Genomic DNA, 55396 nt, shown 5'->3' on the forward strand with positions numbered 1-55396 from the left:
AAGTGGTGTCGATGCAGCGCGGTGGCGCGAGCAAAGACACCTGGGTGTTGGGCGATCGCCCGCCGAGCGGTGAACAATGGGAAACCCAGCGTACGATCGGTGTCCACGACCTGGTAAGACGTGATCCGTACCTGCCGTCGCGGGTGGTGGAAAACCTGTTCTGGTTCGGCCGTTACTGCGAACGCTGTGATGACAGCGCGCGGTTGCTGCGAATCATGCTGGCGCGTTATGTCGATGGCGATGACCCGCAAGCCCTTGAGGCGGCGGTCGATCTGGGTGAGCGGTTAATGTTGTTGCCCGATGAAGGCGAGTTGCCGGAGCGTTTGCTGGCGGCATTGCTCGGCGATGACTGGTCGTTCAGCCTGCGCTCCAACCTGCAACGTTTGCAGTGGGCTGCCTCGCAGGTGCGCGGCAAGCTCTCGCGGGAAAACTGGCAGGCGCTGGTGGAGTTGCAGCGCGAGGCCTTGGAGCTGGAAGCCGAAGAGCCGGATTTCGGCGAATTGCTGGATTTCCTCAACCGTTTGGTGATGTCCCTGGCGGCGTTATCCGGTTTCGCCCTCGACGACATGACCCGGGACGAAGGCTGGCGCTTCCTGATGATTGGCCGCCGGATCGAACGCCTGCAATTTCTCAGCGCCAGCCTGGCGGCATTTCTACGCGGTGCCGGTGCTTTCGATCAGGCCGGGCTGGAATGGCTGCTGGAGCTGGGCAACAGCAGCATCACTTACCGTTCGCGGTATCTGGCGGTGGCGCAATTGATTCCGGTGCTTGACCTGTTGCTGCTCGACGAGCAGAACCCTCACGCCGTGCTGTTTCAGTTGAAACTGGTGACTCGTACCTTGAAACGCTTGAATGACGACTTCGGCGTGCCTCGCGAAGCGGGGTTGCCGCCGTTGGTGGAACGCTTGGCACAGTTCGATCTGGGATGCCTGGAGAACTCGCTGTTTGGCGAAGCCAGCGTTCGGGCGGCCATTGAGGGGTTGGCCGACCTGTTGCAGGAGATCGCCGACGCCAGTGGGCAAGTGTCGGATCGTTTGGCCTTGCGCCATTTTGCCCACGTCGATGATGTCAGCCAGCGCACGGTGTCCGTCTGATGAGCGCCCATTACCAGATTCTCCACGACACCCATTATCACTACGACAGCCCGGTGTCCCTGGCTCAGCAACTCGCGCACCTGTGGCCGCGTGCATGTGACTGGCAGCGCTGCACCGAGCAGCAATTGCAGATCAGTCCCGATCCGACTTCGCGCCGCGATGAGCTGGATGTGTTCGGTAATCCGCTGACCCGGTTGGCGTTCGAGCGGCCCCACGATGAATTGCTGGTCAATGCCCGGCTCACTGTCGAAGTGCTGGCCCGGCCTGCGCTGGATTTCAATCAATCCCCCGCATGGGAGGAAACCCGCAACGCGCTGACCTACAGCAGTCAGCCGCTTTCCCCCGAATTGCTGGAAGCGTGTCGTTACCGGTTCGAATCGCCCTACGTGCACTTGAAACGCAACTTCGTCGAGTTTTCCGAAAGCTGTTTTCCATCGGGTCGTCCGCTGCTGTTGGGTGTTCAGGCGCTGATGGAGAAGATCTTCAGCGAGTTCACCTTCGATGCCGAGGCGACCCAAGTGGCGACGCCGCTCGTGGAAGTGCTGGAGCGCCGGCGCGGTGTTTGTCAGGACTTCGCTCACCTGATGCTCGCCTGCGTGCGCTCCCGTGGGTTGGCGGCGCGGTACATCAGTGGCTACCTGTTGACCCAGCCACCACCGGGCCAGCCGCGCCTGATCGGCGCTGATGCGTCACATGCCTGGGTTTCAGTGTTTTGCCCGGTGCTCGGCTGGGTGGATTTCGACCCGACCAACAACGTGCAGCCGGCGCTGGAACACATCACCTTGGCCTGGGGCCGGGATTTTTCCGATGTCTCGCCGTTGCGTGGAGTCATTCTTGGGGGCGGCAGTCATGATCCCGAGGTTCGGGTGACGGTGATGCCCTTGGAGTCATGCAGAATCAATGAGGGATGTGCAAATAGTATGTGGGCTGGGAGTATTCAGATTGACCTGTGAGGGTCAGCAACATCGTTGCTGACCCTGGACACAGATCCGGTGGGCCTGATCAGATCATCGGGCCCTGAGGGTCTCAGGCGTCGGGCGCCTGATCTTTCGGTGCTTCAATATCATCTTCTGCGGCCACTTCACCTTCTGCATCCGGGTTCAGTGCGGCGGCTTCTTCTTCAGCTGTAGCTTTCTTGCGCTGAAGCTTTTCCTCTTTCTTCTGCTCCTTGGCCAAGTCTCTCTGACGTTTGGCGAAGGAATAATTGGGTTTAGCCATGGGCGATCCTCTGGGGTCGAAGGTGAGGTTGAGCGGCGCGTATTCTGCCCTGTATCGATGCCCAGCCGTTAGCTGGGTTTTTGCTCGATCCACTTTGGCACCACTGTCGGCTGCCAGGCGTCCAATACATCGAGCAGCGATTGCGGCGATTCGCTCACTTGCAGCATGTCACGGTGCGGTTCGCGAACGAAGCCTTCGCCGACGATATGATCGAGAAAAGACGTCAATTTGCTGTAGAAACCGTTCACTTCCAGCAGCCCGAGCGGTTTGCCGTGGTAGCCGAGTTGGCCCCAGGTCCAGACTTCGAACAGCTCTTCCAGCGTGCCCAGGCCGCCGGGCAGGGCGATAAAGGCGTCACTGAGCTCGGCCATCCGCGCCTTGCGCGCATGCATGCCGTCGACCACTTCCAGGCGAGTCAGGCCGCTGTGACCGATTTCCTTGTCTTTGAGGCTTTGCGGGATGATCCCGATCACTTCTGCGCCGGCCGCCAGCGCAGCATCGGCGACGATGCCCATCAGCCCGACGGCACCGCCGCCATAGACCAGCGTCAGCTTACGCTCGGCCAATGCTCGCCCCAAGGCGACAGCCGCTTCACGATAAGCCGGGTTGGTGCCGGTGCTGGCACCGCAAAATACACAGACGGACGCTAAAGTCATGCCTTACTCCATGGTCAGGATGGCCACAGAGTAAAGGCAGGCACGCGGCGTTCCAAGGTCTACACTTCGCGTTCAGGTGTTTCACAGGTTCCGCTGGCGCCACAGGCGTAGGCGGCGAGCAAACTGCGCAACAGGCTGTTAAGAAACATGACTGACGCTCCAGATGGGTGAGGACGACCTGATGATAGGGCCGCCCCGGACGTCTGGCTGGTAGATTGTTTCGATAGGTGTCATAGCCCGAAAGTTGTATACAGTTTTTGATTCAGGTCATAGGAACTTGCGACGTTTTCAGGCAGTCTTCTGTCCATTCGCACGTTTGTTAACCCTGCCTTGGAGATTCACCATGTTTGCCAAACTTGTTGCAGTATCCCTGCTGACACTGGCCAGCAGCCAATTGATGGCTGCCGAGTGCAAGGTCACTGTCGACTCGACTGACCAGATGTCCTTCGATACCAAGGAAATCAGCATCGACAAGAGCTGCAAGACGTTCACCGTGGAGCTGAAACACTCCGGCAACCTGCCGAAAAATGTCATGGGCCATAACTGGGTGCTGAGCAAAGAGGCTGACATGCAGCCGATCGCCACCGCGGGCCTGGCCGCAGGCATCGAAAAGAACTACTTGCCGGAAGGTGACGCGCGCGTCATCGCCCACACCAAAATCATCGGTGCCAAGGAAACCGACTCGGTGACCTTCGACGTATCGAAGCTCGATGCTGCCGAGAAGTACGGTTTCTTCTGCTCGTTCCCTGGCCACATCTCGATGATGAAAGGCACTGTTGTCCTGAAGTAATCCAATCGTTCGCATAAAAAAAGCGTCCATCTGGACGCTTTTTTTGTGTCTGTCTGTTCGCTCAATCAAGGCGCGAACGGCATCACACGCTTGTGATGAGTCTTCTTATACGTGTCACAAATAATCTTGAACGCCTCATCACGCACCGGCTCGCCGTGCAGGAAGGCGTCGATCTCGGCGTAGGTCACGCCGTGGGACGCTTCATCCGGTTTGCCGGGCGACAGGTCTTCAAGGTCGGCCGTCGGGATTTTTTCCACCAGCGACTCCGGCGCGCCGAAGCTGCGGGCGATGTCCCGGACCTGATTTTTCACCAGGCCGCTCAGTGGCGCCACGTCGCACGCGCCATCACCGAATTTGGTAAAGAAGCCCATCACCGCTTCCGCCGCGTGGTCAGTGCCGATCACCAGGCCATGGGCCGCGCCGGCGATGGTGTATTGGGCGACCATGCGCATCCGCGCCTTGGTGTTGCCGAGCACGAAATCCACCGAGACTGCATGCTTGCCTTCAAAAGCCGCGACTTCACTGGCCAGGGCTTTGACCGCCGGGCCGATGTTCACGGTGTGGCGCTCGTCCGGGGCGATGAAATCGACCGAGGCCTGGGCGTCGTGTTCGTCGAACTGGGTTTCGTATGGCAGGCGCACAGCGATGAACTTGTAGCTGTTGTCGTCGGTGCGTGTGCGCAGTTCGCGCATGGCACGCTGGGCCAGCAGGCCGGCGGTCAGGGAATCGACGCCACCGCTGATGCCGAGCACCAGGGTCTTGAGCCCGGAATTGACCAGGCAATCCTGGATGAAGGTAATCCGCCGGGCGACTTCAGCCTCGAGGGCGGTCAGGTCGGCGAACGGCGGCTGGACCTTGAGCTGTTCAGCAATCTCACGCTGTTCGGCTTGCATGAATTCACTCCTTGCTAGATGTGCTTGATGTGCTGGAAAGGGCGACAGGTACTTTGAAAACGTGTCGCAAATAGGCGACGAAATTCGGGTCTTTGCAGTGAGTCTTGCCAGGCTCATCAGAAATCTTTGCGACGGGCTGGCCGTTGCAGGCGGCCATTTTAAGCACGATGCTCATCGGTTCAACACCCGGAATATCGCACGTCAGGTTGGTGCCGATGCCAAAGCTGACATTGATCCGGCCGCGCAGCGCTCGAAAAATCTCCAGGGAGTTGGGTAGCGTCAGGCTGTCGGAGAACACCAGCGTCTTGCTCATCGGGTCGATGCCGAGCTTGTGGTAATGGGCAATGGCCTTTTCCGCCCAGAGCAACGGATCACCGGAATCATGGCGCAGGCCGTCAAACAGCTTGGCGAAGTACAGGTCGAAATCGTTGAGAAAGGCATCCGTGGTGATGCAATCGGTGAGGGCGATCCCCAATAGGCCGCGGTACTCGCGGACCCAGCAGTCGAGTGCGGCAATCTGACTGTCGATCAGCCGGGGGCCGAGTTGCTGATGGGCCATGATCCATTCGTGGGCCATGGTGCCCAACGGCTTCATGTCCAGCTCCCGTGAAAGGTGCACGTTGCTGGTGCCGACAAAACGACCGGGGAAATCGTGCTTGAGCACGTTCACCACTTCTTCCTGCACGCGGTACGAGAAGCGACGACGAGTGCCGAAGTCGGCGACCTGCAATTCGGACAATTCCTCCGCGCTGGCGTTGGCGGTGAGCCAGTCGAACTTGCGGTAGAGCTGCTCACGCGCCTGTTCCAGGACAACTTCACGGTAGCGATAGCGGTTGCGCACTTCGCTGACGATGGACAGCAGCGGCACTTCGAACAGGATCACGTGCAGCCATGGCCCGCGCAGGCGGATGAACAGTTCGCCGTTTTCGATACCCGTGTGGACGTAGCGCAGATTGAAGCGGAACAACCCGAGAAAGCGCAGGAAATCCGGCTTCATGAAGCTGATGCGCTCCATGAAACTCAATTGATCGGCGCTCAGGCTCAACTCGGCAAGGCGCTCGATCTGGAAGCGGATTTCAGCCAGGTACGGGCGCAAATCTTCACTGTTACGGCAACGAAACTCCCATTCGACTTCCACATTCGGGTAGTTGTGCAGCACCGCCTGCATCATCGTCAGTTTGTAGAAGTCGGTGTCGAGCAGGTTCTGCACGATGCGATCGCCAAACACGCTCTCGCTCATAACGGGGTTCTCCAGGCTGGCCGCGGCCCGTGGCAGCGACGTTGCAGCTGTTTCAAGGAATGGGGTTAGTGGCGCATATCAGTGGTGGGGATTGCCAGCGATTTTTTTCGCAGGCGATCAGGCCGTGCGACTATCAATCTGCTCCAACATCCACTTCACAAAATCCCGCACTTTCGGCACTTCGGCTGAATGCTCCGGATACGCCAGGTAATAGGCATCGGTGCTGGGCATTGCGTGCTGCCAGGGTATGACCAGTTTGCCGTCGGCCAATTCCTCTTCCACTAGAAACCGCGGCAACAGCGCTACACCGCAGCCTACCTGGGCTGCGCGGATACACATGTAAAAGGTTTCGAAACGCGGGCCGTGGTAGCTGTGTTCGGTGTGGTAGCCCTGACTGTCAAACCAGTCGTGCCAGGCCTGGGGCCGGGAGGCGTTTTGCAGCAGGACCAGGTCGGTGAGTTGCGTAGGATCGGTGAGCGGCGTGTCCGGCTGACTGCCCGGTGCGCAGACGGGCACCAACTCTTCGCTGAACAGCTTCAGGCATTCAGCGCCGGGGCGTGAGCCCTGGCCGAAGTAGAACGCCAGGTCGCTGCGGCCTTGCAGCAGATCGTCGGCTTCCTGTTCACTGCACAGGTCCAGATGGATCGAGGGATGGCGCAGACGCCAGCCTTTCAGGCGGGGCACTAGCCAGCGAGCGCCGAAGGTCGGAGGCGTCGAGACGCGCAGGACTTCGGTTTCACCTCCGTAGGAGCGCAGGTAGTGGGTCGACATCTCGACCTGCGTGAGGATTTTTCTTACCTCCACCAGATACAAATCACCGGCCGGGGTCATTTGCAGGCGACGGCGTACCCGGCGGAACAACAGGTGCTGCAGCAATTCTTCGAGTTGCGCGACCTGTTTGCTGACAGCGCTCTGGGTCAGGTTCAGCTCTTCAGCCGCCCGGGTGAAGCTCAAATGCCGTGTTACGGCCTCAAAACACTGCAGCGCAGTGATCGACGGCAAGTAGCGTTTATTCAGCATGGGTTGTCCTTTTTCTTGTTTCTTTCTTACCAGCAATTCACAGCATGAATAAACGGAATGATATCTCTCTTAAAGGTCGTTTGTTGGGTAACGTCGGGAGCGCTAAAACTACAGGCCTCATCAGCCGAATGAATCCGGCTGCACGTTTTCTGTTTTTCGCTTGAGGAGTGACCCATGGTTGCCGCATTGCTTGATCGTCTTGGTGTTAACCCGGCCCTGTACCAGAACGGCAAAGTGCCGGTGCATTCGCCGATCGATGGCAGCCAGATCGCCGCAGTGAACTGGGAAGGCGCCGCTGAAGTCGAGCAGCACATCAGTCGTGCAGATCATGCGTTCGAATTGTGGCGCAAGGTCCCGGCGCCGCGCCGTGGTGAATTGGTGCGTCAATTGGGCGACATCTTGCGCGAATACAAGGCCGACCTCGGCGAACTGGTGTCCTGGGAAGCCGGCAAGATCACTCAGGAAGGTCTGGGTGAAGTTCAGGAAATGATCGACATCTGCGATTTCGCCGTCGGCCTGTCCCGTCAGTTGTACGGTCTGACCATCGCTTCCGAGCGTCCTGGCCACCACATGCGCGAAACCTGGCACCCGCTGGGCGTCGTTGGCGTCATCAGCGCGTTCAACTTCCCGGTTGCGGTCTGGGCCTGGAACACCGCGCTGGCATTGGTCTGCGGCAACCCGGTGATCTGGAAGCCATCGGAGAAAACCCCGCTGACCGCCCTGGCCTGCCAGGCGCTGTTCGACCGCGTACTGAAGAACTTCAGCGACGCGCCTGCGCACCTGAGCCAAGTCATCATTGGCGGTCGTGATGCCGGCGAAGCCCTGGTCGATGATCCGCGTGTCGCGCTGATTAGCGCTACCGGCAGCACCCGCATGGGTCGCGAAGTGGCGCCGAAAATCGCCGCACGCTTCGCTCGCAGCATTCTGGAACTGGGCGGCAACAACGCAATGATCCTCGGCCCAAGCGCCGACCTGGACATGGCCGTACGAGCAATCCTGTTCAGCGCCGTCGGCACTGCCGGTCAGCGTTGCACCACGCTGCGTCGCCTGATTGCCCATGAATCGGTGAAAGAAGAAATCGTCACCCGCCTGAAAGCGGCGTACTCCAAAGTGCGTATCGGCAACCCACTGGAAGGCAATCTGATTGGTCCACTGATCGACAAGCACAGCTTCGAAAACATGCAGGACGCGCTGGAGCAGGCCTTGAGCGAAGGCGGCCGGGTGTTCGGCGGCAAGCGTCAACTGGAAGACAAATTCCCTAATGCTTATTACGTCTCGCCGGCCATTGTTGAAATGCCGGAGCAGAGCGATGTGGTCTGCAGCGAAACCTTCGCGCCGATTCTGTACGTGGTGGGTTACAAGGCATTCGACGAAGCGCTGCGCCTGAACAACGCCGTGCCACAAGGCCTGTCGTCGTGCATCTTCACCACTGACGTGCGGGAAGCCGAGCAGTTCATGTCGGCGGTGGGCAGCGACTGCGGGATTGCCAACGTCAACATCGGCCCGAGCGGCGCGGAGATCGGCGGGGCGTTTGGCGGTGAGAAAGAAACGGGCGGCGGTCGTGAATCCGGCTCCGATGCATGGCGCGGCTACATGCGCCGTCAGACCAACACCGTGAACTATTCGCTGGAGTTGCCGTTGGCCCAGGGCATTACGTTCGATTAAACACAGTTCTTGAACCCATGAAGAACCCTGTGGGAGCAAGCTCGCTCCCACAATGAATGGTGTGTTGGTTAGGTTTCTGATTGGAGTCTGGCAATGCCGTTACGCGAAGAGTGTCTGTGGGAAAAACTGACGCCGCAAAGGCCTGACAATGCGGCGCTCAAGGGCGAGGTGACGGTGGATGTCTGCGTCATCGGCGCCGGTTTCACCGGTCTGTCAGCGGCGGTGCATCTGCTGGAAAAAGGCAAAAGTGTCTGTGTACTGGAAGCCCATCGCGCCGGTCATGGCGGTTCGGGGCGCAACGTCGGGCTGGTCAATGCCGGGATGTGGATTCCACCGGACGAGATCGAAGCCGGATTCGGCGAGGCGGTCGGCAGTCAGCTTAATCGCATGCTCGGTGCAGCACCGTCCCTGGTGTTCAGCCTTGTGGATAAGTACAACATCGATTGCCAGTTACGCCGTGAAGGCACGTTGCACATGGCGCACAACGCCCGTGGCGAAGCGGATTTGCGCAGTCGTGAAGAACAATGGAAACGTCGTGGCGCGCCGGTCGAACTGCTGACCGGCCAGGCCTGCGAACAAGCAACGGGCACCAAAAAGATTGCCGCTGCACTGCTTGATCGGCGTGCCGGCACGATCAACCCAATGGCCTACACGACGGGGCTGGCCAGCGCGGCCATCGGTCTCGGCGGTCAGTTGTTCGATCATTCCCCGGTGACCCGACTCGAACGTCAGGGTCAGCGCTGGTCGGTACACACCGCTCAGGGTTCGGTGCTTGCCGAGCAAGTCGTAATTGCCTCTAACGCCTACACCGAAGGTGACTGGACGCAATTGCGGCGCAACTTCTTCCCCGGTTATTACTATCAAGTGGCGTCGGTCCCGCTTACCGAAGAGGCTGCGCAGCAAATTCTCCCGGGTGGCCAGGGTTCATGGGACACCCGCCAGGTCCTCAGCAGTGTTCGTCGGGATAAGGACGGTCGTCTGCTGCTAGGCAGTCTCGGTAATGGCAATCAGAAACCGACCTGGTTCCTTAAAGCGTGGGCCGACCGGGTTCAGCAGCACTATTTTCCGTATCTCAAACCGGTGGAATGGGAGTGCACCTGGACCGGTTGCATTGCCTTCACCCCCGATCATTTGATGCGTTTGTTTGAGCCGGCGCCCGGTTTAGTGGCCGTCACCGGTTACAACGGCCGAGGGGTCACTACTGGCACTGTCGTCGGCAAAGCCTTTGCCGATTATCTGTGTGACGGAAATCCTCAAGCACTGCCGATTCCCTTTGCGCCCATGCAGCCATTGGCGGGCGTGGGGTTGCGCAGTTGTCTGTACGAGGCCGGATTTTCGCTGTATCACGCAGGCCAGTGCCTGCGGATCGTTATTTGATTGTTGAAATTTGTTGCTGAAAGCGGCGCTTTTTCGCGCAGCGACTAGCCTGTAAAAGGTGCGGGTTGTAGCAGTTTCGCACCAGCAGTGTGCACTTCGGTGACGCACGTTGTTACAGGCTGGTTGCACGTCGTTTGGCGCTGCGGTTGCAATGATGGCTCGCTCTGGTTGCGCCTTTAAAAATAAATGGTTTCACCTTCCGCGGTTTAGACGGTTGCACGCCCAATGAAAATGGGATCAAAACAGTCGAAATAACAATAAAGCAGCGACTTTTTTCAGAATAAAAAACCGATGGCACGGCCCTTGCTCTAAGCATTCAGGAAGTCGCAGTGCCAACTAAAAAAAACCTTGGAGCACCACCTCATGTCCCAGACGTTTTACAAGAAAGGCTTTCTGGCCCTCGCAGTGGCAACTGCGTTGGGTGTTTCTGCTTTTGCACACGCTGATGTGAAAATCGGTGTGGCGGGACCGATGACAGGCGCCAACGCGGCATTTGGCGAGCAGTACATGAAGGGGGCGCAGGCTGCGGCCGATGCGGTCAACGCAGCGGGCGGCGTAAACGGGGAAAAAATCATACTGGTCAAAGGCGATGACGCCTGCGAACCGAAACAGGCTGTAACGGTCGCCAAGGACCTGACCAACCAGAAAGTCGCTGGCGTAGTCGGTCACTTCTGTTCCTCCTCGACGATCCCGGCTTCGGAGATCTACGACGAAGCGGGCATCATCGCGATCACTCCAGGCTCCACCAACCCACAGGTTACCGAGCGCGGCCTGGCTGCCATGTTCCGTATGTGCGGTCGTGACGACCAGCAAGGCATTGTGGCCGGCGACTACATCGTCGACGTGCTCAAAGGCAAGAAAGTCGTGGTTCTGCACGACAAAGACACCTACGGCCAAGGTCTGGCGGACGCCACCAAGGCGCAACTGCTCAAGCGCGGCGTAACGCCGGTGCTGTACGAAGGCCTGACCCGCGGCGAAAAAGACTTCAGCGCCGTGGTGACCAAGATCCGTGCGGCCGGTGCCGACGTAGTCTACTTCGGCGGTTTGCACCCGGAAGCCGGCCCATTGGTTCGCCAACTGCGTGAACAGGGCCTCAAAGACGTCAAGTTCATGTCTGATGACGGCATCGTGACCGACGAACTGGTGACCACCGCCGGTGGCCCGCAGAACGTTGATGGCGTGTACATGACCTTCGGCGCCGACCCACGCCTGCTGCCCGACAGCAAGACGGTAGTGGATGAGTTCCGTAAAAATGGCACCGAGCCTGAAGGCTACACCCTGTACGCCTACGCTTCGGTCCAGGCTCTGGCAGCGGCCTTCAATGGCGCCAAGTCCAACAAGGGCGAGGAAGCTGCCAAATGGCTGAAAGCCAACAAGGTCCAAACCGTGATGGGCGAGAAGACCTGGGACGCCAAGGGCGACCTGAAAGTCTCCGACTACGTGGTTTACCAGTGGGACAAGGACGGCAAATACCACCAACTGGAAAAACAGAAGTGATATGAACTGCTGATTGCCCGGGGTTTCGTGCGCCGGGCACTCAATCAACATGTCCGTGCAGTACCTGTCTTTTCTCGTAGAGCTGCACACAACCGTGTTGCGCCGGCGGCTGAACCCCGGTCCGTCGTACACGGCTTTTGTGCAGTCTCTCAAATGCGTGAGATTGCGTTATGGATGGTATTTTCCTGCAGCAACTGGTCAACGGCCTGACCCTCGGGTCGGTCTATGGCCTGATCGCCATCGGCTACACAATGGTCTATGGCATCATCGGCATGATCAACTTCGCCCACGGCGAGGTTTACATGATTTCCGCTTACCTCGCGGCGATCAGTCTGGCTCTGCTGGCTTACTTCGGTATTGAATCCTTCCCTCTGCTGATGCTCGGCACATTGATCTTCACCATCATCGTCACGGCGGTGTATGGCTGGGTCATCGAGCGCGTTGCCTACAAACCGTTGCGCAACTCTACGCGACTGGCACCGCTGATCAGCGCCATCGGTATTTCGTTGATCCTGCAAAACTATGCACAGATCGCCCAGGGCGCCCGCCAACAGGGTGTACCCACATTGCTGACCGGTGCGTGGCGAGTTGACATCGGAACCGGCTTCGTCCAGCTCACCTACACCAAGATCTTCATTCTGGTCGCAGCGTTTGCCGGGATGGCCCTGCTGACCTACATCATCAAGTACACCAAGCTCGGCCGTATGTGCCGCGCCACCCAGCAAGACCGCAAGATGGCCTCGATCCTGGGGATCAACACCGACCGGGTGATTTCCTACGTGTTCATCATCGGTGCAGCGATGGCGGCCCTGGCCGGCGTGCTGATTACCATGAACTACGGCACGTTCGACTTCTACGCAGGCTTCATCATCGGGATCAAAGCGTTCACTGCCGCAGTACTCGGCGGGATCGGTTCGCTGCCGGGCGCCATGCTTGGCGGGATTATTCTGGGGATCTCCGAATCACTGTTCTCAGGTTTGGTGAACTCGGACTACAAAGACGTTTTCAGCTTCTCGCTGCTCGTTCTTGTTCTGGTCTTTCGGCCTCAAGGCCTGCTCGGCCGTCCTCTTGTGTCGAAGGTGTAAGCGATGTCTTCAACCACTAAAAAAACCATTGATCTCAAAAAAAGCCTGGTTGACGCGATTCTTGCGGGCCTTGTGGCCCTGATTGTGTTCGGCCCGATTGTCGGCGTGGTCCTCGACGGCTACGACTTCAACCTGGAAACGACCCGGGTGGCTTGGATTGTCGCCATCGTCATGGCCGGCCGCTTCGCCTTGAGCCTGTTCTTGCAAACCCCCAAGGGTCTGAAAATTCTTGAAGGCTTTGAAAGCACCAGCTCCGGGGTGCATGTTCTGCCGCCCGATTATAAAACCCGGTTGCGCTGGATCATCCCACTGGTGATCGTCATCGCCGTGGTGTTCCCGTTTTTCTCCAACTCGTACCTGCTGGGTGTGGTCATCCTCGGGCTGATCTATGTATTGCTGGGCCTGGGGCTGAACATCGTGGTCGGCCTGGCCGGCCTGCTCGACCTCGGCTACGTGGCGTTCTACGCCATCGGTGCCTATGGGCTCGCACTCGGTTATCAATACCTGGGGCTGGGTTTCTGGACGGTGCTGCCACTGGCGGCGATCACGGCGGGGCTGGCCGGTTGCATCCTCGGTTTTCCGGTGCTGCGTCTGCACGGCGACTACCTGGCGATCGTGACCCTGGGTTTCGGTGAAATCATCCGGTTGATCCTCAATAACTGGCTGTCCCTGACCGGCGGCCCGAATGGCATGGCCGCTCCGTTGCCAACGTTTTTCGGCATCGAATTCGGTAAAAGGGCGAAAGAGGGCGGGGTGCCGTTCCATGAGTACTTTGGCATCGCCTATAACCCGGACGTGAAGTACTACTTTATCTACGCGGTGTTGTTCCTGGTGGTATTGCTCGTATTGCATGTCAAGCACCGCTTGACTCGCATGCCGGTCGGTCGCGCCTGGGAGGCCTTGCGTGAAGATGAAATCGCTTGCCGCTCCATGGGCCTGAACCACGTACTGGTCAAGCTTTCGGCGTTCACCATCGGTGCATCGACGGCCGGTCTGGCCGGTGTGTTTTTCGCCACCTATCAAGGCTTCGTCAACCCGACCTCGTTCACCTTCTTCGAATCGGCATTGATCCTCGCCATCGTGGTACTCGGCGGTATGGGCTCGACCATCGGCGTGGTGATTGCGGCATTCGTGCTGACCGTCGCCCCGGAACTGCTGCGTGGCTTCGCGGAATATCGCGTGCTGCTGTTCGGCATCCTGATGGTGTTGATGATGATCTGGCGACCGCGCGGCCTGATTCGGGTCAGCCGTACCGGTGTGACCCCGCGCAAAGGAGTAGCGCCATGAGCGAAGTCGTACTCTCGGTAGAGAAGCTGATGATGCACTTCGGCGGCATCAAGGCGTTGAACGATGTCAGTCTGAAGGTCAAGCGCAACTCGATCTTCGCCCTGATCGGCCCCAATGGCGCCGGCAAGACCACCGTGTTCAACTGCCTGACCGGGTTCTACAAGGCCTCGGGCGGCAAGATCGAACTCAACGTGCGTGGTGAGCAAACCAACGTTATCAAGCTGTTGGGCGAATCGTTCAAACCAACCGATTTCGTCTCGCCGAAATCCTTTGTCAGTCGGATGTACTACAAGATGTTCGGCGGAACCCACCTGGTGAATCGTGCCGGCCTGGCGAGGACGTTCCAGAACATTCGCCTGTTCAAGGAAATGTCGGTGCTGGAAAACCTGCTGGTGGCCCAACACATGTGGATCAACCGCAGCATGCTGGCCGGGATCCTCAACACCAAGGGTTATCGCAAAGCCGAAAGCGATGCGCTGGACCACGCGTTCTACTGGCTGGAGGTGGTGGACCTGGTGGATTGCGCCAACCGTCTGGCCGGTGAACTGTCCTACGGCCAGCAACGTCGTCTGGAAATTGCCCGGGCCATGTGCACCCGGCCGCAGATCATTTGCCTCGACGAACCGGCCGCCGGCCTCAACCCTCAGGAAACCGAAGCGCTGAGCGCGATGATCCGGCTGCTGCGCGACGAGCACGATCTGACCGTGGTGCTGATCGAACACGACATGGGCATGGTAATGAGCATTTCCGACCACATCGTGGTGCTGGACCACGGCATCGTCATCGCCGAGGGCGGCCCTGACGCGATTCGTAACGATCCGAAAGTGATTGCGGCCTACCTGGGCGCCGATGAAGAGGAAGTGGTGCTATGAGCCAACCCATCCTCGAACTGAAGGAACTGGACGTGTTTTACGGGCCGATCCAGGCCCTGAAAAAAGTCTCGCTGCACATCAATGAAGGTGAAACGGTCAGCCTGATCGGTTCCAACGGCGCCGGTAAATCGACCCTGTTGATGTCGATCTTTGGCCAGCCACGGGCGGCTGACGGGCAGATCATTTATCAGGGTGTGAATATCACTCAAAAGTCGTCCCACTACATCGCGTCCCACGGCATCGCTCAATCGCCGGAAGGCCGGCGGGTGTTCCCCGACATGACTGTCGAGGAAAACCTGCTGATGGGCACCATCCCTATCGGTGACAAGTACGCCAAGGAAGACATGCAACGTATGTTTGAGTTGTTCCCGCGACTCGAAGAGCGGCGCAACCAGCGGGCGATGACCATGTCCGGCGGCGAGCAGCAAATGCTCGCCATCGCCCGTGCGTTGATGAGCCGGCCGAAACTGCTGTTGCTTGACGAGCCGAGCCTGGGCCTGGCACCGATTGTGGTGAAACAGATCTTCGCGACCCTGCGGGAACTGGCCAAGACCGGCATGACCATCTTCCTGGTAGAGCAGAACGCCAACCACGCCCTCAAACTGTCGGACCGGGCGTACGTGATGGTCAACGGCGAAATCCGCCTCACGGGCACCGGCAAGGAGCTGCTGGTTAACGAGGAAGTGCGTAACGCCTATCTCGGCGGCCACTAAACGGCTGAGCACATAAAAAACGCCCTGGCGCATTCACGTCAGGGCGTTTTTTTATGTCGGTCATAAAGATTTTTGAAATTGTGGAAAACAATATTCACAAGCTCTCAAACCGCGACATAAAGCCGCTGCAAATAGTTGTTTTGTCACGGTTTTGACTTGTCCCCGTTTGCTGTGGAACTGGCTGTGAATAACGTGGGAGTAGCTGGCTGAAAGCCTTTGAAACCGTGGCTTGCAGAGATGTGGTTGTTTTTTGATCAGGCGTTTTTGCAAGACTGCGAGCGGGCTTTGTCAACCTTTTTGTTGGTGACGAAAACGGACCGAAATGGAGTGCGGCGGCCTGTGGATAAGTCTGTGGTTAAACTCTGGAAAGACTCGGCTGAAGGCCGTAGTTACTGGCTTGGCGCCATCGTCGGTATGACCGGTCAATCGTGCAAAATGCCACGGGCTACACAGCCGGCGTTCCAGGGTCAAGCAAAAAAATTTCCAATTTGCCCGCAAAGCCTTGTGTGCAGCGGCTTGCAGCATTTCCACTTGCCCCCGGAAACTGTGGACCGGCCTGTGGATAAGGTGCGCGTACATAGCTGAAAGCCACGGATGGCAAGGCTTGGCAACGTTTGATCGTTTTTTGTACAGCTTCTGCGGTAGTTGCCGCTGTGGGCAAGGCCGGGCATGCTGCCTGCTGATTTTCTATTCCAGTGGCTGCCGATCAGCCGAAGCAAGGAGAACACGATGTCCAACACCCTGTTTATTACCGGCGCGACCTCCGGTTTTGGTGAAGCCTGCGCCCGTCGTTTTGCCGAAGCCGGCTGGAAACTGGTGCTGACCGGCCGTCGTGAAGAGCGCCTCAATGCGCTGTGCGCCGAGTTGTCGAAGCAGACCGAGGTCCATGGCCTGGTGCTCGATGTGCGTGATCGCAAGGCCATGGAAGAGGCGATTGCCAGCCTGCCGCCGTCTTTCGCCAAACTGCGCGGGCTGATCAACAATGCGGGGCTGGCGCTGGGGGCTGACCCGGCGCCCAAGTGTGACCTCGACGATTGGGACACCATGGTCGACACCAACATCAAAGGCCTGATGTACAGCACTCGTCTGTTGTTACCGCGTCTGATTGCTCACGGTCGTGGCGCCGGCATCGTCAACCTCGGCTCCATCGCCGGCAACTACCCGTACCCGGGCAGCCATGTGTATGGCGCGAGCAAGGCATTCGTTAAACAATTCTCCCTGAACCTGCGCTGCGACCTGCAAGGTACGGGCGTGCGGGTCAGCAATATCGAGCCGGGCCTGTGCGAAAGCGAGTTCTCACTGGTGCGTTTCGCCGGTGACCAGGAACGTTACAACGCGACCTACGCCGGTGCCGAGCCGATCCAGCCGCAAGACATCGCCGATACCATTTTCTGGGTGCTCAACGCGCCGGCGCACATCAACATCAACAGCCTGGAACTGATGCCGGTGAGCCAGACGTGGAGTGGGTTTGCAATTGAGCGTAAGGCTGGCGAGGTTTAAGTTCGCCAATCGGCCTGTCGCGAGCTTGCTCGCGATAGCGATCCATCAATCAGCGAAGATAGTCGGCTAATCCGCGGTAGCAGGTGGCCAAGTGATAAGGCGTGGTCGATGGCATGTCCCGGCGTGTCACGTCACCGTTCTCGTCCCGGCACTCATACCAGCCCCCTGCATGCAGAGAACGCTGCTGCAACGCCTGCAATTGGCGCAGCACCGCGGCCTCGCTGTCTGGCCGCAAGGTCAGGGCACGCAGGTATTCCGCCTGAGCCCAGATTCGCTGCGTAGCATCCCGAGGTGGGCCGTTCGGTTCCAGGTCAAGCATGGCCCGCACAGCACCGGTCTGTTGATCGACACCCAGCTGTTCGGTGAATGCAAAGGCGCGTTCCAGAGAAGCGTGGAGTGTCGAACCGCGCAGCAACGAAGACGACTCCAGCAAAAAGTACCATTCGAACTGATGCCCAGGTTCAAACCAGTTATCCACAGCTGCCAGCGGTTTTTCCATCAACACACCGTGTTGCGGGTCGATAAAACGCTTCTGCATCGCTGTGCATAACTCGATGAGCGCGTCTTGCACGGCGACGTCTTTGCTCACCGACAGCGTGGCGAGGAAGGCTTCGGCCAAGTGCATCAGGGGATTTTGCAGCGGGCCTGATTTGAGCGAAGACCAGTCACGGTCGAGGCTGGCTTCGTACAAGCCGTCGCCTGTGGCGAAGCGCTGCGCGAGCACTTTCAGTACGGCGTTGAGCACCGATTCCACCAGCGGTTCGCGAACCTTGTCCCAATAATGCGCGCAGGCGAACAGGATGAACGCGTGGGTGTAGAGGTCTTTGCGCTGATCCAGTGGCGCGCCCTGTGGGTCGACGCTGTAGAACCAGCCGCCATGCTCGGCATCGTGGAAATGCTGCTGCAAGGAACGGAACAGCGCTGCGGCGCGCTCTTCGGCGGCCGGTACCTGGCCGATCAGGCTGGAAAACAGGTAAAGCTGCCGCGCGCAGGCCATGGCCCGGTAGCGTTGGGGCGGCAGCGGTTGGTGCTCGGCGTCCAGCGCTTCATAGGGCAGCGCCATGTCGGCATTCCAGCCGGGCCCTTGCCAGAGCGGCACGATCACGTCCTGGAAGTGCTGTTGCACCGAAGCAAACAGAGCGGTCAATTCAGGCTGGGAGGCAGAGCGGGAAACAGGCGGCATTGGCTGGCGTCGTCACGGCAGGGTTGATTGCGCGACATGTTAGCAGAGTGAGCGCGCCGGGCTGCATTCCCACGCAGAGCCGCGGAACGTGGGAACGATCCTGGCTGACTTAGCCCGCCAACAACCACACGCCAGTCGCCGCCGAAGCCGCACCCGCCAGTCGAACCAACGGCGCCGCCGCTTGCGGCAACCCTCGCACTACGGCGTAACCCAATCCATGCAACGCCGCCGTCGCCGCTACAAAACCCGCCGCATACGCCCAGGGGCTGGACAGCTGCGGCACCTCCAGCCCGTGCGCCACCCCATGGAACAGCGCAAACAAAGCGGTTGCCGCAACGGCGAGGCCCAGTGGCGGTCGCACGGCCAAAGCCACCGCCAGACCCAGCGCCAGCACCGACGCCGCAATCGCGCTCTCCAGCGCCGGCAGGTTCAGCCCTTCAAACCCCAGCAATCCACCGATCAGCATGATGCCGACGAATGTGCACGGCAGCGCCCAGCGTGCAGCGCCTTTGTGCTGCGCCGCCCACAAACCGACCGCAACCATTGCCAGCAAGTGATCGAGTCCACCGACCGGGTGGCTGATGCCGGCGATCAAACCGTTGTCGCCATGCCCCGGGTGAGCGAAGGCAATGGACGGGGCCAGCAGCAGGGTCATGGCGCCCAGAATGCGTTTAAGTGTCATGGATAAGCTTCCTTGTTGATAAAAGTTGATCGTGTTCACGCCGCTGTCAGCAGGCCCTGGCGTTCAATGAACGCGATGATTTGTTCCAGGCCGAGTCCGGTTTTCTGGTTGCTGAAAACGAACGGCTTGCCGTTGCGCATGCGCCGGGTGTCGCTGTCCATCAGTTCCAGGGATGCACCCACCAGTGGCGCGAGGTCGATTTTGTTGATCACCAGCAAATCCGATTTGCAAATCCCCGGCCCACCCTTGCGCGGCAGCTTGTCGCCGGCCGAGACGTCGATCACGTAAATGGTCAGGTCGGACAGTTCCGGGCTGAAGGTGGCAGACAGGTTGTCGCCACCGGACTCCACGAGAATCAGGTCCAGCCCCGGAAAGCGGCGGTTCAGTTGGTCCACGGCCTCGAGGTTGATCGAGGCGTCTTCGCGAATTGCTGTGTGCGGGCAACCGCCGGTTTCCACCCCGATGATCCGCTCCGGCGCCAGGGCTTCGTTGCGCACCAGAAAGTCGGCGTCTTCGCGGGTATAGATGTCATTGGTGACCACTGCCAGGTTGTAGCGGTCGCGCAGAGCCAGGCACAGAGCCAGAGTCAGAGCGGTTTTGCCGGAACCGACCGGACCGCCGATGCCGACGCGCAGAGGTTGTGTGTTCATGTGATTCTCCAAATTAAAAGGCCCTAGGAACGGAACAGGCGGCTGTACTGACGCTCATGGGCCATGCACGCCAAGGACAGGCCGAAAGCAGTGCTGCCATAGTGTTCGGGGTTGATTCGGGTAGCGTTCTGCTGAGCCTCCTGCAGCAGCGGCAGCAGTTTGCTGGTCAGGCGTTGCGCGGCTTGCTGACCCAGCGGCAGGGTTTTCATCAGCACCGCCAGTTGGTTTTCCAGCCAACTCCAGAGCCACGCCGCCAGGGCGTCCTGCGGGCTGATACTCCAGGCGCGAGCGGCCAGCGCCCAGCCCAGGGCCAGGTGCGGCTCGGGACGTTGTTCAAGAAAGGCGCGGGCCGGCGCATCAAGCTCAGGCAAACCGTTGAGCAGTTGCTGCAACGAATAACCCATCTGCCGACTTTCCTGATGCAACTCGCGGGTTTCCCGGCTGGCGCGATGTTCTTCGCAGCGTTGCAGCAGTTCGGCCCAGTTTTCTTCTGCCGCTGCCACACAATGGGCGAGCAGCAATGGCGCTTCGAAACGAGCAAGGTTCAGCAGCAACTGATCACTAATCCAGCGCCGGGCGCTATTGGAGTCGTTGACGCGGCCGGTATCCACAGCCATTTCCAGACCTTGGGAATAGCTGTAACCGCCTATCGGCAACTGCGGACTGGCCAGGCGCAATAGCGCCCAGGCTGGGTTCATAGCCGCACGCCGAACTGGTGCAGTTTCGGCGGGTAGTTAAAGTCTTCGTCGCCGTGACGCGAATGGTGGTGGCCACCGCCGTAGGCGCCGTGTTCCGGCTGGAACGGCGCTTCGATGTGCTCGACCTTGGCATCAAGCTGTTCGAGCATGGCTTTAAGTACGTAGTCGTCGAGCAGGCGCAACCAGCCATCGCCAACTTGCAGGGCGACGTGGCGGTTGCCGAGGTGATAGGCGGCGCGAGTCAGCTCGAAAGCATTGGCGCAAATGACGTGCAGCAGTTGCTCGGCCCGGGCGCAGATGCGGACGATGCGTCCGTCTTCGGCTTGCAGGCACTCGCCGTCATACAGTGGTGGCTGACCGCGCTCCAAAAACAACCCGACGTCTTCACCCTCGGCACTGAAACAGCGCAAACGGCTTTTGCTTCGGGCTTCAAAGGTCAGGTGCAACTCGGCGGCCCAGACGGGTTGAGGGTCGATTCTGCGATGAATCACCAGCATCGGAAGGCTTCCAGCAATGGACAATGCTTAGGCTAGAGCAAGGGGCTTGCCAATCGGGTGATACGTAGGAAATGCCTGACGGAATGGAGGTGGATGATTCAGGAAGTTGCGGGCTTTGGCTGGGATTGGTGCGTGCGGGGAGGGTTGTGCGCAAAGTTGGTGCGCAGGCGGTGCTCCAGATCGTTCCCACGCTGCGTGGGAACGATCATCAGTGGCTACTCAGTGCTGCCGAGTCCCTGCCAATGTTTCAGGCCGATAAAGATAAAGCGCAACTGCTGGGTGATTTTCGCCTGCGGCGTCAGATGCTCGGGCAATGCCTGCGCCGGCGGATCAATGATGTCCGGCAAGGTCGCGAACACGCTTTTAACAATCAGATCAGCCATGACACTCAGGCCGGCAATCTCCAGGTGTTGCAGTTTCGGCATCAAGGACAAGTCGGCCGCCAGATCCGAACTGATGTTTTCACGCAAACGGCCGATGGCCAGCCGTACCGGCAGCGAGCCGCCGTACTGCTCGCGAGCGAGAAACAGGAACTGCGAGCGATTGGCCGTGACCACGTCGAGAAAGATCCGCACCGAGGCATCAATGATGCCGCCCATGACGAACTCGTTGTGGCGCACCAGGCGAATGGTTTCGCGAAAGGTCTGACCGACTTCACTCACCAGCACCAGGCCCAGTTCATCCATGTCGGCGAAATGCCGGTAGAAACCGGTGGGCACGATCCCGGCGGTTCTGGCGACTTCGCGCAGGCTCAGGCTGCCGAATCCTCGGCCGCATTCCATCAAGTGGCGGGCAGCGTCCATCAGGGCGTTGCGGGTCTGTTGTTTCTGTTCGGCGCGGGGCAGCATCGCAAGGGTGTTTTCTGGATAAGACAGCGGCGCACTCTAGCAAATCGGCTTTGCCGGCGTCGAACGACTATCGGGGGATCAAGCGGGGAAGTGATGCCTCTATAACGTCAAAAGCCCAATCCGCAGATTGGGCTTTTTTCAGGGCCACCATGGGCTCAGCTCAAAGCGCTGTTGCGTTCGATGACACGGTCACCACCACCTTCTGCCAGGGTTTGGCCTTGTGGCGTGCGGTCGGAACCGTCAGATGCCAGAGTTTGACCTTGTGGCGTGCGGTCGGAACCGTCAGCTGCCAGGGTTTGACCTTGTGGCGTGCGGTCGGAACCGTCAGCGGCCAGGGTTTGACCTTGTGGTGTGCGGTCGGAACCGTCAGCGGCCAGGGTTTGACCTTGTGGCGTGCGGTCGGAACCGTCAGCCGCCAGAGTTTGGCCTTGTGGCGTGCGGTCCGAGCCATCCTGGGTGATCAAGCCTTTTTCTTTCAGGCGATCATTGCCACCTTCGGCGACGGTTTGGCTGAACACCGAGTGGGCGGATTTGACTTGTGGGGTCGTCTGTTCAGCAGCTGGCAGGGCGAAAGCAGTGCTGGCCAGCATCGAGAGGGTGAGACTAAGCAGTAATTGGCGTTTCATGATGAGGTGCTCCGTAGGAGGGCGGTAAAGTGGGTACGAGGGCAATGCTACTCTCGATAAATCGATATAAAAGTTCATAAACGCAATGGTAATAATCAACGGAATTGATTGTTCCGTGAAACAGCTCTAAATCGGGCGTTTCCGGCGGATGTTTTTGCGCCGTGATGGGTATTTTCGACTCACTTGCGCTTTGTGAAAGTGCGGGTCCGGTAACGCCGGATTGAGGGTGCATCCTGTCGCCGGCCGATTATTTGAGCGTTAAGAGGTATTTCGGTTAAACCTGCGCGCCATTTCCCAGTCCTAGACTCCATGGCAGGCCGGTTCTGGCCTAACGTTTCAAACGTGCGTCGCAGTCAGGGCGCTCAGTCGTATCAGGAGCCCTGTGCAATGACGCGCACTCGTAAAGTTCTTACCTGGACCCTCGCCAGCCTTGCTGTCCTGCTGACCGTGCTGGTTCTGATCATCGTGTTCTTCGATTGGAACCGGCTCAAACCACCGCTGAATGCCAAAGTTTCCGAAGAACTGCACCGCCCATTCGCCATCAACGGCAACCTTGCTGTGGTCTGGCAGCGTGAACCCGACGAGGGCGGCTGGCGCGCGTGGGTGCCGTGGCCGCATGTTGTGGCGCAGGACTTGAGCCTGGGCAACCCGGACTGGTCGAAGAAGCCGCAGATGGTCACCCTCAAGCGCGTCGAGTTGCGCCTTTCGCCCCTGGCCTTGCTGGCGCAGCGCGTGGTGATTCCGCGCATCGACCTCACCGAACCGAATGCCGACCTCCAACGCTTGGCCGACGGCCGTGCAAACTGGACCTTCAAGTTCGCCCCCGAAGACCCGAATGCCGAGCCTTCAAACTGGGTGGTGGACATCGGTGCGATCGGCTTCGACAAAGGCCACGTCACCCTCGACGACCAGAACCTGAAGACGCAGCTTGAGTTGATCATCGACCCGCTGGGCAAACCGATTCCGTTCAGCGACATCGTCGGTGACAACGCGGCGAAAACCGCGTCGGAGAAGGGCGCTGCGCCGCAGGATTATGCGTTTGCGCTGAAGGTCAAAGGCCAATACCACGGCCAGAAACTCGCGGGGGAAGGCAAGATCGGCGGCTTGCTGGCGTTGCAGGACGCGGCTAGACCGTTCCCGCTTCAAGCAAAAGTGAAAATCGCCGACACCCGTGTCGAACTGGCCGGCACCCTCACCGATCCACTGAACCTCGGCGCCCTGGACTTGCGCCTGAAACTGGCCGGCACCAGCCTGGGCAATCTCTATCCGCTGACCGGCGTAACGCTGCCGGATACACCGCCGTACGAGACTGACGGGCACTTGATCGCCAAGCTGCATGAAGTGGACGGTGCCGTGTTCCGTTACGACGAATTCAACGGCAAGATCGGTCAGAGCGATGTCCATGGCAGCCTGGCTTATGTCGCCACTCAGCCGCGCCCGAAGCTGAGCGGTTCGCTGGTTTCCAATCAACTGCTGTTTGCCGACCTCGCTCCGCTGATCGGTGCCGATTCCAACACCCAACAAAAGGCCCGTGGCGGCGAAAGCAAGCAGCCGGCGGACAAGGTATTGCCGGTCGAAGAGTTTAAAACCGAGCGCTGGCACGATATGGACGCTGACGTCGAGTTCACTGGCAAGCGCATCGTCCATAACGAAAAACTGCCGCTCAAGGATCTCTACACCCACGTGATACTCACTGACGGCGTGCTCAGCCTTGAACCCCTGCGCTTCGGCGTGGCCGGTGGCAATCTGGATGCTCAAATTCGCCTCAATGGCCGAACCGAACCGTTGGAAGGCCGGGCCAAACTCACCGCACGCAAATTCAAGCTCCAGCAGTTGTTCCCGACCTTTGAGCCGATGAAAACCAGTTTCGGCGAGCTCAATGGTGATGCCGACATCACTGGCCGTGGCAACTCGGTGGCCAAGCTGCTGGGCAGCGCCAATGGCGATCTGAAAATGCTGATCAACGACGGCGCCATCAGCCGCGAGTTGATGGAGCTTGCCGGGCTCAACGTCGGCAACTATGTGATCGGCAGGATCTTTGGCGACAAGGAAGTGAAGATCAACTGCGCCGCTGCTGATTTCGACATCAAGACCGGGCTGGCGACCACGCGTCTGTTCGTCTTCGATACCGAAAACGCGATCATCTACATCGATGGCACGGCCAACATGGCGACGGAACAACTGGACCTGACCATCACCCCGGAATCCAAGGGCTGGCGATTGATTTCGCTGCGTTCGCCGTTGTATGTGCGGGGCAAGTTCATCAAACCTGATGCGGGTGTGAAGGCGGTTCCGCTGATTTTGCGTGGGGCGGGAATGGTGGCGTTGGGCGTGATTGCGGCGCCGGCGGCAGGGTTGCTGGCGCTGGTGGCGCCGAGCGGTGGCGAACCGAATCAGTGCGCGCCGTTGCTGCAGCAGATGAAGGCTGGCAAGGCGCCAGTCACCGTCAAACCCACCCAGTAGTTCGTTGGTACCAACGCCCTGTTAAATTGAGGCTGCCGGAGGCCGCGATCTTGGCATTAGTCCTGATAGCGCTGCTTCTTCCTGCAACCATGCAAAAAACGCCCGCACCGGCGGATGCCGTTCACGTCCTGGCACGCAGAGGGCGCTGTATCCGGCACCATTGACCTGGATTTCGCCCCTATACGCCACCAGCAAACCATTGGCCACGCTCTCGGACACCAGAATATTGCTCGCCAGCACCACGCCTTGCCCGGCAATCGCCGCTTGCAGGGCGTAATGCTCTTCGTCGTACTCACGAACCGCGGGTTGCCCCGCAAGCCAGTTCTCGCCGGATTGTGCGCACCAGGTCTCCCAGCCGTGGGCGTACAGTTTGGAGTTATGCCAGTGCACGCTGATCAGCGTCGGCGCTCGGCTGGCGGCCAGGGCGACTTGCTCGGGCGAACCATAGACACCGAAGGATTCGTCGAACAGACACAGGCCATAAAGGTTCGGGTAATCGCCGAGGCTATAGCGCAGGACCAGATCGACGCTGGCGTCCTGATGCAAATCGATGACTTCGCAATGGGTATCGAGCCGCAAGCTGATGTTCGGGTGTCGGGCGTAGAACCGGCCCAACCGCGGCACCAGCCACAACGCTGCGAAAGCGGCGGTGGTGGAGATCGTCAGGCTCGCGCCGCTGCGTTGCGGGCGCAAGGTATCGACACTTTGTGCCACTTCAAGTAACGCACCGTGCACGCTGCGGAACAGCCGTTCACCGCAGTCCGTCAGTCGAACTTGCCGTGGCAGTCGTTCGAACAACGGCACACCGAGCCAAGTCTCCAGGGAACGAATCTGATGGGAAACGGCTGTCGGCGTCACCGAGAGTTCTTCGGCGGCTGCCTTGAAGCTCAACAGGCGCGAGGCGGATTCAAAGGCGCGCAGGGCGGTCAGCGGCAGCGAGGCAAACATTGAAACTCCATGGATGAAACCAATTCATCCAGACTGATTTTTGCTCATTTGAAGAGGGGCGGCTACGCGCTTCAAGCTGCAAGCCACAAGCAGGTTGAGTTTAGCCCTACAGGAGATTCAGATGAGCACAATTCTTGCCGTACATGCCAGCCCCCGTGGCGACCGCTCTCACTCCCGGCGCTTGGCCGAGGTGTTTCTTTCAGCCTGGCAGGCGGCCAATCCTCAGTCGCCGCTGACCCGTCGCGAAGTCGGTCGGGCGTTGATTCCTCCGGTCAACGAGGCTTTTGTAGCCGCCGCGTTTTACCCCGAACCCGAGGCGCGACCGCTGTCGATGCAGGCTGACCTGGCGTTCAGCGATGAACTGGTGGGCGAGTTACTCGGTCACGATTTACTGGTGATTTCCACGCCGATGCACAATTTCAGCGTGCCCAGCGGCCTCAAGGCCTGGATCGATCAGATTGTGCGGTTGGGGTTGACCTTCAATCACACCCTGGACAATGGCGTTGCTCAATACGAGCCGCTGGTGCAGGGCAAGAAGGCGTTGATTGTCACCAGTCGCGGCGGGTTAGGTTTCGGGCCCGGTGGAGAGCTTGAGGCGATGAATCATGCCGATCCGTTGTTGCGAACGGCATTGGGATTCATCGGCATCACCGACATCACGGTCGTGGCCGCCGAAGGTGAAGAATCCGAGGCGCGCACCTTCCAGACTTCCGCCGCCGAGGCCGAGCAGCGTTTGCGGGCACTGGCCACGGCGTTCTAGATGGCCTGGCTGTTTTTACTGATCGCCGCCGGCTTGGTGTCGGTCGGATTGATCGTGGCGGGGGTGGTGGGGCTGAAGTAGGGCGGGATGTCATAGACTGGTCTTCGAGTTGTCATCTTCGATGCCGATGCTTGGCTGATAGCTTGCTTTTAGCCTGTCGTCATCTCACTGATCACCAGGACGTTCGCCCATGTCGCAAGGTTCCGCCACGCGTTATCCGTTGGTGTTGGTCCCGGGAATGCTCGGGTTTGTCCGTCTGCTGATTTATCCGTATTGGTACGGGATTATCTCGGCGTTGCGCCGGGGTGGGGCCACTGTGTTTGCGGTGCAGGTCTCGCCGCTCAATTCCAGCGAAATGCGTGGTGAGCAGTTGCTGGCGCGGATCGAGGAGATACTGCGGGAAACCGGGGCCGAGAAGGTCAACCTGATCGGCCATAGTCAGGGCTCGCTCACCGCCCGCTACGCCGCCGCCAAGCATCCGGAACTGGTGGCGTCGGTGACGTCGGTAGCAGGGCCCAATCACGGCTCGGAGCTGGCGGATTACCTGCACAAACACTATCCGGAAGACAGCGCCAAGGGGCGCTTGCTCAGCGTTTTACTGCGGTGGATCGGTGCGTTGATGAGCCTGCTGGAAACCGGTTATCGCGGGCCGAAATTGCCGGTGGATATCCATGCCTCCCATCATTCACTGACGACGGAAGGCGTGGCGCTGTTCAACCGGCGTTATCCACAGGGCTTGCCTGAAACCTGGGGCGGACATGGCCCGGAAGAGGTCAATGGCGTGCGGTATTACTCATGGTCCGGGACCTTGCAGCCGGGCAAGACCGATCGCGGGCGAAATCTGTTTGATGGGACCAACCGCAGTTGTCGGTTGTTTGCCCGAACCTTCGTTCGAGAAGTCGGGCATTGCGACGGGATGGTCGGGCGTTATAGCTCGCATCTGGGGACAGTGATCGGCGATGAGTATCCGATGGATCACTTCGACATCGTCAATCAGTCGTTGGGTTTGGTGGGCAAGGGCGCGGAGCCGGTCCGGTTGTTTGTCGAACATGCTGCCCGATTGAAAGCTGCCGGAGTTTAGACCGCGTTCCGAGGGGGTGTCAGATCAAACGACGCAAGTCTTACGGCCCAATACCGTGGTCCAGCGCTCCGACAAAATCACCCCACCCAACGTCAACATCCCGCCCACCAAGTGATACATCGCCAACTGCTCATGCAGCACCACCGCCGCAATCAGCGCCGTAATCAGCGGCAGCAAATTGAAAAACAACGTGGTTCGGCTCGGCCCCAGGCGGATCACAGCCTGCATCCACGCCAATGGCGCAAGCATCGAGGCCAGCAGGCAGGCGTAAAGCACCAGCGGAATGTTCTGCAGTGTCGGGCCGATCTTCGGTGAGGCGAGAAACAGCGGCAACAGCACCACCACCGCCACCCATACCTGTAAATACAGCAACACCAGCGGCGGCAAACGCAGCTGCCATTTTTTTAGCAGCGTGCTGTAAATCGCGTAGGCCAGGGTGGCGATCAGCATCATCGCGTCACCCAGGTTCACCCCGTGTTCGAGCAGTGCACCAAGGCTGCCGGATGAGACAACCACCAAAACCCCCGCGAGCGACAGCACCGCCCCGACCAGGGCCCCGATGGTCAGGCGCTGGCCGAGGCTAATGATCGCCATGGCCAGCGACATCAGTGGCATCAGCGACAGGATGATGCCCATGTTAGTGGCCGAGGTCAGGCTCGCAGCGAAGTACGCCAGGCTTTGGTAAACAGCCATGCCGAGCACACCGAGCACAAAGATCTTGCCCAGGTTCGGGCGGATCGCTGGCCAGTGGGCGATCACCGGTTTGAGCATGAAGGGGGTGAACAGCAGTCCGGCAAGCAGCCAGCGATAAAAACCGATCTCGGCAGGGAAAATCGCCCCGGCCGACATCTTGGTAATCACGGTGTTGCCAGCCCAAATGAAAATGGCCAGCAGGGGATAAGCGTATTGCATCAGAGAAAACCAGAACGTTAATGAAGAGTGATTATCGCCTGTCTGGATACAAGCCTATACTTCAATCCAGACAACCTGCTCCTGATGACGGACAGCATGAACAGTAAACACATCGATCTGCTCGATTTCAGCGAACTGCCTGCCCCGGTGTACTTCCGTTATGCCGACTTTGATGCCCATCGTTATGCCTCGGCGCACCGTCATCCATGGGGCACGCTGGAGTATTCGGCCCACGGCGTATTGCACATGGAAATCGGCGGCCGCCGCTTTATGTCGCCGCCGCAATATGCGGTCTGGGTGCCGCCGCAGACCGAGCACAGCTTCTACAGCCATCAGCCGATCAACTATCGCGCGGTCTGCCTGGCTCCGACGATGTGCCACGACCTGCCACAACAGGCTTGCACCCTGGCCATCAGCGACATCCTCAAAGCGATCCTCAAAGACTTCGCCGCCCGGGATGTGAAGATTGCGCAGTACGACGCCGACAAACGCCTCGCTCAGGTGTTGGTGGATCAACTGCAACAGGCACCGGTGCATGAGTGTTACTTGCCCTACGCTAGCAGCCCCGGCCTGCTCGGGATTCTGGACGCCTTGCAGGCCGAGCCCGGTGATAACCGGTCCTTGGCGGAGTGGGCCGCGCAGATCCATGTCAGCGAACGCACCCTGGCGCGGCGGTTCGTGCGTGAGTTGGGCATGAGTTTTGGTGAGTGGCGCCAGCGGTTGCGGTTTCTGGCCGCGATCGACGCGCTGGACAGCCAGCGCAGCATTCAGGAAATCGCCTTCGATATGGGTTACAGCACCGGCTCAGCGTTTATTGCGATGTTTCAACGCCAGGCCGAGTGCACGCCGGAACAGTATCGACGCAGTCACCTTCAGACCCGGAGGGTGTAACAGGTGTTGTCTACACTCCAGAGCGAGGCCGTGCTTGTCGGTGCGGCAACAAGGAGAAAACTCCATGAAGATGTTACGTGTCCCTTTGTTGATGATCGGTTTGCTGCTTTGCGCTCAGGGCTTTGCCGCCACCGAGCAACAGAACAAGATGACCACTTGCAATGCTGACGCTACCGCGAAAACCCTCAAGGGAGACGAACGCAAAAACTTCATGAGCACGTGCCTTAAAGCTGCACCCGCCGCCGATGCCGCCAAACCCCTGACGCCTCAGCAACAGAAAATGAAAACCTGCAACGCCGATGCCGCCACTCAAGCGCTCAAGGGCGATGCGCGCAAAACCTTCATGAGCGGTTGCCTGAAGAAAAAATAATCGAGCGTTTACGGGGCGAAGGCATCCGCTCGCTTCGCCGCCGGAACGCTGGCAGACTGCCAACCCTTTTACGCCGTTCGTTTTGAGGCAGTATGCCAACGTTTTCTCAACGTCAAGTCTTGCAACTCATCAGTTGGGTCGTCATTTTCGGCGGTTTGTTGCTGGTGATACCGCTGCGGTTGTTGCCCAGTCTGCTGGCCGGGCTGCTGGTGTTCGAACTGGTCAACATGCTCACTCCGCAATTGCAGCGGCTGATCGAAGGTCGGCGTGCGCGCTGGCTGGCGGTGGCGTTACTGGGAACGCTAGTGGTCAGTGTGTTGACGCTGATCTTTGCCGGTGCCTTCAGCTTTCTGCTGCATGAAGCGGAAAACCCCGGCGCCTCTCTCGACAAATTCATGGGTGTGGTTGATCGGGCGCGTGGACAACTGCCGCCGTTCATCGACGCCTATCTGCCTGCCAGCGCCGCCGAGTTTCGCGTGGCGATTGGCGAGTGGATGAGCAAGCACCTCAGCGACTTGCAGCTGGTGGGGAAGGACGTGGCGCACATGTTTGTGACGCTGTTGATCGGCATGGTGCTGGGGGCAATCATTGCCTTGCAGCGCGTGCCGGACGTGACCAAGCGCAAGCCATTGGCCGCCGCGCTGTTCGACCGCTTGCACCTGCTGGTCCAGGCGTTTCGCAACATCGTGTTCGCCCAGATCAAGATTTCCCTGCTCAACACCTTCTTCACCGGGATTTTCCTAGCGGTGGTCCTGCCGATGTTCGGGGTCACGCTGCCGCTGACCAAAACCTTGATCGTATTGACGTTCCTGCTCGGCCTGCTGCCGGTGATCGGCAACCTGATGTCGAATACCCTGATCACCATCGTCGGTCTGTCGCTGTCGATCTGGGTGGCCGTGGCGGCGCTGGGGTACCTGATTTTTATCCACAAGCTCGAATACTTTCTCAACGCGCGCATCGTTGGCGGGCAGATCAGTGCCAAGTCGTGGGAGTTGCTATTGGCGATGCTGGTGTTCGAAGCCGCGTTTGGTCTGCCGGGGGTGGTGGCAGGGCCGATTTATTACGCGTACCTGAAGAGTGAGTTGAAGCAGGCGGGGATGGTGTAACCACCCAATGGTCGTTCCCGCGCAGAGCGCGGGAACGACACCGCAGGCTCAGTCCATGTTGCCGTAACGCTTCATCGCTTCAATCGCCAAGCCGCTGCCGATACTGCCGAAGATATTCCCTTCCACATGCTGCGCGTTCGGCAACATCGCCGAGACGCTGTTGCGCAGTGCCGGAATCCCGCTCGANCCATGTTGCCGTAACGCTTCATCGCTTCAATCGCCAAGCCGCTGCCGATACTGCCGAAGATATTCCCTTCCACATGCTGCGCGTTCGGCAACATCGCCGAGACGCTGTTGCGCAGTGCCGGAATCCCGCTCGAACCACCCGTGAAAAACACTGTATCCACCTGATCGACTTGCACATTGGCGTCATTCAGTAGCTGGGTCACGCTGTTGCGCACGCGCTCCAGCAAGTTGTCGATGGCCGATTCGAACAGTGCCCGGCTCAACTCCACGCTCAAACCCGGTTCGATGCGGTCCAGCGGCACATGGCGGCTGTCGGCGTGGGTCAGCTGGATCTTGGTTTCTTCCACTTCCATGGCCAGCCAGTGACCGGCACGCTGGTCGATCAGCTTGAACAGACGATCGATGCCGCCGGTGTCTTCGATGTCGTAGCGCATGCTGCCCAGCGCCAGCGTCGACTTTTGCGAGTACACCGAGTTGATGGTGTGCCAGGTCGCCAGGTTCATGTGGTGGCTGGTCGGCATGTAAGCACCGCTCTTCATCCGGCTGCCGTAGCCGAACAGTGGCATCAGGCCCTGCAAGCTCAACTGCTTGTCGAAATCGGTCCCGCCGATGTGCACGCCGCCGGTGGCGAGGATGTCGTCGTGACGGTTGGCGTGGGTACGACGCTCAGGGGACAGGCGCACCAGCGAGAAGTCCGACGTACCACCGCCGATGTCGACAATCAGTACCAACTCTTCTTTTTCAATGGTCGACTCATAGTCGAAGGCGGCCGCAATCGGTTCGTACTGGAACGAAACGTCCTTGAAACCGATGGCGCGGGCCACGTCCACCAGCGTGTTTTCGGCTTCCTGGTCGGCCATTTCATCGTCATCGACGAAGAACACCGGACGACCCAGTACCACTTCCTCGAACTCACGACCGGCGGCGGTTTCGGCGCGCTTCTTCAACTGGCTGATAAACAGCCCGAGCAAATCCTTGAACGGCATCGCCGTGCCAAGGACACTGGTGTCGTGCTTGATCAGCTTGGAGCCCAACAGACTCTTGAGCGAGCGCATCAGCCGGCCTTCATAGCCTTCCAGGTACTCCTGCAGCGCGAGGCGGCCGTACACCGGACGGCGTTCTTCCATGTTGAAGAACACCACCGACGGCAGGGTGATCTTGTCGTCCTCCAGCGCGATCAGCGTTTCCATGCCGGGGCGCAGCCAGCCGACGGTGGAGTTGGACGTGCCGAAGTCGATACCACAGGCACGGGCTGGAGATGCGTTTTTCATGTCTTTCGAGTTCCGGTTAAAAAACGGCCGCGCAGTGTATGTCAGTGCGGCGCAGATTCGAAGGCCGACTATCCGCTAAATCTCAGCGATTAGCGCCTTGATAAGACGGCCCTATGCCCCAAACTTGTCTGCATTGGGCCTGGCAGCCATCGGACGGTCGCAAGAACCGCCCTCCGCTGCCGATAAATTTTTGATGCGCTACCCGGTCACACTCTTGAGATCGGTCAACCTGGTGGCTGCCAATAAGCGCATGCTGGCGGTGGTGGCGCGATTTCGATAACGGATGGTGATCCTTAGATGGACTTCAAAGACTATTACAAGATTCTCGGTGTGGAACCGACCGCGGACGATAAGACGATCAAGGCCGCCTATCGCAAACTGGCGCGCAAGTATCACCCGGACGTCAGCAAGGAAAAGGACGCCGAGTCCAAATTCAAAGACGCCTCGGAAGCCTATGAAGCGCTGAAAAGCGCCGACAAGCGCGCCGAGTACGACGATTTGCGCAAATACGGCCAGCATGGCCAACCGTTCCAGGGCCCGCCGGGTTGGCAGGGGCGTGGCGCAGGTGGTTTCGGTGGTGGTCAGGATACGGGCGAATTCTCGGACTTCTTCAGTTCGATCTTCGGCAACCGGGGTCCTGGTTTTGGTGGTGCACAGTCGGGCCGTAGTGCCGGACGTCGAGGGCAAGACGTGGAAATGGAACTCGGGATTCTTCTGGAAGAAACCCTCTCGAACGAATCGAAGAAGGTCACCTTCCAGGTGCCGCAGTACAATGCTGCCGGTCAGCATGTCAGCAACACCAGCAAAAGCCTGAACGTGAAAATTCCGGCCGGCGTGACCGACGGCGAGCGCATCCGCCTCAAGGGCCAGGGTGCACCGGGCACTGGTGGCGGGGCCAATGGCGACTTGTTCTTGATCATTCGCTTTGCGCCGCACCCCAAGTTCGACGTCGAAGGCGAGGATCTGATCATTACCTTGCCGTTGGCCCCGTGGGAATTGGCGTTGGGCGCCGAAGTTGCGGTGCCGACCCTTACGGGCAAGATCAACCTCAAAGTTCCGGCCGGCAGTCAGAATGGCCAGCGCATGCGTGCCAAGGGACATGGGTTGCTGAACAAGGCCGGTCATCGCGGTTATTTGTTTGTACAGCTCAAGGCGCTCATGCCTAAAACCTCGGACGACGAGGTCAAGGCGCTGTGGCAGGAACTGGCGAAAAAAGCGGCGTTCAACCCTAGAGAAAACTTCTGATCCAAGAGACGGAGTAGCCCATCATGAGCAACCCCCTGATCGTTCAACTGGACCTGGCAGAATTCTGTGAGGCGACCGACCTGTCGGACGTCTACGTGATCGAAATCGTCGAACACGGCATCCTCGAACCTCAGGGCAACCAGCCCAAGGATTGGCGTTTCAACGATTATGAGTTAGCGCTGGCCAAACGTGCCGCCAAGCTGCGGCACGACCTGGAGCTGGAATGGGAAGGCGTTGCCCTGGCACTGGATCTGCTGGAAGAGGTCCAGCAACTGCGGGCCGAAAACCGCATGCTCAAGCAGCGGTTGGCTCGGTTAGTGGTCGAGTAGGCCGTTCACGACAGGCGCGGTAGCACCACGGTAAACAGCGTGCCATCAGCTTCATTGGAACTGACCTCGATCGTCCCGGAGTGGGCGTTGACCACTTCCTTGACGATAAACAGGCCCAAACCGAGGCTGGTGGATGGTTGGCCCAGTTCATCGTCGGCGCTGCGCACCAGTGGATCGAAGATCGTGCCAATAGCGTCCTCGGAAATCGGCGCTCCGTAGTTATGCACCGTGAGGCGAACCGCGTCGGGTTCGCCGCTGAGGGTGACGGTCACGTCACGCTTGTTCAAACCATGTTGCAACGCATTGCCGATCAGGTTCTGCAACAGTTGATCAAGGCGCCCGGCATCCCACACACCGCGGGTGTCCCCCACTACGTTCAGCGTTGGATCGCATTGCGGGTTACCAGCGCAGGCTTGGGCAATCGCCACATGTGCGGCGTCGGCCAGGTCCATGGGCACCGGTTCGATCGGCAGGCTCTTGCCCAAGCGGCTGCGCACCAGTTCCAGCAAATCGCTGACCATCACCGCCATGTGCCGCGCACCGCGCTTGATGTTGATCGCGAGGGCCAGCGCATCGTCTTCGAGCGTGGTTTTGCGCAGCAGCATTTCAGTGGACATGCTCACTGCTTGCAGTGGCGCTCGCAGGTCATGGCCAAGAATCGCCAGGAACATGTCCCGCGAGCGATTGACTTGTTCGGCGTAGGCCGCGGTGGATTCGGCAAGCGCTTCGTCGATGGCTTCGTTGAAGCGGATCATGTCCTGGAAATAGGCCAGGTCCGGCGACTCCAGGCTGTCGACCCACAGGCGAATCACACAGGCCCGCAGGTGCCGGAATTCGCTGGTCATCTGCACCAGATCGAAACCCACGGTGTGGCGCAATTCACCATGGCTGGCACCTGCTTCGTCCAGGCTTGGGGTTTTTTCCGGGCCGCCACCCTTGGCTTTGGCGAGCTGTTCGATGGCGGTCTGGGGCTTGGTCATGTCCCGGGCGGCGGCGAGCAGAATCGCCCTGGCGTGGTCGCGCAAGGCGACCCGGTCCATGTTTTCGGCGGCCGGGGTGATGGTACTGGCGAACTGTTCCCATTCATCGACGATACGGTCTACGTGCTGGGCGATGAAATCACTGAGGCGCATGGACGTTTACCTTAAGCGCAAAGGGCGGGTGACGCATCTTAGCCCCATATCTGACGCTAGCGAATACTCCGGATGACGCTCGAACCGGGGGCAAACCCGACCTCAGGGCTGGTGCCGCTTGACGTCGGGCCCTGTGGATTCAGAACAGGAAATACCGTTGGGCCATCGGCAACACATCCGCCGGTTCACACCACAGCAAAACCCCGTCAGCCTTGACCTGATAAGTCTGCGGATCGACGTCGATGTTCGGCAGGTAATCGTTGTGTATCAGGTCGGTTTTCTGCACTTTGCGGCAACCTTTGACCACCGCCATTTTTTTCTTCAGACCCAGTGCTTCAGCTAGGCCGGCCTCCTGCGCTGCCTGGCTGATAAAGGTCAGGCTGGTGGCGTGCAGCGACCCCTCGTAACTGGCAAACATCGGACGGTAATGCACCGGTTGCGGCGTTGGGATCGACGCGTTGGCGTCGCCCATCAGGCTGGCCGCGATGGCGCCGCCCTTGAGAATCAGCGTCGGTTTGACCCCGAAGAACGCCGGGCGCCAGAGCACCAGGTCGGCCCATTTACCCACTTCGATCGAGCCCACTTCATGGCTGATGCCGTGGGTGATTGCGGGGTTGATCGTGTACTTGGCGATGTAGCGTTTGGCGCGGAAGTTGTCGTTGCCTTCGCCATCACCGGGCAACGGGCCGCGCTGTTTTTTCATCTTGTCGGCGGTCTGCCAGGTGCGTGTGATGACTTCACCGACCCGGCCCATGGCCTGGCTGTCGGAGCTGATCATCGAGAACGCACCGAGGTCGTGAAGGATGTCTTCGGCGGCGATGGTTTCGCGACGGATGCGGCTTTCGGCGAAGGCCACGTCTTCGGCAATGCTAGGGTCCAGGTGATGACAGACCATCAGCATGTCGAGGTGTTCGTCGATGGTGTTGCGGGTGAACGGCCGGGTCGGGTTGGTGGAACTCGGCAGCACGTTGGCAAAGCCGCAGGCCTTGATGATGTCCGGGGCATGACCGCCGCCCGCACCTTCGGTGTGATAGGTATGGATGGTGCGGCCCTTGAAGGCGGCGAGGGTGGTTTCGACGAAGCCCGATTCGTTGAGCGTGTCGGTGTGGATCGCCACTTGTACGTCGTACTGGTCGGCGACGTTCAGGCAGTTGTCGATACTGGCCGGCGTGGTGCCCCAGTCTTCGTGCAACTTCAGCCCGATCGCGCCGGCCTTGACCTGCTCGATCAATGGCTCCGGCAGGCTGGCGTTGCCCTTGCCGGTGAAGCCAATGTTCATTGGGAACGCATCGGCGGCCTGGAGCATGCGTGCCAGGTGCCACGGCCCGGACGTGCAGGTGGTTGCATGGGTGCCCGTGGCCGGGCCGGTGCCGCCGCCGATCATGGTGGTGATGCCGCTCATCAAGGCTTCTTCGATCTGCTGCGGGCAGATGAAATGGATGTGCGTGTCGATACCGCCGGCGGTGAGGATCATGCCTTCACCGGCGATGACTTCGGTGCTGGCGCCGACGGCGATGGTCACGTTCGGCTGGATATCCGGGTTGCCGGCCTTGCCGATGGCGGCGATGCGCCCGTCCTTGAGGCCGACGTCGGCCTTGACGATGCCCCAATGGTCGATGATCAACGCGTTGGTGATCAGCGTATCGACGACCTCTGCGGCGAGTAATTGGCTTTGACCCTGGCCGTCGCGGATGACTTTGCCGCCGCCGAATTTCACTTCTTCACCGTAGGTGGTGAAGTCTTTCTCGACTTCGATCCACAGTTCGGTGTCGGCCAGACGGACCTTGTCACCGACGGTGGGGCCGAACATGTCGGCGTAGGCCTGACGGGAAATCTTCATTCGTTCGCCTTGAGATTCAATTGAATGTGAAATCGTTCGCTGCGCTCACTTTCGCGAGCCTGCTCGCGAAGGGGCAGTGCAGACACTGAATTAGTCAGAGATCACCCATGATCCTGCCGGCAAACCCGAATACCCGGCGATGCCCGGCCAGGTCTACCAACTCGACCTCGCGGCTCTGTCCCGGCTCGAAGCGCACGGCGGTGCCGGCGGGGATGTTCAGGCGCATGCCGCGGCTGGCGGCGCGGTCGAACGTCAGGGCGTCGTTGGTTTCGAAGAAGTGGTAATGCGAGCCGACCTGGATCGGGCGGTCGCCGCTATTGGCCACCTTCAGGCTGAGGGTGCGGCGGCCTACGTTGAGTTCGATGTCGCCGGGCTGGATCTGGTATTCACCAGGAATCATCAATGGGCTCCTTGGAGAATCTTGTAGTAGAGGGCGGTCGGTTTGTAGTGACCGCCCGGGTCGCAGGCATAGTCGGGGATTTCGCCGGCGCGGGTGTAGCCCTGGGCTTTATAGAAGTCTTCGGCAGGGGAGTCGGCCTCGGTGTCGAGATAGAGCATGCCGCGATTGTGCTGGAGGGCGGCCGTTTCCAGCGCGCTCATCAACTGTTGGCCCAGGCCCCGTCGACGGGCATGTTCACGCACCAGCAGTTTTTGCACCTCGGCGCGATTCAGACCATTGGCTTTCTGGCACAGGGTCAGTTGCACGCTGGCTTGCACTTGCTCGTCCTTGACCACCACCCACAGCAGCACGTTGCCCTTGTTCAGGTTCTCCTGGACATCATCGAAATAGGCTTGGGCCTGGGCGGCGTCCAGATTGGCCATGAACCCGACACTGGCGCCATAGCCGACGGCGTCGAGCAGCAGATCAATCAAACCCTGACGATAGTGCGCAAAGCTTTCAACATTGACGCGGCGCAGTTGGGCGGCGTTCATGGGACATTACTCCTTGTTGACAGTCGGTGGTTCTGCGCCAGGATTGAGGATCAGTTGCATAAAGGTCAGGTCCAGCCAGCGACCGAACTTGGTGCCTACCTGGGGCATCTGGCCGGTCGTCACGAAACCGGCGCGTTCATGCAGTCGAATGGAGGCGCAATTGCCGCTTTCGATGGCGGCGACCATCACATGTTTGTCGCAGCCTTTGGCGCGCTCGATCAATGTGGTTATCAATTGCGGGCCGAGACCATTGCCACGCTGGTCGCTGCGCACGTAAACCGAGTGCTCGACGGTATGACGGAACCCGTCGAACGGCCGCCAGTCACCGAATGAAGCGTAGCCCAGCACCGTGTCGCCGCCGTCGACGATCACCAGAATCGGGTAGCCCTGGGATTGGCGGGCGCTGAACCAGGCCTGGCGGTTACCCAAATCCACGGCCTGTTCATTCCAGATGGCCGTGGTGTTGAGCACCGCGTCGTTGTAGATGTCGCGGATCGCCGGCAAGTCGGCATGCGCTGCATCGCGGATGTGGTAAGTCATGGCGCGGCCTCAAGCGATCGGTTGGTGGACGGTGACCAGTTTGGTGCCGTCGGGAAAGGTCGCTTCGACCTGGATGTCCGGAATCATCTCCGGGATGCCTTCCATCACTTGTTCGCGGCTGAGCAGGGTGGTGCCGAAGTGCATCAACTCGGCCACGGTCTGGCCGTCACGCGCGCCTTCGAGCAGCGCTGCGCAAATGTAGGCCATGACTTCCGGGTAGTTGAGTTTCACGCCGCGCGCCAAACGCCGCTCGGCCACGAGGCCGGCGGTGAAGATCAACAGCTTGTCTTTTTCGCGTGGGGTCAGGTCCATCGTTTGGAATCCATTGTGGGCAGAATGAAAATCTAATGTCTTGGTTCAGGTGGCCCATATTCGCGGTGGGACGGCTTCACGACCTAATAGTGCCGGGCGCAATAATCGCCACAAATCAATTAACCAGCCTCGCGCCAACAGCGCTTCACTGGCCAGGCATCGCGCCACCAACAGCCCTGGCAACTGGGTCAAATCCCCGCGTACGTCATTAGGCAGCGAGCGACAGATGTCCAGCAGTTCGCTGTCGATCGTCCCTGTCACCAACAGCGTCGCAAACACCGGTTGCCCATCCAGGCCAATCGGCGAATCAAGCAAACCATCACCTCCGACAATGCGCTGGCGTTCATGCCAGAGCAACTGACCGTCGCGGCGGATCTCCAGATGCGCTTGAAAATGCCCGAGGTCGAAGCGCTCGCCACTGGCCGGCCGGCCCAGCGCCACCACGTCCCAGTAGAACACCCGAGCATCGCCTTCAAGGTCGATACACGTGCTGAGTTCAGCCTGGGCGGCACTGAAAATGATTGTCTCTTGCGGCAGCCACTCCAGTGTTGCGCCGGTGGCTACTTTCAAGTCGAGCTTCTGATAAGCGGGCCCCGCTGCGCGGTACCATTTGGCCGCGCCGGGGCTGGTGATTTGCGCCCAGGCATCACGGCCGACACTGGCCGAGATGTCCAACCGATCGCCCCCGGCAATCCCGCCCGGCGGGTGCACGATGATGTGCTGGCAAACCTTTGGCCCTTCGGCATACAGGTGCTTCTGCACCCGTAGCGGGCCTTTGTGCCGGCGCTGAACCGGGCGGGTGCTGTCGCCGAACCGGGCGTAGCCGAGTTCCAGCTCGGCGTGCCAGCTCGGGGTAAACAGGGCAGTGGCAACGGGTAAATTCATGGTTTCTAATTATCGTTGGGACGCTACAGATTAGATCGTAGCCTTAGATCGTAACCAAGCCGCGAACACCCTCGGCTTCCATATTTTCTCCGCGACCCTGTTGCACGATTTCGCCCCGGGACATCACCAGGTACTGATCGGCCAGTTCAGCGGCGAAATCGTAGAACTGCTCTACCAGCACAATGGCCATGTCGCCACGGGCTGCGAGCTTCTTGATTACCGCGCCGATTTCCTTGATCACCGATGGCTGGATGCCTTCGGTGGGCTCGTCGAGAATCAGTAGCCGTGGACGGCTGGCCAACGCTCGGCCGATCGCCAATTGCTGCTGCTGACCACCGGACAAGTCGCCGCCGCGGCGCTGCTTCATCTGCAGCAACACCGGAAACAGCTCGTAGATGAACGCCGGGACTTCTTTGGCTTCAGCGCCGGGAAATCGCGAAAGGCCCATCAACAGGTTTTCTTCCACGGTCAGCCGGCCGAAAATTTCCCGACCCTGAGGTACGTAAGCAATACCGGCATGAACCCGTTGGTGTGGCTTGAGCGCGGTGATCGTTTTGCCTTCCCAGCTCACTGCGCCTTCTTTGGCCGGCAGCAAGCCCATCAGGCACTTGAGCAGGGTGGTCTTACCCACACCGTTGCGCCCGAGCAGGCAAGTGACTTCACCGACCTTCACCTCAAACGTCAGGCCCCGCAGGATGTGACTACCGCCGTAATACTGGTGCAGCTTGTCGACTTGCAGCATTTTCAGACTCTCCTACCAGAGCAACATCATCTTCCGAGATAAACCTCGATCACGCGCTCGTTGTCCTGCACCTGCTCCAGCGACCCTTCGGCCAACACGCTGCCCTGGTGCAGCACGGTGACGTGGTCGGCGATGGAGCCGACGAAGCCCATGTCGTGTTCCACCACCATCAGCGAATGCTTGCCCGCGAGGCTCTTGAACAGTTCGGCGGTGAATTCGGTTTCGGCGTCTGTCATGCCCGCCACCGGCTCGTCGAGCAACAAGAGTTGCGGGTCCTGCATCAGTAACATGCCGATTTCCAGAAACTGCTTCTGACCGTGGGACAACAAGCCCGCCGGGCGATTGACCGAGCTGACCAGGCGAATGGTGTCCAGCACCTCGCTGATGCGATCCTTCTGTTCGCCACTCAGGCGAGCCCGCAGGCTGGCCCATACCGATTTGTCGGTTTTCTGCGCCAGCTCCAGATTTTCAAAAACGCTCAAGGCTTCGAACACCGTCGGCTTCTGGAACTTGCGACCGATGCCGGCCTGGGCGATTTGCACTTCGCTCATCTGTGTCAGGTCGAGGGTTTCACCGAACCAGGCCTTGCCGTGACTGGGGCGAGTCTTGCCGGTGATCACGTCCATCAGCGTGGTCTTGCCCGCGCCGTTGGGGCCGATGATGCAGCGCAGTTCGCCGACGCCGATGTACAGGTTCAGATCGTTCAGCGCCTTGAAACCATCGAAGCTGACGCTGATGTCTTCCAGGGTCAGGATCGTGCCATGGCGCGTGTTCAGGCCGGGGCCGACGCGCTGGCCGAGGCCGATGGCGTCGCGGCTACTGCCGGCGTCTTTGTTCGGTTCCAGGGGCGGAAAAAACGCCGCTTCGAGCATGAATTCGGCCGTCGCAGTGGTTCTCATTGTTCACCCCTTTTTTTCAGCAGACCGATCACGCCTTTGGGCAGGTACAAGGTCACGACGATGAACAGCGCGCCGAGGAAGAACAGCCAATATTCCGGGAAAGCCACGGTGAACCAGCTCTTCATGCCATTGACCACGCCGGCACCGAGCAGCGGGCCGATAAGCGTGCCGCGACCACCCAGCGCCACCCAGACGGCGGCTTCGATGGAGTTGGTCGGTGACATTTCGCTCGGGTTGATAATCCCGACTTGCGGCACGTACAGCGCGCCGGCCAGGCCGCACAACACCGCGCTCAGCACCCAGACAAACAGCTTGAAACCGCGTGGGTCGTAACCGCAGAACATCAGGCGGTTTTCCGCATCTCGCAGGGCGGTCAACACCCGGCCAAACTTGCTTTGCGCCAGCCGCCAACCGATAAACAGGCTCGCCACCAGCAACACCACCGTGGCAAAAAACAACACCGCGCGAGTCCCCGGTTCAGTAATGCCAAACCCGAGAATCGTGCGGAAGTTGGTGAAACCGTTGTTACCGCCGAACCCGGTTTCGTTGCGGAAGAACAGCAGCATCCCGGCGAAGGTCAGCGCCTGGGTCATGATCGAGAAATACACGCCCTTGATCCGCGAGCGGAAGGCGAAGAAGCCGAACACCAGCGCCAGCAACCCCGGCGCCAATACCACCAGACACATCGACCAGAGGAAGCTGCTGGTGCCGGTCCAGTACCACGGTAATTCGGTCCACGACAGAAAGGTCATGAACGCTGGCAAGCCATCGCCCGAGGCCTGGCGCATCAGGTACATGCCCATTGCATAACCGCCGAGGGCGAAGAACAGGCCGTGGCCGAGGGACAACAGACCGGCGTACCCCCAGACCAGATCGAGGGCCAGCGCGACAATCGCATAGCAAAGAATCTTGCCCACCAGCGTCAAGGTGTAAGCCGAGACGTGAAACGCGCTGTCCGGCGACAACAACGACAGCAACGGCAACGCCAGCAGCAAAACGAGAATCACCGCGCCGACCGCGATCGTGACTTTGGGGCCGGCCTTTTGCGTGGCCGTGAGTATCAGAGGCTGATTCATCAGTCGATCACCCGTCCTTTCAGTGCAAAGAGGCCTTGCGGACGCTTCTGGATGAACAGAATGATCAGCGCGAGGATCAGGATCTTGCCGAGCACCGCACCCATCTGAGGTTCGAGAATTTTGTTGACGATGCCGAGACCGAACGCGGCCAGCACACTACCGGCCAATTGGCCGACGCCACCGAGTACCACCACCAGAAACGAGTCGATGATGTAGCTCTGGCCGAGGTCAGGACCGACGTTGCCGATCTGGCTGAGCGCTACACCGCCGAGCCCGGCAATGCCCGACCCGAGGCCGAAGGCGAGCATGTCCACGCGCCCGGTGGGTACGCCGCAGCAGGCCGCCATGTTGCGGTTCTGGGTGACGGCGCGGACGTTCAGGCCCAGGCGCGTCCTGTTCAGCAGCAGCCAGGTGAGCACCACAACAAACAGTGCAAACGCGATGATCACGATGCGGTTGTATGGCAGCACCAGGTTGGGCAGCACTTGAATCCCGCCCGACAACCACGCCGGGTTCGCCACTTCAACGTTCTGCGCGCCGAACACCAGCCGAACAAGCTGAATCAGCATCAGGCTGATGCCCCACGTGGCGAGCAACGTTTCCAAGGGGCGGCCATAGAGGTGACGAATCACCGTGCGCTCCAACGCCATGCCGATGACGGCGGTGACGAAAAACGCCACGGGCAAGGCGATCAGCGGGTAGAACTCGATGGCTTGCGGGGCGAAGCGCTGGAACATCAGCTGCACCACGTACGTCGAGTACGCGCCGAGCATCAGCATTTCTCCGTGAGCCATGTTGATCACACCGAGCAGGCCGAAGGTGATCGCCAGGCCGAGGGCGGCAAGTAACAGGATTGAGCCCAGCGACATGCCACTGAAGGCTTGACCGAGGATCTCGCCGATCAGCAGTTTGCGTTTGACCTGAACGAGGCTGGTTTCGGCAGCGGTGCGTATGCGAGCATCGGCTTCGACACCAGGTTGCAGCAGGCTTTCGAGGCGGGTGCGAGCCAGTGGGTCGCCGGTTTCACCGAGCAGGCGAACAGCGGCGAGGCGTACGGTCGGGTCGGTGTCCACCAGTTGCAGATTGGCCAGCGCCAGGCTCAAAGCGGCATGGACACGTTCATCTTTTTCGCCCGCCAGTTGCTGGTCGAGAAATTTCAACTGCGCCGGTTTGGCGCTTTTCTGCAATTGCTGCGCAGCGGCCAGGCGGCTGTTGGCGTCGGTGGCGAGCAATTGGTGGCTGGCCGATGCGGTGTCGATCAGACCCCGCAGGCGGTTGTTCAGGCGCAGGGTTTTTGGTTGACCGTCGACGGTCAATTCGCCTTGCTGCAGGGCATTGATCAGCTCGATACGGTCCGGATCGGGCTGCGCGGCCCAGGCTTCCAGAAGTCTGGCTTGCTGCATGGCATTGGCCGCGACGAAGTCTTCGGCGTCACCGGCGTGGGTGGCCATCGGCAGCAAGAGCGCGATGGCGAGGACGATGCGGTAAAGGGCAGTGGGCATGTCGTTGGCCTTGCGTATTGATCGTTCCCACGCTCCGTGTTGGAACGATCAGGTTGTGCGGGGTTGCTTAGTTGCTCTTCACCGCATAATCCGGCTTCTTGTCGTTACCCGAGATAAACGGGCTCCACGGCTCGGCGCGGATCGGCCCTTCGGTCTGCCACACCACGTTGAACTGACCGTCCGCCTGGATCTCACCGATCATCACCGGCTTGTGCAGGTGGTGGTTGGTCTTGTCCATGGTCAGCGTGTAACCCGACGGCGCCGCAAAGGTCTGGCCGGCGAGGGCTTCGCGGACGTTGTCGACGTCAGTGGACTTGGCTTTTTCAACCGCTTGCGCCCACAGGTGGATGCCCACGTACGTGGCTTCCATCGGGTCGTTGGTCACTGCTTTGTCGGCGCCCGGCAAGTTGTGTTTCTTGGCGTAGGCTTTCCAGTCGGCGACGAATTTCTTGTTCGCCGGATTCTCGACCGATTCGAAGTAGTTCCATGCCGCGAGGTGGCCCACTAGCGGTTTGGTGTCGATACCGCGCAGTTCTTCTTCGCCCACCGAGAACGCCACGACCGGAACGTCAGTGGCTTTCAAACCCTGGTTGGCCAGCTCTTTGTAGAACGGCACGTTGGAGTCGCCGTTGACGGTGGAGATGACCGCGGTCTTGCCGCCGGCCGAGAACTTTTTGATGTTGGCCACGATGGTTTGGTAATCGCTATGACCGAATGGGGTGTAGACCTCCTCGATGTCCTTGTCCGCCACACCTTTGGCGTGCAGGAACGAGCGCAGGATTTTGTTGGTGGTGCGCGGGTAGACGTAGTCGGTGCCCAAAAGGAAGTAGCGCTTGGCGCTGCCGCCTTCTTCGCTCATCAGGTATTCCACCGCCGGAATTGCTTGCTGGTTTGGCGCGGCGCCGGTGTAGAACACGTTCGGCGACATCTCCTCACCTTCGTACTGCACCGGGTAGAACAGCAGGCCGTTGAGCTCCTCGAACACCGGCAACACCGATTTACGCGACACTGATGTCCAGCAACCGAACACCACCGCCACCTTGTCCTGAGTCAGCAGTTGACGACCCTTTTCGGCGAACAGCGGCCAGTTCGACGCCGGGTCGACGACCACAGGCTCCAGCATTTTGCCGTTCACGCCGCCCTTGGCGTTGATCTCGTCGATGGTCATCAGCGCCATGTCTTTGAGCGACGTTTCGGAGATCGCCATGGTGCCGGACAACGAATGCAGAATACCGACTTTGATGGTCTCGGCGGCCTGGAGGCTCCAGGTCATGCCCATTGCGGCAATGCTTGCCGAAAGTGTGAAAGCCTTGATCAAGCTGCGACGCTTCATTGTGCGATCTCCATGAACTGATGAATTTTCTTGGTTGGCAGATGCGGACTACTGAAGGGTCTTTAGCAAGGGCTGTGCCGGGTCGGCAAAAGGCACGGAAATGTCGTATTAGAGCGGTTGCGCGGTTTAGGCCGCGCACCATGAAGGATCGCGCCTGGCGCGTTGGTGCAAAGAGGTGCGCCACATTGGGGCGCAGATGTCGTGAGCACTACAGATCCACTGTGGGAGCAAGCGCGCTCCCACAGTGGATTAGCGGCGGCGCATGAGGCCAATGAAAAACAAGCCACCGATTGCGGCGGTGGCGACACCGATGGGCAAGTCTTCGGGGGCGATCAGGGTGCGGGCGGCGACGTCGACCCAGACGAGAAAGAGGCTGCCCAACAACACGCACACCGGTAGCAATCGCCGATGCTCCGCGCCCACCAACCGCCGCGCAATGTGCGGCACCATCAGCCCGACGAAACCGATGGAGCCGCTGATCGACACCAGCACCCCGGTCATCAGCGAAGCGATCAAAAACACCCGCAAGCGCACGGTGCGAGCATTGAGCCCAAGGGTCACCGCGGTCTGTTCACCTGTCATCAACGCATTTAGTGGCCGAGCCATGCCCAGCAGTAACACCAGACCGAGCAACACGCTGGCGGCCGGCACCGCCAACAACTCCCAACGTGCCAGTCCGAGCCCACCAAGCATCCAGAACATCACCGCCGAACTGGCACGGTGATCGCCGAGAAACAGCAGCAGATTGGCGATCGCCATCATCACGAAGGACACGGCCACGCCGCACAGCAGCAGCCGATCACTGTCCAGCCGCCCGTTGCGGTTGGCGATCATCAGCACCATCAGCATGCTCAGCAGCGCGCCGATAAACGCCGCGATCGGCAAGGTCAGCAGACCGGCGATTTCACCGACATGCAGCACCACGATCACGGCACCGAGCGTCGCGCCGGAGGTGACCCCAAGCAAATGCGGGTCGGCAAGCGGATTGCGCGTCACCGCTTGCAGTACCGCACCGATCAGCGCGAGCCCGGCGCCCACCAAGGCACCCAATAGCATGCGCGGCACGCGAATCAGCCAGACGATGTGTTCCTGCCCGGTGGCCCATTCCTGCACGCCCAAACCGAAAATCTTGTGCAACAGAATCCGCCACACCACATCTACCGGCACCCGCGCCGGGCCGAAGCCCAGCGACACCACGCACGACACCAGCAACAGCGCGCCGAGCGCCATCAGCAACACGGCGTAGCGACGATTGATCATCCGCCGTGGAAACCTTTGGCCAGGGTTTCAACCGCCAGCACGTTGTCGATCCCAGGCGTGGCCTGCACGTACGGAATCACGATGAAGCGCTGGTTCTTGATCGCGTCCACCGATTGCAGCGCCTTGTTGTTGAGCAGAAATTGTTCTTTCTGTTCGGCGCTGACTTCGCCGTAATCGACGATCACGATCACCTGCGGATTGCGTTCGACCACGTTCTCCCAGTTGACCCGGGTCCAGCTCGCTTCAACGTCATCCAGAATATTGCGCCCGCCAGCGGCGTCGATCAGCGCTTGCGGCATACCGAGACGGCCGGAGGTCATGGCGCGGTCTTCACCGCTGTCATAGAGGAACACGCGAGGTTTGTCTGCCGGCAGAGCCTTGCGCACTTCGGCGACGTGCACCTGCATCTGGCCGATCAGGGCGTTGGCGCGATCCTGCACGTCAAAGATTTTGCCGAGGTTGCGCAGGTCGTTGTAGGTGTCTTCCAGACTGGCCGGCGGACGCTTCATCACGAACGCGCAGGACTCGGTCAGCTCGTAGACATTGATGCCCAATGGTTGCAACGTTTGCGGCGTGAGATCACCGCCCACACGCATGCCGTAATCCCAGCCGGCGAAGAAAAAATCGACGTTGGCGTTGAGTAGGGTTTCCACCGACGGGTACTTGGCCGCCAGCTCCGGCAAGCCATCGAGGATGGTCTGCATCTGGGGCGTGACCGATTTCCAGCCGGTCACACCGCTATACCCGGCCATGCTGGGTTTCAGGCCGAGGGCGAGCATCATCTGGGTCATGTTGATGTCGTGGCTGACCGCGTGTTTGGGCGCTTGCGTGAAGGTCACTTCGCGGTTGCAGCTCTGCACGGTCAACGGGTAGTGAGTGGCCTCGGCAAATGCTTGGGCATTGCCCAGCAACAGCGCGGTGCAAAGCAGGGAACGCAAAGTCATGGTTGGGTTATCCAGGTGATTCGTGGGTAGCCGTGCAAGGGATGTTCATCGATCAGCGCTTCGACGCCGAACACATCGCGCAGCAGCGCGGCGGTCAGGACTTCTTTGGCTGTGCCGCTGGCGACGATGCGGCCGTGGTTGATTACGTATAACCGGTCGCAGAAAGCAGCTGCCAGGTTCAGGTCATGGATGCTCGCCAGGGTGCCGATCTTCAGGCATTTGACCAGGTGCAGCAGTTCGAGCTGATAGCGCGGATCGAGGTGATTGGTCGGCTCGTCGAGGATCAGCATTTGCGGTTGCTGAGCCAGGGCGCGGGCGAGGATCACGCGCTGTTTTTCACCGCCGGAGAGGGTGGCGAAGGCATGATCCTCGAAACCTTTGAGGCCGACTGACTCCAGGGCCTGGGCCACGAGATGTCTGTCTTCGAGGGTGTCGCCGTCGAACAGGCGTTTGTGCGGTGTGCGGCCCATGGCGACGACTTCATCGACGCTCAGACCGAAGGCATCAGGGAACTCCTGCAGGACCACGGCGATGCGTTGCGCGCACCAGCGTGAAGATTGCTTCCAGACATTGTGGTGGTCGAGTTTGACCTCGCCGCTTTCGGGTTGGCTGAAACGCCAGGCACAGCGCAGCAAGCTGGTTTTGCCGCTGCCGTTGGGGCCGATCAGACCGACGAACTCACCGGGGCGCACGTGCAAGGTCGCATCACGCAGTTGGAACTGGTGATGGCAATGGCCGTGGCCCAAAGGCGCCCAGGCGAGGTTGGTGAGGTTCAGCGAGGTCATGCGTTAACTCTGAGATTTTTGGTGCGGCTGATGACGCCTTCGCGAGCAAGCCCGCTCCCACAGTTGATCGCATTTCAATGTGGGAGCGAGCCTGCTCTTTGCTTTATGCAGTAATACTAAAAAATGGCCGGGAGATAAGCGTGCGAAGTCTACAGAACCCGCTAATACGCGCATCTTGCCTGATTCATGATGAAGGTGAGTCAGATTCAGGTTACCGATTGTGCTGTTTTATCGAGCGCCAACCTGGAACGTTGCATATCGCCGATTGTTTTTGTAGGAGTATTTTTTAGATTTAAACAATCTCGAAAAACAGATAAAACCTGTCAGTTATGACAGTAGACCTGCCCTCCCGGTCCTCGTAGTTTTAGCGTGCAGGCGAATTAACGTTGCGACGAGGACATTGCGATGGACAGTTTAAAGGTGAGTGTTTCACTTGTTTCGTTGGGTTTTATGCTGTGTGCCCAGTCTTTGAAGGCCGAAGATTGGGGCAGTTGCGCTGCTGCCTGGAATGCCAGCAGTGCCGTTGCGACTTGCGAGGAGCCACAGAGAATCAACAGTGTGCCGACTCACATGGTTAGGCTTGACGATACCCAGCGTTGCTGGATTACCGTCAAATGCCAAAGTGGTTCAGGCGTCCTCGCCAGCACGAGTTACAAGGGCAGTGCCGAGCAAGTGAAAGGGCTTCAGAATATTAATGGCAACCTGTATTCGGACAAGTAAAGCAACTTCGGTATTGTCGTTTTCAGGTTGTGCGGCTCGCGTTTTTCCGCGCGAACCGCGCAGTCTGATCACAGTGAGGCGGTAGGTTCTACTCGCTCGTTGATCCTCGATAACAGCACTTGATCCAATAGCCACACTACGATCAACGAAGCCCCCACCAGCGGAAAGATCACTGCCAGCGTCAGCATGATCATCACCCCGGTTTTCCATTTCGGCAGGTCGTGGCGCAGCGGCGGAACACCGAATTTTCCTTGTGGACGGCGCTTCCACCAGATCACCACACCGCTGACGGCGCTGAGCAGAATCATCAGGCAGATCAGCAGGATGATGATCTGATTGAGCGGGCCGAACATTTTGCCTTCGTGCAGCATCACGCCGATTTCCGTTGCACGGGCGACGGGGCCGTATTGCGCAAAGCGTACGTCGGCGAGGACGTCGCCGGTGTACTGATCGACATGCAAGGTCGCGTCGTTGCGCGGGTCGTCGGCGAACACCGCGATGGTGAACACGCCGGTGGCGGTCGCCGGGAAGGTGATGCTGTAGCCCGGTTCGACCTCGCGTTGCGCAGCGATGTTTTGCACGTCTTGCAGGCTGATGGTCGGTGCGGCAGGGCCGGTGTGCGCGCTACCTTGGGCCATGTGTTCGGCGTGATCGCCGGACATTGGCATTGGTGTGTTTTCCATCGCCCAAGGCACGGTCTGGCGGGTGGCGGTGTTGAGGCTGCGGGCCTCGACATCGGACTTGGGTACCTCATCCCACATCGCTGCCGGAAAGACATTCCACACTTGCGCGTATTGCTTGCCCCAGAACCCGGTCCAGGTCATGCCGCTGAGCAGCATCACCAGCAGCAACGACGCGCCCCAGAATCCGCTCACCGCGTGCAGGTCACGCCACAGCACTCGACCGCGACTGCTCAAACGTGGCCACAGGATGCCGGCCGCCTGGCCACGCGGCCACCACAGAAAAACGCCGGAGACCACTAACACCACGCCCCAACCGGCGGCCAGTTCGATCAGTCGATCACCAACGGTGCCGATCATCAATTCGCCATGAATTGCGCGCGCAACGGCTTGCAGATTCTTTTTGGCGTCTTGCTCGCCGAGGATGACGCCATGGTAAGGATCGACGAAGACGTTGAGCTCGTTACCGCCATTGATCACGACAAATTGCGCGCTGCGTTCGGCGTTGACCGGTGGAAAATACTGCTTGATCGTGGCGTGTGGGTAAGCCTCTTTCACCCGCTTGAGCAGGTCGTCGGCCGGGACGTTGTGATGCCCGGCCGGGACGTTCAGCAAGCTGGCGTACATCAACGGATCGAGTTGCGGTTTGAACAGGTAAATGATGCCGGTCAGGGCCAGCATCACCATGAAAGGCGCGACGAACAGCCCGGCATAGAAATGCCAGCGCCAGGCCAGGTTGTAGAAATTCACTTTGGGCTGTTTCATCGGTTGTGCTCCGCTTGGCTTGGATCTTTTGTCGTTGTCTGGTGACTGCGCGCAGTCATTCGCGAGCAAGCTCGCGATGCTCTTAAAAACTCATGTCCACCTTGGTCCAGAGCGTGCGCCCTGGTTCCTTAATGGCTTGCGGGTCATTGGTCGGGTAGCCGAAACCGGCGTTGCCGGCCAGGTTCAAGTGCTCGGCGTAGGCTTTGCCGAACAGGTTGTCGACGCCGCTGCTGACCTTCCAGTTTTTGTTGATCCGGTACGCGCCATTGAGCGAGAACACGCCAAAACCCGAGTTCTTGTCGAAGTCCTTGCCGACGACGTTACCCTTGTTCTGGTCGATGCGGTTTTGCGCCGCGACGACCCTCCACAAGGCCCCGGCGCTCCAGTTGTCTTCGCTGTAGGTCAGGCCGAAACGTGCGTCCAGCGGCGGCATTTGCGGCAGTGCGTTGCCGTCGCTGCTGTTCTTGCCCCAGGCGTAGGCCAGGGTCGCATCGGCCTTCCAGTTGGAGGTCAGCTTGTAGGCCGCACCCAATTCGCCGCCCATGATTCGCGCGTCGATGTTCTGTGCTTGCGAGGTCATGCCCATCATCCCGGGCGTGTAGTTGAACAGGATGTAGTCGCGCACCTGCCCGACGTAACCCGAGGCCCAGGCGTCGAGGTCTTCGGTCTTGTATTGCAGGCCGAAGTCGAGCTGGGTGGTTTTTTCAGGCTTGATCGAATCAAAGGCATTCACCGAGCCGGCGGGGCCGGACTTGGGCGAAAACAGCTCCCAGTAATCCGGGAAACGCTGGGTGTGGCCGAGACCGGCGTACAGCGTGGTCGGACTGTCAGCCAGGTCATGCTCGTAACGCACGAAGCCGCTCGGCAGGGTGTCGGCGCGGGTGTCGTCGGCGGTCGGGTTTGGGCGTGTCATCATCCCGGAGCCAGTGGTCTGCCGGAAATCCTTGGCCGAAGCGCGGTCCAGTCGCGCGCCGGTAATCAGCCGGTCACGGTCGGCGGCGTACCAGGTCAGTTCGCTGAACACGCCGTAGTTGTGGAAGTCGGCGTCCTTGTTGCGCGGCAATTGCTTGTAGACGTCGATGCCCATGGCGTTGCGCTGGCGATGTTCGCTGGTCTGCGCATCGATGCCGCTGATCAACTGCACATCGGCCCAGTGCCAGGTGGCTTTGATCCGTGCGCCGAGGGTTCGACGGTCGACGTTGGAGGCCATGGGACCGGCCATCATTCCGGTGCCGGAGGGCGTGCGCAGGGTGTAGTTGTCCATCACGTGGTCGGCGTAGTTGTAGTAGATCTGCGCCTCAACCTTATCCAGCACGTCGCCGATGTTCGACTTCTCGACACGCAGGCCCAGGCTTTCGCGCTTGAACTGCGAGCCGTCCATGCCGCGCCCGGCGTAACGCGCTTCGCCATCGCCCTTGCCGGCGGTGAGTTCCAGCAGGGTGTCGGCGTCCGGGGTCCAGCCCACTGCGACGTCGCCATTCCACTTGTCGTAGCGCGACGGCACGGTGTCGTTATTGCCGTCCCGGTAGTCGTCAGCATGCGCGGTGTTGCCGATCACTCGCACGTAACCCAATGGCCCGCCCGCCGCAGCGTCCACCACTTTGTCGAAACGGCCGTTGGAGCCCGCCAGCACGCTGGCGTTCACCCGCGTGCCGAGTTCGCCGAAGCGTTCCGGTTCCCGGTCGAAGAGGATGGTCCCGGCTGATGCGCCCGGTCCCCAGAGCACGGTTTGCGGGCCTTTGATCACGGTCAGTTTGTCGTAGGTTTCTGGCGAGATGTATGAGGTCGGTGCGTCCATTCGGCCGGGGCAGGCGCCGAGCAACTGGCCGCCGTTGGTGAGGATGTTCAGCCGCGAGCCAAACATGCCGCGCAGCACCGGGTCACCGTTGGTACCGCCATTGCGCACCAGAGCGAAGCCGGGGATGGTTTTCAGGTAGTCGCCACCGTCGCTGGCCGGCACCGGTTGGCGCGGGTCCTTGGGATTGGTGACGATGGTCAGTGGCGAACTCGGCGCAATGGCGGTGATCACCGTCGGGCTCAGTTCTTCGTTGTGACCGGCGTGTTCATCGGCCAGCACCATGGGTGTCAGCAGTGCACCGCAAAGGAAGGCGGTGGCGTGTCTGAAACGAATACAGGATTCGTTCGGGGCAAAAGAAGCTTGGGCAGCGCTCAAACGTGTTTCAGCAGAAAACCTGGACATGACAATTTCCATCGAGCAGTCGTAAACGACACGGCCGGCAGCCTGCGGCTGTCTTCTAAACCGTGTGAGATCGGATGTGAGGGTTTACGCGTCGATGGGCGGGGCGCGCGTGCGGGCGCCGGGGAAGAAGGTTTGCCGGGTGTGGCCCAGGCGAGGGGAAGGGGGGGTGAAAGTGGTGGCTTTTGGCGTGTCGAATGCGACGAAGGACTGGCCGCCGGTCAGGGCCGGGCAATTGAATAGCAGGCTGCAATAGCCGCATTTTTCCCAGAGCGCGTGATGTGAGGCTTGTGGCGGGCAGTGTTCAGCGGTGGTTTGCGCGCGGTGGTCGGCGTGCTCCATCGCCGACATGTCCATGCTCATCGACATCGACATGGAGGCGCGTTGATCCATCGGCATCGACTGAGAAATCAGCGGGCCGATAAAGATCATCAACATGGCGAACAGGCTGATCCAGCTACCGCGCGTCAGGCTTAACGGCTGACGACGGTGTGCGGATGACCTGGCGCTAAGCGGGCGCATGGGCGTTTTGCTCAGTCGCTTACTGGGCGTGGGCGTGCGTCTGCATGCCGTCCGACGGCTTCTTCTGCACCGAGACGTCGACCGTCACGTCGCCGGACTTCTCGAAGTGCATCGTCAGCGGGAAGCGTTTGCCGTCGCTCAGCAGGCTGCGGTCTTTCAGGTTTACCAGCATCACGTGATAGGCCATCGGCGCAAAGGTGACGTTGCCACCGGCAGGAATGTCGACGCTCGGCACCTGCTGCATTTTCATCAGATCGTTTTGCATGACGTGCTCGTGCAACTGGGCTTCGCCTGCAATCGGCGAGTCGACACTGAGCAGCCGGTCAGCCGTTTTGCCGTTGTTGTGAATCACGAAATACGCCGCGACCGTTGGCGCATTGGGCGGCAATTCTTGCGACCACGGATGAGCGATTTCCAGCTCCCCGGCTTTGTATGCATGGGCATTGGCAAAACAGGCAGGCAGCAGCAATACAGCCAGGACGATGAGTTTGTTCAACATGGCAGTTCTCCAGAACGATTCAAAACGCAGGTCAATTGCGAGAAGGAATCACACCAGAGGGGAAGCACGGGGGTTGAGGCTTGGCCATTGCTGGCGCGGTGTCGGTGTATCGAGAGAGGCGGGAGGCAGGCTTCGATTGGCCTCGAAACGCGCGAAGTACAGTTGCGGCACATGCCCGGGCAATGCCACCAACGGCGCGGAACCTGAACAGCACCAGCAATGCTGCATGTTGGAGTGATCGTCACTCTGCGGGATTTGCTGTTCGATATTGCCCAGGGAAATCGCCACCATCCTGGTGCCGCTGGACGAACAGAAACTGCCCCACAACAACTGCTCGGCAGGCGATTTCGCCGTCTGCGCCATCGCTCCCGTCATCGGCATGGCGAGCATGTTGAACAGCACTGCGAAGCAGGCAATCCAGGCAAATGCGAGCCGTTGTCGGGACATGGGAAAAATCCGGTTGGGTGGGCGATCAGGCGCGGCTATTTAGCCTGATCAGGGCCGATAAGTAAAAAAACGGCGTGCGGTGTGGTGTCGCAGCGCCTGAGTTAGTAGGTGCAACATCCTGTGAGCCATTTCTGGTTCGCCATTTTGAAAGAGTGTAGCGACTTCGATTCGCAGTGCCTGAGCAAATTGTGGATCACTCTGGATTCGCGGCTCGACTAGTCAGCTGTTTTGTACTCGTTCTGCTGTCAGGGCTGCCAACACGTCACTCACCGACCCAAACTCCCGATCAACCCCCGGCAACACTGGCCGCTGCAAAACAATCACCGGCACCCCACGCTCCCGTGCCACTTCCAGCTTCGGCTCGGTCGCGGTGCTGCCGCTGTTCTTGCTGATCAGCACATCAATCTGCCGACGTTCAAACAGCGCACGTTCGTCCTCGATCAGAAACGGCCCGCGCGCGCCGATGATTTCGCAGCGTTCGTTGCCGGGGTAAACGTCCAGGGCGCGCAAGGTCCAGAATTGCTCTGGCGGTATTTCATGCAGATGTTGCAAGGGTTCGCGGCCGAGGGTGAACAACGGACGCCGGAACGGTTTCAGCGCTTGGATCAACTCGGCCCAGTCGCTGACATCTCGCCAATCATCGCCGGCCTGTGGTTGCCAGGCCGGACGCCTCAGCGCCCAACATGCAATGCCGCTCAACTGCGCGGCAGTGGCAGCGTTCTGGCTGATTTGTGCGGCGTAGGGGTGGGTGGCGTCCAGCAGCAGGTCGATCCCTTCATCGCGAATGAACTGCGCCAACCCTTCGGCACCGCCGTAACCGCCCACGCGAACCTGGCAGGTCAGATCTGTCGGCACACGCCCGACACCGGCCAGGCTATAGATGTGTTCTGACCCTAGGGTCCGGGCGATGGACAAGGCTTCCGTCACGCCACCGAGCAACAACACGCGCTTCATTGAAAAGCGCCCGCATGGCCGACAATCCCGCCCTGGCGATCGATGGCGAATACTTCGACCTGAACCTGCGCCGGCACCACGCTGCGAGCAAAGTCCAACGCGTGCTGACACACCGCATTACCGAGGGCGATGCCTGCAGCGCTGGCCATCGCCAGCGCTTGCTGGCTGGTATTGGCCTCACGAATCCCTTGCTGCAACGCCTCATCGGCCCCCATCGCCGCCGCCCACTCGGCCAGTTGCGGCAGGTCGATGCTCGAATGTCGGCTGTGCAAATCCATGTGCCCGGCCGCCAGTTTGCTGATCTTGCCGAAACCACCGCAGAGGCTGAGTTTATCCACAGGCACTTTGCGCAGGTGTTTGAGCACGGCGCCGACGAAGTCGCCCATTTCGATCAGGGCGATTTCCGGCAAGTCGTAGACCCGGCGCATGGTGTCTTCGCTGGCATTGCCGGTGCACGCGGCGATGTGCAGGTAGCCGTTGGTCTTGGCGACGTCGATGCCCTGATGGATCGAGGCGATGTAGGCCGCGCAGGAAAACGGCCGGACGATGCCGCTGGTACCGAGGATTGAAAGCCCGCCAAGAATCCCCAGTCGCGGGTTCATGGTTTTCAGCGCCAGCGCTTCACCGTCCTCGACGTTGACGGTCACCTCAAAGCCGCCGCTGTAGCCGAGCTCGTCGGCCAGCAGGGTCAAGTGGTCGGTGATCATCTTGCGCGGCACCGGGTTGATTGCCGGCTCGCCGACACCCAGCACCAGCCCCGGCCGGGTCACTGTGC

At 59.8% G+C, this 55396-nt stretch carries 56 protein-coding genes and 1 pseudogene (2 of these 57 only partly in view); 20 read left to right on the forward strand and 37 right to left on the reverse strand.

Translation table 11 applies throughout. The features are described from left to right. Positions 1–1094: the 3' end of a circularly permuted type 2 ATP-grasp protein gene (locus ACXPVS_RS10405; protein WP_458509846.1), read on the forward strand. Its footprint begins 1393 nt before the window's first position; only the last 1094 of its 2487 coding nucleotides appear in the window; its start codon lies off the left edge, out of view; the stop codon is at positions 1092–1094. Continuing rightward, positions 1094–2047: a transglutaminase family protein gene (locus tag ACXPVS_RS10410; RefSeq protein WP_458509847.1), complete on the forward strand. Its 954-nt coding sequence runs from the start codon at positions 1094–1096 to the stop codon at positions 2045–2047. The genes ACXPVS_RS10405 and ACXPVS_RS10410 overlap by 1 nt, the downstream gene beginning before the upstream one ends. A 73-nt stretch (positions 2048–2120) precedes the next feature. On the opposite strand, the gene ACXPVS_RS10415 is transcribed toward ACXPVS_RS10410, so the two are convergent. Then, the gene (locus ACXPVS_RS10415) at positions 2121–2312 is read right to left on the reverse strand and encodes a hypothetical protein (RefSeq protein WP_458509848.1); all 192 of its coding nucleotides are present in this window, start codon (positions 2310–2312) and stop codon (positions 2121–2123) included. Between the two features lie 68 nt (positions 2313–2380). Then, a complete protein-coding gene (locus tag ACXPVS_RS10420; protein WP_458509849.1) occupies positions 2381–2968 on the reverse strand; it encodes an LOG family protein in 588 nt (195 codons plus the stop codon). 343 nt (positions 2969–3311) lie between these two features. Between ACXPVS_RS10420 and azu the strand changes: the two genes are divergently transcribed. Then, a complete protein-coding gene (gene azu, locus ACXPVS_RS10425; RefSeq protein ID WP_458509850.1) occupies positions 3312–3758 on the forward strand; it encodes an azurin in 447 nt (148 codons plus the stop codon). A gap of 65 nt (positions 3759–3823) precedes the next feature. Here azu and nadE read toward each other — a convergent pair whose 3' ends face one another. The 3 genes from nadE to ACXPVS_RS10440 all read right to left on the reverse strand — a co-directional run bounded on the left by nadE (position 3824) and on the right by ACXPVS_RS10440 (position 6911). Next, positions 3824–4651, reverse strand: a complete 828-nt coding sequence (gene nadE / locus ACXPVS_RS10430) for an ammonia-dependent NAD(+) synthetase (RefSeq protein WP_458509851.1) — start codon at positions 4649–4651, stop codon at positions 3824–3826. A 4-nt stretch (positions 4652–4655) separates the two neighbouring features. Then, positions 4656–5891, reverse strand: a complete 1236-nt coding sequence (pncB, locus tag ACXPVS_RS10435; protein WP_458509852.1) for a nicotinate phosphoribosyltransferase — start codon at positions 5889–5891, stop codon at positions 4656–4658. A gap of 117 nt (positions 5892–6008) precedes the next feature. Continuing rightward, on the reverse strand, positions 6009–6911 hold the full coding sequence (locus ACXPVS_RS10440) for a LysR family transcriptional regulator (RefSeq protein ID WP_458509853.1): 903 nt from the start codon (positions 6909–6911) through the stop codon (positions 6009–6011). Between the two features lie 174 nt (positions 6912–7085). On the opposite strand from ACXPVS_RS10440, the gene amaB reads away from it, so the two are divergent. The 8 genes from amaB to ACXPVS_RS10480 all read left to right on the forward strand — a co-directional run bounded on the left by amaB (position 7086) and on the right by ACXPVS_RS10480 (position 16907). Further along, positions 7086–8576 (forward strand): L-piperidine-6-carboxylate dehydrogenase, encoded by a 1491-nt coding sequence (gene amaB / locus ACXPVS_RS10445; RefSeq protein WP_458509854.1) that lies wholly within the window; start codon positions 7086–7088, stop codon positions 8574–8576. A 93-nt stretch (positions 8577–8669) separates the two neighbouring features. Next, on the forward strand, positions 8670–9953 hold the full coding sequence (amaA, locus tag ACXPVS_RS10450; RefSeq protein ID WP_458509855.1) for an L-pipecolate oxidase: 1284 nt from the start codon (positions 8670–8672) through the stop codon (positions 9951–9953). 363 nt (positions 9954–10316) lie between these two features. Further along, on the forward strand, positions 10317–11450 hold the full coding sequence (locus tag ACXPVS_RS10455; protein ID WP_458509856.1) for a branched-chain amino acid ABC transporter substrate-binding protein: 1134 nt from the start codon (positions 10317–10319) through the stop codon (positions 11448–11450). Between the two features lie 170 nt (positions 11451–11620). Further along, on the forward strand, positions 11621–12535 hold the full coding sequence (locus tag ACXPVS_RS10460; protein WP_458509857.1) for an ABC transporter permease subunit: 915 nt from the start codon (positions 11621–11623) through the stop codon (positions 12533–12535). A 3-nt stretch (positions 12536–12538) separates the two neighbouring features. Continuing rightward, entirely contained in the window at positions 12539–13822 is a 1284-nt protein-coding gene (gene livM / locus ACXPVS_RS10465) for a high-affinity branched-chain amino acid ABC transporter permease LivM (protein WP_458509858.1), read from the forward strand. Next, positions 13819–14694 (forward strand): ABC transporter ATP-binding protein, encoded by an 876-nt coding sequence (locus ACXPVS_RS10470; protein ID WP_458509859.1) that lies wholly within the window; start codon positions 13819–13821, stop codon positions 14692–14694. Before livM ends, ACXPVS_RS10470 begins: the two co-directional genes overlap by 4 nt. After that, positions 14691–15407, forward strand: a complete 717-nt coding sequence (locus ACXPVS_RS10475) for an ABC transporter ATP-binding protein (RefSeq protein ID WP_458509860.1) — start codon at positions 14691–14693, stop codon at positions 15405–15407. Before ACXPVS_RS10470 ends, ACXPVS_RS10475 begins: the two co-directional genes overlap by 4 nt. Before the next feature lie 729 nt (positions 15408–16136). Next, on the forward strand, positions 16137–16907 hold the full coding sequence (locus ACXPVS_RS10480; RefSeq protein WP_458509861.1) for an SDR family oxidoreductase: 771 nt from the start codon (positions 16137–16139) through the stop codon (positions 16905–16907). Positions 16908–16956: 49 nt separating this feature from the next. Here ACXPVS_RS10480 and ACXPVS_RS10485 read toward each other — a convergent pair whose 3' ends face one another. The 7 genes from ACXPVS_RS10485 to ACXPVS_RS10515 all read right to left on the reverse strand — a co-directional run bounded on the left by ACXPVS_RS10485 (position 16957) and on the right by ACXPVS_RS10515 (position 22091). Continuing rightward, positions 16957–18090, reverse strand: coding sequence for an AGE family epimerase/isomerase (locus tag ACXPVS_RS10485; RefSeq protein ID WP_458509862.1), 1134 nt, complete (start codon positions 18088–18090; stop codon positions 16957–16959). 109 nt (positions 18091–18199) lie between these two features. Next, complete coding sequence (locus ACXPVS_RS10490; protein ID WP_458509863.1) at positions 18200–18772, reverse strand: HupE/UreJ family protein; 573 nt, start codon at positions 18770–18772, stop codon at positions 18200–18202. 35 nt (positions 18773–18807) lie between these two features. Further along, on the reverse strand, positions 18808–19422 hold the full coding sequence (gene ureG / locus ACXPVS_RS10495) for an urease accessory protein UreG (protein ID WP_458509864.1): 615 nt from the start codon (positions 19420–19422) through the stop codon (positions 18808–18810). Positions 19423–19445: 23 nt separating this feature from the next. Beyond that, positions 19446–20120, reverse strand: a complete 675-nt coding sequence (locus tag ACXPVS_RS10500; protein ID WP_458509865.1) for an urease accessory protein UreF — start codon at positions 20118–20120, stop codon at positions 19446–19448. Further along, a complete protein-coding gene (gene ureE, locus ACXPVS_RS10505; RefSeq protein ID WP_458509866.1) occupies positions 20117–20617 on the reverse strand; it encodes an urease accessory protein UreE in 501 nt (166 codons plus the stop codon). The genes ACXPVS_RS10500 and ureE overlap by 4 nt, the downstream gene beginning before the upstream one ends. A 215-nt stretch (positions 20618–20832) precedes the next feature. Further along, positions 20833–21465 (reverse strand): TetR family transcriptional regulator, encoded by a 633-nt coding sequence (locus ACXPVS_RS10510; RefSeq protein WP_458509867.1) that lies wholly within the window; start codon positions 21463–21465, stop codon positions 20833–20835. 155 nt (positions 21466–21620) lie between these two features. Next, positions 21621–22091, reverse strand: a complete 471-nt coding sequence (locus tag ACXPVS_RS10515; protein ID WP_458509868.1) for a hypothetical protein — start codon at positions 22089–22091, stop codon at positions 21621–21623. A gap of 387 nt (positions 22092–22478) precedes the next feature. Between ACXPVS_RS10515 and ACXPVS_RS10520 the strand changes: the two genes are divergently transcribed. Continuing rightward, a complete protein-coding gene (locus ACXPVS_RS10520; RefSeq protein ID WP_458509869.1) occupies positions 22479–24554 on the forward strand; it encodes an AsmA family protein in 2076 nt (691 codons plus the stop codon). Positions 24555–24575: 21 nt separating this feature from the next. Here the strand turns inward: ACXPVS_RS10520 and ACXPVS_RS10525 are convergent, their stop codons facing one another. Further along, positions 24576–25502, reverse strand: a complete 927-nt coding sequence (locus ACXPVS_RS10525) for a LysR substrate-binding domain-containing protein (protein WP_458509870.1) — start codon at positions 25500–25502, stop codon at positions 24576–24578. A 121-nt stretch (positions 25503–25623) separates the two neighbouring features. Between ACXPVS_RS10525 and ACXPVS_RS10530 the strand changes: the two genes are divergently transcribed. Together ACXPVS_RS10530 and ACXPVS_RS10535 are read left to right on the forward strand one after the other, a co-directional pair. After that, entirely contained in the window at positions 25624–26262 is a 639-nt protein-coding gene (locus tag ACXPVS_RS10530; protein ID WP_458509871.1) for an FMN-dependent NADH-azoreductase, read from the forward strand. Positions 26263–26452: 190 nt separating this feature from the next. Next, entirely contained in the window at positions 26453–27343 is an 891-nt protein-coding gene (locus tag ACXPVS_RS10535; RefSeq protein WP_458509872.1) for an alpha/beta fold hydrolase, read from the forward strand. Between the two features lie 24 nt (positions 27344–27367). Here the strand turns inward: ACXPVS_RS10535 and ACXPVS_RS10540 are convergent, their stop codons facing one another. Beyond that, positions 27368–28255: a DMT family transporter gene (locus tag ACXPVS_RS10540; protein ID WP_458509873.1), complete on the reverse strand. Its 888-nt coding sequence runs from the start codon at positions 28253–28255 to the stop codon at positions 27368–27370. 96 nt (positions 28256–28351) lie between these two features. Between ACXPVS_RS10540 and ACXPVS_RS10545 the strand changes: the two genes are divergently transcribed. The 3 genes from ACXPVS_RS10545 to ACXPVS_RS10555 all read left to right on the forward strand — a co-directional run bounded on the left by ACXPVS_RS10545 (position 28352) and on the right by ACXPVS_RS10555 (position 30622). Continuing rightward, the gene (locus ACXPVS_RS10545) at positions 28352–29146 is read left to right on the forward strand and encodes an AraC family transcriptional regulator (protein WP_458509874.1); all 795 of its coding nucleotides are present in this window, start codon (positions 28352–28354) and stop codon (positions 29144–29146) included. Positions 29147–29210: 64 nt separating this feature from the next. Continuing rightward, complete coding sequence (locus tag ACXPVS_RS10550) at positions 29211–29516, forward strand: PsiF family protein (RefSeq protein WP_458509875.1); 306 nt, start codon at positions 29211–29213, stop codon at positions 29514–29516. 92 nt (positions 29517–29608) lie between these two features. Next, on the forward strand, positions 29609–30622 hold the full coding sequence (locus ACXPVS_RS10555; protein ID WP_458509876.1) for an AI-2E family transporter: 1014 nt from the start codon (positions 29609–29611) through the stop codon (positions 30620–30622). A 187-nt stretch (positions 30623–30809) separates the two neighbouring features. Here the strand turns inward: ACXPVS_RS10555 and ACXPVS_RS10560 are convergent. Further along, positions 30810–32079: pseudogene (locus ACXPVS_RS10560) on the reverse strand (Hsp70 family protein); the annotation flags it as partial. A 297-nt stretch (positions 32080–32376) separates the two neighbouring features. Between ACXPVS_RS10560 and ACXPVS_RS10565 the strand changes: the two are divergent. Together ACXPVS_RS10565 and ACXPVS_RS10570 are read left to right on the forward strand one after the other, a co-directional pair. Beyond that, positions 32377–33324, forward strand: coding sequence for a DnaJ C-terminal domain-containing protein (locus ACXPVS_RS10565; protein WP_458509877.1), 948 nt, complete (start codon positions 32377–32379; stop codon positions 33322–33324). Between the two features lie 23 nt (positions 33325–33347). Further along, positions 33348–33653, forward strand: coding sequence for a chaperone modulator CbpM (locus ACXPVS_RS10570; RefSeq protein ID WP_458509878.1), 306 nt, complete (start codon positions 33348–33350; stop codon positions 33651–33653). Between the two features lie 5 nt (positions 33654–33658). On the opposite strand, the gene ACXPVS_RS10575 is transcribed toward ACXPVS_RS10570, so the two are convergent. From ACXPVS_RS10575 to ACXPVS_RS10645, 15 genes are all read right to left on the reverse strand, one after another. After that, on the reverse strand, positions 33659–34786 hold the full coding sequence (locus ACXPVS_RS10575; protein ID WP_458509879.1) for a sensor histidine kinase: 1128 nt from the start codon (positions 34784–34786) through the stop codon (positions 33659–33661). Positions 34787–34925: 139 nt separating this feature from the next. Continuing rightward, positions 34926–36626 carry an urease subunit alpha gene (gene ureC / locus ACXPVS_RS10580; RefSeq protein WP_458509880.1) on the reverse strand — a complete coding sequence of 567 codons (1701 nt, stop codon included), beginning with the start codon at positions 36624–36626 and terminating at the stop codon, positions 34926–34928. 94 nt (positions 36627–36720) lie between these two features. Continuing rightward, positions 36721–37026, reverse strand: a complete 306-nt coding sequence (locus ACXPVS_RS10585) for an urease subunit beta (protein ID WP_030128285.1) — start codon at positions 37024–37026, stop codon at positions 36721–36723. Next, positions 37026–37559: a GNAT family N-acetyltransferase gene (locus ACXPVS_RS10590; RefSeq protein ID WP_458509881.1), complete on the reverse strand. Its 534-nt coding sequence runs from the start codon at positions 37557–37559 to the stop codon at positions 37026–37028. Before ACXPVS_RS10590 ends, ACXPVS_RS10585 begins: the two co-directional genes overlap by 1 nt. Positions 37560–37565: 6 nt before the next feature. Next, positions 37566–38099, reverse strand: a complete 534-nt coding sequence (locus ACXPVS_RS10595) for an N-acetyltransferase family protein (protein ID WP_458509882.1) — start codon at positions 38097–38099, stop codon at positions 37566–37568. 9 nt (positions 38100–38108) lie between these two features. After that, on the reverse strand, positions 38109–38411 hold the full coding sequence (gene ureA / locus ACXPVS_RS10600; protein WP_458509883.1) for an urease subunit gamma: 303 nt from the start codon (positions 38409–38411) through the stop codon (positions 38109–38111). Between the two features lie 45 nt (positions 38412–38456). Beyond that, positions 38457–39296 (reverse strand): urease accessory protein UreD, encoded by an 840-nt coding sequence (locus ACXPVS_RS10605; protein WP_458509884.1) that lies wholly within the window; start codon positions 39294–39296, stop codon positions 38457–38459. 43 nt (positions 39297–39339) lie between these two features. Further along, the gene (gene urtE, locus ACXPVS_RS10610) at positions 39340–40038 is read right to left on the reverse strand and encodes an urea ABC transporter ATP-binding subunit UrtE (protein ID WP_458509885.1); all 699 of its coding nucleotides are present in this window, start codon (positions 40036–40038) and stop codon (positions 39340–39342) included. A gap of 26 nt (positions 40039–40064) precedes the next feature. After that, on the reverse strand, positions 40065–40937 hold the full coding sequence (gene urtD, locus ACXPVS_RS10615; protein ID WP_458509886.1) for an urea ABC transporter ATP-binding protein UrtD: 873 nt from the start codon (positions 40935–40937) through the stop codon (positions 40065–40067). Next, positions 40934–42013: an urea ABC transporter permease subunit UrtC gene (gene urtC / locus ACXPVS_RS10620; protein ID WP_458509887.1), complete on the reverse strand. Its 1080-nt coding sequence runs from the start codon at positions 42011–42013 to the stop codon at positions 40934–40936. Before urtC ends, urtD begins: the two co-directional genes overlap by 4 nt. Continuing rightward, the gene (gene urtB / locus ACXPVS_RS10625) at positions 42013–43515 is read right to left on the reverse strand and encodes an urea ABC transporter permease subunit UrtB (protein WP_458509888.1); all 1503 of its coding nucleotides are present in this window, start codon (positions 43513–43515) and stop codon (positions 42013–42015) included. Before urtB ends, urtC begins: the two co-directional genes overlap by 1 nt. A gap of 67 nt (positions 43516–43582) precedes the next feature. Continuing rightward, positions 43583–44848: an urea ABC transporter substrate-binding protein gene (urtA, locus tag ACXPVS_RS10630; RefSeq protein ID WP_458509889.1), complete on the reverse strand. Its 1266-nt coding sequence runs from the start codon at positions 44846–44848 to the stop codon at positions 43583–43585. 249 nt (positions 44849–45097) lie between these two features. Continuing rightward, positions 45098–46108 carry a FecCD family ABC transporter permease gene (locus ACXPVS_RS10635; protein WP_458509890.1) on the reverse strand — a complete coding sequence of 337 codons (1011 nt, stop codon included), beginning with the start codon at positions 46106–46108 and terminating at the stop codon, positions 45098–45100. Further along, complete coding sequence (locus ACXPVS_RS10640; protein WP_458509891.1) at positions 46105–47052, reverse strand: ABC transporter substrate-binding protein; 948 nt, start codon at positions 47050–47052, stop codon at positions 46105–46107. The genes ACXPVS_RS10635 and ACXPVS_RS10640 overlap by 4 nt, the downstream gene beginning before the upstream one ends. Next, positions 47049–47837: an ABC transporter ATP-binding protein gene (locus tag ACXPVS_RS10645; RefSeq protein WP_458509892.1), complete on the reverse strand. Its 789-nt coding sequence runs from the start codon at positions 47835–47837 to the stop codon at positions 47049–47051. Before ACXPVS_RS10645 ends, ACXPVS_RS10640 begins: the two co-directional genes overlap by 4 nt. Positions 47838–48242: 405 nt before the next feature. On the opposite strand from ACXPVS_RS10645, the gene ACXPVS_RS10650 reads away from it, so the two are divergent. Continuing rightward, entirely contained in the window at positions 48243–48557 is a 315-nt protein-coding gene (locus tag ACXPVS_RS10650) for a hypothetical protein (protein WP_458509893.1), read from the forward strand. Between the two features lie 68 nt (positions 48558–48625). On the opposite strand, the gene ACXPVS_RS10655 is transcribed toward ACXPVS_RS10650, so the two are convergent. From ACXPVS_RS10655 to ACXPVS_RS10685, 7 genes are all read right to left on the reverse strand, one after another. Further along, positions 48626–50002, reverse strand: a complete 1377-nt coding sequence (locus ACXPVS_RS10655; RefSeq protein ID WP_458509894.1) for a PepSY-associated TM helix domain-containing protein — start codon at positions 50000–50002, stop codon at positions 48626–48628. 82 nt (positions 50003–50084) lie between these two features. Next, entirely contained in the window at positions 50085–52202 is a 2118-nt protein-coding gene (locus ACXPVS_RS10660) for a TonB-dependent copper receptor (protein ID WP_458509895.1), read from the reverse strand. Positions 52203–52286: 84 nt separating this feature from the next. Then, a complete protein-coding gene (locus tag ACXPVS_RS10665; RefSeq protein WP_458509896.1) occupies positions 52287–52721 on the reverse strand; it encodes a DUF2946 domain-containing protein in 435 nt (144 codons plus the stop codon). Positions 52722–52740: 19 nt separating this feature from the next. Further along, positions 52741–53220 carry a copper chaperone PCu(A)C gene (locus ACXPVS_RS10670; RefSeq protein WP_458509897.1) on the reverse strand — a complete coding sequence of 160 codons (480 nt, stop codon included), beginning with the start codon at positions 53218–53220 and terminating at the stop codon, positions 52741–52743. A 48-nt stretch (positions 53221–53268) separates the two neighbouring features. Beyond that, entirely contained in the window at positions 53269–53667 is a 399-nt protein-coding gene (locus ACXPVS_RS10675) for a DUF2946 domain-containing protein (RefSeq protein ID WP_458509898.1), read from the reverse strand. Between the two features lie 219 nt (positions 53668–53886). Then, positions 53887–54621: a cobalt-precorrin-6A reductase gene (locus tag ACXPVS_RS10680; RefSeq protein WP_458509899.1), complete on the reverse strand. Its 735-nt coding sequence runs from the start codon at positions 54619–54621 to the stop codon at positions 53887–53889. Next, positions 54618–55396 carry the 3' portion of a cobalt-precorrin-5B (C(1))-methyltransferase gene (locus ACXPVS_RS10685; RefSeq protein ID WP_458509900.1) on the reverse strand. The gene runs 319 nt beyond the window's last position, so only the last 779 of its 1098 coding nucleotides appear in the window; its start codon lies beyond the right edge, outside the window — the gene reads right to left on this strand; it ends in the stop codon at positions 54618–54620. The genes ACXPVS_RS10680 and ACXPVS_RS10685 overlap by 4 nt, the downstream gene beginning before the upstream one ends.

The sequence above is a fragment of the Pseudomonas sp. Ma2-10 genome (assembly GCF_054330215.1).

What these genes read in the sequence shown, in the direction of transcription:
- ACXPVS_RS10410 (WP_458509847.1), top strand. Translation starts at nt 1,094, where the DNA reads ATGAGCGCCCATTACCAGATTCTCCACGACACCCATTATCACTACGAC.
- ACXPVS_RS10415 (WP_458509848.1), bottom strand. Translation starts at nt 2,312, where the DNA reads ATGGCTAAACCCAATTATTCCTTCGCCAAACGTCAGAGAGACTTGGCC.
- ACXPVS_RS10420 (WP_458509849.1), bottom strand. Translation starts at nt 2,968, where the DNA reads ATGACTTTAGCGTCCGTCTGTGTATTTTGCGGTGCCAGCACCGGCACC.
- azu (WP_458509850.1), top strand. Translation starts at nt 3,312, where the DNA reads ATGTTTGCCAAACTTGTTGCAGTATCCCTGCTGACACTGGCCAGCAGC.
- nadE (WP_458509851.1), bottom strand. Translation starts at nt 4,651, where the DNA reads ATGCAAGCCGAACAGCGTGAGATTGCTGAACAGCTCAAGGTCCAGCCG.
- pncB (WP_458509852.1), bottom strand. Translation starts at nt 5,891, where the DNA reads ATGAGCGAGAGCGTGTTTGGCGATCGCATCGTGCAGAACCTGCTCGAC.
- ACXPVS_RS10440 (WP_458509853.1), bottom strand. Translation starts at nt 6,911, where the DNA reads ATGCTGAATAAACGCTACTTGCCGTCGATCACTGCGCTGCAGTGTTTT.
- amaB (WP_458509854.1), top strand. Translation starts at nt 7,086, where the DNA reads ATGGTTGCCGCATTGCTTGATCGTCTTGGTGTTAACCCGGCCCTGTAC.
- amaA (WP_458509855.1), top strand. Translation starts at nt 8,670, where the DNA reads ATGCCGTTACGCGAAGAGTGTCTGTGGGAAAAACTGACGCCGCAAAGG.
- ACXPVS_RS10455 (WP_458509856.1), top strand. Translation starts at nt 10,317, where the DNA reads ATGTCCCAGACGTTTTACAAGAAAGGCTTTCTGGCCCTCGCAGTGGCA.
- ACXPVS_RS10460 (WP_458509857.1), top strand. Translation starts at nt 11,621, where the DNA reads ATGGATGGTATTTTCCTGCAGCAACTGGTCAACGGCCTGACCCTCGGG.
- livM (WP_458509858.1), top strand. Translation starts at nt 12,539, where the DNA reads ATGTCTTCAACCACTAAAAAAACCATTGATCTCAAAAAAAGCCTGGTT.
- ACXPVS_RS10470 (WP_458509859.1), top strand. Translation starts at nt 13,819, where the DNA reads ATGAGCGAAGTCGTACTCTCGGTAGAGAAGCTGATGATGCACTTCGGC.
- ACXPVS_RS10475 (WP_458509860.1), top strand. Translation starts at nt 14,691, where the DNA reads ATGAGCCAACCCATCCTCGAACTGAAGGAACTGGACGTGTTTTACGGG.
- ACXPVS_RS10480 (WP_458509861.1), top strand. Translation starts at nt 16,137, where the DNA reads ATGTCCAACACCCTGTTTATTACCGGCGCGACCTCCGGTTTTGGTGAA.
- ACXPVS_RS10485 (WP_458509862.1), bottom strand. Translation starts at nt 18,090, where the DNA reads ATGCCGCCTGTTTCCCGCTCTGCCTCCCAGCCTGAATTGACCGCTCTG.
- ACXPVS_RS10490 (WP_458509863.1), bottom strand. Translation starts at nt 18,772, where the DNA reads ATGACACTTAAACGCATTCTGGGCGCCATGACCCTGCTGCTGGCCCCG.
- ureG (WP_458509864.1), bottom strand. Translation starts at nt 19,422, where the DNA reads ATGAACACACAACCTCTGCGCGTCGGCATCGGCGGTCCGGTCGGTTCC.
- ACXPVS_RS10500 (WP_458509865.1), bottom strand. Translation starts at nt 20,120, where the DNA reads ATGAACCCAGCCTGGGCGCTATTGCGCCTGGCCAGTCCGCAGTTGCCG.
- ureE (WP_458509866.1), bottom strand. Translation starts at nt 20,617, where the DNA reads ATGCTGGTGATTCATCGCAGAATCGACCCTCAACCCGTCTGGGCCGCC.
- ACXPVS_RS10510 (WP_458509867.1), bottom strand. Translation starts at nt 21,465, where the DNA reads ATGCTGCCCCGCGCCGAACAGAAACAACAGACCCGCAACGCCCTGATG.
- ACXPVS_RS10515 (WP_458509868.1), bottom strand. Translation starts at nt 22,091, where the DNA reads ATGAAACGCCAATTACTGCTTAGTCTCACCCTCTCGATGCTGGCCAGC.
- ACXPVS_RS10520 (WP_458509869.1), top strand. Translation starts at nt 22,479, where the DNA reads ATGACGCGCACTCGTAAAGTTCTTACCTGGACCCTCGCCAGCCTTGCT.
- ACXPVS_RS10525 (WP_458509870.1), bottom strand. Translation starts at nt 25,502, where the DNA reads ATGTTTGCCTCGCTGCCGCTGACCGCCCTGCGCGCCTTTGAATCCGCC.
- ACXPVS_RS10530 (WP_458509871.1), top strand. Translation starts at nt 25,624, where the DNA reads ATGAGCACAATTCTTGCCGTACATGCCAGCCCCCGTGGCGACCGCTCT.
- ACXPVS_RS10535 (WP_458509872.1), top strand. Translation starts at nt 26,453, where the DNA reads ATGTCGCAAGGTTCCGCCACGCGTTATCCGTTGGTGTTGGTCCCGGGA.
- ACXPVS_RS10540 (WP_458509873.1), bottom strand. Translation starts at nt 28,255, where the DNA reads ATGCAATACGCTTATCCCCTGCTGGCCATTTTCATTTGGGCTGGCAAC.
- ACXPVS_RS10545 (WP_458509874.1), top strand. Translation starts at nt 28,352, where the DNA reads ATGAACAGTAAACACATCGATCTGCTCGATTTCAGCGAACTGCCTGCC.
- ACXPVS_RS10550 (WP_458509875.1), top strand. Translation starts at nt 29,211, where the DNA reads ATGAAGATGTTACGTGTCCCTTTGTTGATGATCGGTTTGCTGCTTTGC.
- ACXPVS_RS10555 (WP_458509876.1), top strand. Translation starts at nt 29,609, where the DNA reads ATGCCAACGTTTTCTCAACGTCAAGTCTTGCAACTCATCAGTTGGGTC.
- ACXPVS_RS10565 (WP_458509877.1), top strand. Translation starts at nt 32,377, where the DNA reads ATGGACTTCAAAGACTATTACAAGATTCTCGGTGTGGAACCGACCGCG.
- ACXPVS_RS10570 (WP_458509878.1), top strand. Translation starts at nt 33,348, where the DNA reads ATGAGCAACCCCCTGATCGTTCAACTGGACCTGGCAGAATTCTGTGAG.
- ACXPVS_RS10575 (WP_458509879.1), bottom strand. Translation starts at nt 34,786, where the DNA reads ATGCGCCTCAGTGATTTCATCGCCCAGCACGTAGACCGTATCGTCGAT.
- ureC (WP_458509880.1), bottom strand. Translation starts at nt 36,626, where the DNA reads ATGAAGATTTCCCGTCAGGCCTACGCCGACATGTTCGGCCCCACCGTC.
- ACXPVS_RS10585 (WP_030128285.1), bottom strand. Translation starts at nt 37,026, where the DNA reads ATGATTCCTGGTGAATACCAGATCCAGCCCGGCGACATCGAACTCAAC.
- ACXPVS_RS10590 (WP_458509881.1), bottom strand. Translation starts at nt 37,559, where the DNA reads ATGAACGCCGCCCAACTGCGCCGCGTCAATGTTGAAAGCTTTGCGCAC.
- ACXPVS_RS10595 (WP_458509882.1), bottom strand. Translation starts at nt 38,099, where the DNA reads ATGACTTACCACATCCGCGATGCAGCGCATGCCGACTTGCCGGCGATC.
- ureA (WP_458509883.1), bottom strand. Translation starts at nt 38,411, where the DNA reads ATGGACCTGACCCCACGCGAAAAAGACAAGCTGTTGATCTTCACCGCC.
- ACXPVS_RS10605 (WP_458509884.1), bottom strand. Translation starts at nt 39,296, where the DNA reads ATGAATTTACCCGTTGCCACTGCCCTGTTTACCCCGAGCTGGCACGCC.
- urtE (WP_458509885.1), bottom strand. Translation starts at nt 40,038, where the DNA reads ATGCTGCAAGTCGACAAGCTGCACCAGTATTACGGCGGTAGTCACATC.
- urtD (WP_458509886.1), bottom strand. Translation starts at nt 40,937, where the DNA reads ATGAGAACCACTGCGACGGCCGAATTCATGCTCGAAGCGGCGTTTTTT.
- urtC (WP_458509887.1), bottom strand. Translation starts at nt 42,013, where the DNA reads ATGAATCAGCCTCTGATACTCACGGCCACGCAAAAGGCCGGCCCCAAA.
- urtB (WP_458509888.1), bottom strand. Translation starts at nt 43,515, where the DNA reads ATGCCCACTGCCCTTTACCGCATCGTCCTCGCCATCGCGCTCTTGCTG.
- urtA (WP_458509889.1), bottom strand. Translation starts at nt 44,848, where the DNA reads ATGAAGCGTCGCAGCTTGATCAAGGCTTTCACACTTTCGGCAAGCATT.
- ACXPVS_RS10635 (WP_458509890.1), bottom strand. Translation starts at nt 46,108, where the DNA reads ATGATCAATCGTCGCTACGCCGTGTTGCTGATGGCGCTCGGCGCGCTG.
- ACXPVS_RS10640 (WP_458509891.1), bottom strand. Translation starts at nt 47,052, where the DNA reads ATGACTTTGCGTTCCCTGCTTTGCACCGCGCTGTTGCTGGGCAATGCC.
- ACXPVS_RS10645 (WP_458509892.1), bottom strand. Translation starts at nt 47,837, where the DNA reads ATGACCTCGCTGAACCTCACCAACCTCGCCTGGGCGCCTTTGGGCCAC.
- ACXPVS_RS10650 (WP_458509893.1), top strand. Translation starts at nt 48,243, where the DNA reads ATGGACAGTTTAAAGGTGAGTGTTTCACTTGTTTCGTTGGGTTTTATG.
- ACXPVS_RS10655 (WP_458509894.1), bottom strand. Translation starts at nt 50,002, where the DNA reads ATGAAACAGCCCAAAGTGAATTTCTACAACCTGGCCTGGCGCTGGCAT.
- ACXPVS_RS10660 (WP_458509895.1), bottom strand. Translation starts at nt 52,202, where the DNA reads ATGTCCAGGTTTTCTGCTGAAACACGTTTGAGCGCTGCCCAAGCTTCT.
- ACXPVS_RS10665 (WP_458509896.1), bottom strand. Translation starts at nt 52,721, where the DNA reads ATGCGCCCGCTTAGCGCCAGGTCATCCGCACACCGTCGTCAGCCGTTA.
- ACXPVS_RS10670 (WP_458509897.1), bottom strand. Translation starts at nt 53,220, where the DNA reads ATGTTGAACAAACTCATCGTCCTGGCTGTATTGCTGCTGCCTGCCTGT.
- ACXPVS_RS10675 (WP_458509898.1), bottom strand. Translation starts at nt 53,667, where the DNA reads ATGTCCCGACAACGGCTCGCATTTGCCTGGATTGCCTGCTTCGCAGTG.
- ACXPVS_RS10680 (WP_458509899.1), bottom strand. Translation starts at nt 54,621, where the DNA reads ATGAAGCGCGTGTTGTTGCTCGGTGGCGTGACGGAAGCCTTGTCCATC.